General features: G+C 70.9%; 40 protein-coding genes (1 of these 40 running past the window's edge). 24 read left to right on the forward strand and 16 right to left on the reverse strand.

Annotated features, from left to right (window positions below; translation table 11 throughout):
• A protein-coding gene (locus ABZ953_RS30505; RefSeq protein WP_361730444.1) for a LysR family transcriptional regulator crosses the window boundary here: on the forward strand, positions 1 to 736 show its 3' portion. Its footprint begins 209 nt before the window's first position; 736 of the gene's 945 nt are visible here — the last part of the coding sequence; its start codon lies beyond the left edge, outside the window; its stop codon occupies positions 734 to 736.
• A 193-nt stretch (positions 737 to 929) separates the two neighbouring features.
• On the opposite strand, the gene ABZ953_RS30510 is transcribed toward ABZ953_RS30505, so the two are convergent.
• Complete coding sequence (locus ABZ953_RS30510) at positions 930 to 1,097, reverse strand: DUF317 domain-containing protein (protein ID WP_361730446.1); 168 nt, start codon at positions 1,095 to 1,097, stop codon at positions 930 to 932.
• A 305-nt stretch (positions 1,098 to 1,402) separates the two neighbouring features.
• Between ABZ953_RS30510 and pcaC the strand changes: the two genes are divergently transcribed.
• Genes pcaC through ABZ953_RS30525 form a run of 3 tightly spaced genes read left to right on the forward strand, consistent with a single transcriptional unit; the run spans position 1,403 to position 4,207 of the window.
• Positions 1,403 to 2,710, forward strand: a complete 1,308-nt coding sequence (gene pcaC, locus ABZ953_RS30515; RefSeq protein ID WP_361730449.1) for a 4-carboxymuconolactone decarboxylase — start codon at positions 1,403 to 1,405, stop codon at positions 2,708 to 2,710.
• A gap of 54 nt (positions 2,711 to 2,764) precedes the next feature.
• On the forward strand, positions 2,765 to 3,397 hold the full coding sequence (locus ABZ953_RS30520) for an MBL fold metallo-hydrolase (RefSeq protein ID WP_361730557.1): 633 nt from the start codon (positions 2,765 to 2,767) through the stop codon (positions 3,395 to 3,397).
• Positions 3,398 to 3,427: 30 nt separating this feature from the next.
• On the forward strand, positions 3,428 to 4,207 hold the full coding sequence (locus ABZ953_RS30525; protein WP_361730452.1) for an exodeoxyribonuclease III: 780 nt from the start codon (positions 3,428 to 3,430) through the stop codon (positions 4,205 to 4,207).
• Positions 4,208 to 4,222: 15 nt separating this feature from the next.
• On the opposite strand, the gene ABZ953_RS30530 is transcribed toward ABZ953_RS30525, so the two are convergent.
• From ABZ953_RS30530 to ABZ953_RS30550, 5 genes are all read right to left on the reverse strand, one after another.
• Positions 4,223 to 6,001, reverse strand: a complete 1,779-nt coding sequence (locus ABZ953_RS30530; RefSeq protein ID WP_361730455.1) for an SGNH/GDSL hydrolase family protein — start codon at positions 5,999 to 6,001, stop codon at positions 4,223 to 4,225.
• A gap of 233 nt (positions 6,002 to 6,234) precedes the next feature.
• Positions 6,235 to 6,894: a response regulator transcription factor gene (locus ABZ953_RS30535; protein WP_361730458.1), complete on the reverse strand. Its 660-nt coding sequence runs from the start codon at positions 6,892 to 6,894 to the stop codon at positions 6,235 to 6,237.
• Complete coding sequence (locus ABZ953_RS30540; protein ID WP_361730461.1) at positions 6,782 to 8,212, reverse strand: histidine kinase; 1,431 nt, start codon at positions 8,210 to 8,212, stop codon at positions 6,782 to 6,784. The genes ABZ953_RS30535 and ABZ953_RS30540 overlap by 113 nt, the downstream gene beginning before the upstream one ends.
• Before the next feature lie 114 nt (positions 8,213 to 8,326).
• Positions 8,327 to 8,779, reverse strand: a complete 453-nt coding sequence (locus ABZ953_RS30545) for a hypothetical protein (RefSeq protein WP_361730464.1) — start codon at positions 8,777 to 8,779, stop codon at positions 8,327 to 8,329.
• Complete coding sequence (locus ABZ953_RS30550) at positions 8,776 to 9,429, reverse strand: PRC-barrel domain-containing protein (RefSeq protein ID WP_361730467.1); 654 nt, start codon at positions 9,427 to 9,429, stop codon at positions 8,776 to 8,778. Before ABZ953_RS30550 ends, ABZ953_RS30545 begins: the two co-directional genes overlap by 4 nt.
• Before the next feature lie 412 nt (positions 9,430 to 9,841).
• Here ABZ953_RS30550 and ABZ953_RS30555 point away from each other — a divergent pair, with 412 nt between their 5' ends.
• The 5 genes from ABZ953_RS30555 (at position 9,842) to ABZ953_RS30575 (ending at position 13,614) form a co-directional block, all read left to right on the forward strand.
• Entirely contained in the window at positions 9,842 to 10,285 is a 444-nt protein-coding gene (locus ABZ953_RS30555; protein WP_361730470.1) for a DUF6278 family protein, read from the forward strand.
• A 114-nt stretch (positions 10,286 to 10,399) separates the two neighbouring features.
• The gene (locus tag ABZ953_RS30560; RefSeq protein ID WP_361730472.1) at positions 10,400 to 11,143 is read left to right on the forward strand and encodes an amino acid ABC transporter ATP-binding protein; all 744 of its coding nucleotides are present in this window, start codon (positions 10,400 to 10,402) and stop codon (positions 11,141 to 11,143) included.
• A 30-nt stretch (positions 11,144 to 11,173) separates the two neighbouring features.
• Positions 11,174 to 12,091, forward strand: a complete 918-nt coding sequence (locus ABZ953_RS30565) for a glutamate ABC transporter substrate-binding protein (RefSeq protein ID WP_361730560.1) — start codon at positions 11,174 to 11,176, stop codon at positions 12,089 to 12,091.
• Between the two features lie 9 nt (positions 12,092 to 12,100).
• Positions 12,101 to 12,745: an amino acid ABC transporter permease gene (locus ABZ953_RS30570; protein WP_361730475.1), complete on the forward strand. Its 645-nt coding sequence runs from the start codon at positions 12,101 to 12,103 to the stop codon at positions 12,743 to 12,745.
• Complete coding sequence (locus tag ABZ953_RS30575; RefSeq protein WP_361730478.1) at positions 12,742 to 13,614, forward strand: amino acid ABC transporter permease; 873 nt, start codon at positions 12,742 to 12,744, stop codon at positions 13,612 to 13,614. The genes ABZ953_RS30570 and ABZ953_RS30575 overlap by 4 nt, the downstream gene beginning before the upstream one ends.
• A gap of 60 nt (positions 13,615 to 13,674) precedes the next feature.
• Here the strand turns inward: ABZ953_RS30575 and ABZ953_RS30580 are convergent, their stop codons facing one another.
• The 3 genes from ABZ953_RS30580 to ABZ953_RS30590 all read right to left on the reverse strand — a co-directional run bounded on the left by ABZ953_RS30580 (position 13,675) and on the right by ABZ953_RS30590 (position 17,478).
• Positions 13,675 to 15,285 carry a CocE/NonD family hydrolase gene (locus ABZ953_RS30580; RefSeq protein WP_361730481.1) on the reverse strand — a complete coding sequence of 537 codons (1,611 nt, stop codon included), beginning with the start codon at positions 15,283 to 15,285 and terminating at the stop codon, positions 13,675 to 13,677.
• Between the two features lie 116 nt (positions 15,286 to 15,401).
• The gene (locus tag ABZ953_RS30585) at positions 15,402 to 16,589 is read right to left on the reverse strand and encodes an Ig-like domain-containing protein (protein WP_361730484.1); all 1,188 of its coding nucleotides are present in this window, start codon (positions 16,587 to 16,589) and stop codon (positions 15,402 to 15,404) included.
• A gap of 133 nt (positions 16,590 to 16,722) precedes the next feature.
• Positions 16,723 to 17,478, reverse strand: coding sequence for a hypothetical protein (locus tag ABZ953_RS30590; protein WP_361730487.1), 756 nt, complete (start codon positions 17,476 to 17,478; stop codon positions 16,723 to 16,725).
• Positions 17,479 to 17,582: 104 nt separating this feature from the next.
• On the opposite strand from ABZ953_RS30590, the gene ggt reads away from it, so the two are divergent.
• The 15 genes from ggt to aroC all read left to right on the forward strand — a co-directional run bounded on the left by ggt (position 17,583) and on the right by aroC (position 36,430).
• Positions 17,583 to 19,412, forward strand: coding sequence for a gamma-glutamyltransferase (gene ggt, locus ABZ953_RS30595; RefSeq protein WP_361730489.1), 1,830 nt, complete (start codon positions 17,583 to 17,585; stop codon positions 19,410 to 19,412).
• 108 nt (positions 19,413 to 19,520) lie between these two features.
• On the forward strand, positions 19,521 to 20,966 hold the full coding sequence (locus tag ABZ953_RS30600; RefSeq protein WP_361730492.1) for a hypothetical protein: 1,446 nt from the start codon (positions 19,521 to 19,523) through the stop codon (positions 20,964 to 20,966).
• A gap of 194 nt (positions 20,967 to 21,160) precedes the next feature.
• The gene (locus ABZ953_RS30605) at positions 21,161 to 22,003 is read left to right on the forward strand and encodes a nitrilase-related carbon-nitrogen hydrolase (RefSeq protein ID WP_361730495.1); all 843 of its coding nucleotides are present in this window, start codon (positions 21,161 to 21,163) and stop codon (positions 22,001 to 22,003) included.
• A complete protein-coding gene (locus ABZ953_RS30610; RefSeq protein WP_361730497.1) occupies positions 22,000 to 23,283 on the forward strand; it encodes an aspartate aminotransferase family protein in 1,284 nt (427 codons plus the stop codon). Before ABZ953_RS30605 ends, ABZ953_RS30610 begins: the two co-directional genes overlap by 4 nt.
• Positions 23,284 to 23,336: 53 nt before the next feature.
• The gene (gene hydA, locus ABZ953_RS30615; protein WP_361730500.1) at positions 23,337 to 24,728 is read left to right on the forward strand and encodes a dihydropyrimidinase; all 1,392 of its coding nucleotides are present in this window, start codon (positions 23,337 to 23,339) and stop codon (positions 24,726 to 24,728) included.
• A gap of 417 nt (positions 24,729 to 25,145) precedes the next feature.
• Positions 25,146 to 26,048: an aromatic prenyltransferase gene (locus ABZ953_RS30620; RefSeq protein ID WP_361730503.1), complete on the forward strand. Its 903-nt coding sequence runs from the start codon at positions 25,146 to 25,148 to the stop codon at positions 26,046 to 26,048.
• 169 nt (positions 26,049 to 26,217) lie between these two features.
• Positions 26,218 to 27,255, forward strand: coding sequence for a mevalonate kinase (gene mvk / locus ABZ953_RS30625; protein WP_361730506.1), 1,038 nt, complete (start codon positions 26,218 to 26,220; stop codon positions 27,253 to 27,255).
• Entirely contained in the window at positions 27,245 to 28,360 is a 1,116-nt protein-coding gene (gene mvaD, locus ABZ953_RS30630) for a diphosphomevalonate decarboxylase (protein WP_361730509.1), read from the forward strand. The genes mvk and mvaD overlap by 11 nt, the downstream gene beginning before the upstream one ends.
• Positions 28,360 to 29,475: a phosphomevalonate kinase gene (locus ABZ953_RS30635; RefSeq protein ID WP_361730511.1), complete on the forward strand. Its 1,116-nt coding sequence runs from the start codon at positions 28,360 to 28,362 to the stop codon at positions 29,473 to 29,475. Before mvaD ends, ABZ953_RS30635 begins: the two co-directional genes overlap by 1 nt.
• A complete protein-coding gene (gene fni, locus ABZ953_RS30640; RefSeq protein ID WP_361730513.1) occupies positions 29,472 to 30,563 on the forward strand; it encodes a type 2 isopentenyl-diphosphate Delta-isomerase in 1,092 nt (363 codons plus the stop codon). Before ABZ953_RS30635 ends, fni begins: the two co-directional genes overlap by 4 nt.
• Positions 30,560 to 31,621, forward strand: a complete 1,062-nt coding sequence (locus tag ABZ953_RS30645; RefSeq protein ID WP_361730516.1) for a hydroxymethylglutaryl-CoA reductase — start codon at positions 30,560 to 30,562, stop codon at positions 31,619 to 31,621. The genes fni and ABZ953_RS30645 overlap by 4 nt, the downstream gene beginning before the upstream one ends.
• 3 nt (positions 31,622 to 31,624) lie before the next feature.
• Positions 31,625 to 32,800 (forward strand): hydroxymethylglutaryl-CoA synthase, encoded by a 1,176-nt coding sequence (locus ABZ953_RS30650; RefSeq protein ID WP_361730518.1) that lies wholly within the window; start codon positions 31,625 to 31,627, stop codon positions 32,798 to 32,800.
• 6 nt (positions 32,801 to 32,806) lie between these two features.
• A complete protein-coding gene (locus ABZ953_RS30655) occupies positions 32,807 to 33,781 on the forward strand; it encodes a ketoacyl-ACP synthase III (protein WP_361730521.1) in 975 nt (324 codons plus the stop codon).
• Positions 33,782 to 33,940: 159 nt separating this feature from the next.
• Positions 33,941 to 35,230 carry a 3-phosphoshikimate 1-carboxyvinyltransferase gene (gene aroA, locus ABZ953_RS30660; RefSeq protein WP_361730523.1) on the forward strand — a complete coding sequence of 430 codons (1,290 nt, stop codon included), beginning with the start codon at positions 33,941 to 33,943 and terminating at the stop codon, positions 35,228 to 35,230.
• A gap of 15 nt (positions 35,231 to 35,245) precedes the next feature.
• On the forward strand, positions 35,246 to 36,430 hold the full coding sequence (gene aroC, locus ABZ953_RS30665; protein ID WP_361730526.1) for a chorismate synthase: 1,185 nt from the start codon (positions 35,246 to 35,248) through the stop codon (positions 36,428 to 36,430).
• Between the two features lie 133 nt (positions 36,431 to 36,563).
• Here aroC and ABZ953_RS30670 read toward each other — a convergent pair whose 3' ends face one another.
• From ABZ953_RS30670 to ABZ953_RS30700, 7 genes are all read right to left on the reverse strand, one after another.
• The gene (locus ABZ953_RS30670) at positions 36,564 to 37,193 is read right to left on the reverse strand and encodes a hypothetical protein (protein ID WP_361730529.1); all 630 of its coding nucleotides are present in this window, start codon (positions 37,191 to 37,193) and stop codon (positions 36,564 to 36,566) included.
• Between the two features lie 50 nt (positions 37,194 to 37,243).
• Positions 37,244 to 38,380: a phage tail sheath C-terminal domain-containing protein gene (locus ABZ953_RS30675; RefSeq protein ID WP_361730532.1), complete on the reverse strand. Its 1,137-nt coding sequence runs from the start codon at positions 38,378 to 38,380 to the stop codon at positions 37,244 to 37,246.
• Positions 38,381 to 38,444: 64 nt separating this feature from the next.
• Positions 38,445 to 39,470 (reverse strand): methyltransferase, encoded by a 1,026-nt coding sequence (locus ABZ953_RS30680; RefSeq protein WP_361730535.1) that lies wholly within the window; start codon positions 39,468 to 39,470, stop codon positions 38,445 to 38,447.
• Between the two features lie 55 nt (positions 39,471 to 39,525).
• On the reverse strand, positions 39,526 to 40,041 hold the full coding sequence (locus tag ABZ953_RS30685; RefSeq protein ID WP_361730538.1) for a PhzA/PhzB family protein: 516 nt from the start codon (positions 40,039 to 40,041) through the stop codon (positions 39,526 to 39,528).
• Positions 40,042 to 40,064: 23 nt separating this feature from the next.
• Entirely contained in the window at positions 40,065 to 40,766 is a 702-nt protein-coding gene (gene phzG, locus ABZ953_RS30690) for a phenazine biosynthesis FMN-dependent oxidase PhzG (protein WP_361730540.1), read from the reverse strand.
• Positions 40,759 to 41,595: a PhzF family phenazine biosynthesis isomerase gene (locus ABZ953_RS30695; RefSeq protein ID WP_361730543.1), complete on the reverse strand. Its 837-nt coding sequence runs from the start codon at positions 41,593 to 41,595 to the stop codon at positions 40,759 to 40,761. Before ABZ953_RS30695 ends, phzG begins: the two co-directional genes overlap by 8 nt.
• Before the next feature lie 210 nt (positions 41,596 to 41,805).
• Positions 41,806 to 42,693: 3-deoxy-7-phosphoheptulonate synthase (locus tag ABZ953_RS30700; protein ID WP_361730546.1), on the reverse strand; the 888-nt coding region annotated here is incomplete at its 5' end.

Consider the following 42,693-nt stretch of genomic DNA (forward strand, 5'->3'; position numbering starts at 1 on the left):
CAGCGCCCTCACCGCGGCAGGCGCGGCCTTCCTGCCCCAGGCGCAGGCACTCCTGCACTCCGCCCAGCAGGCGGTGCGGGCCGCACGCGCCGCAGCGCCACCGCGCACGATCACCATCGGGTACGTCGAGGACCTCGTCATCACTCCCGCGGTGCGGGACCTGCGCCGCGGTCATCCTGACGCCCATGTCCGCACCCGTCATCTGGACTGGAACGAAACCCGCGCTCTTCCCGACGGCCGGGTCGACGTGCTTGTCGCCCGCGCGCCGCTGCCCATCCCGGACGATGACCTGAGTGTGACCGTCCTCTACGACGAACCCCGGGTACTCCTCGTGCCCGCATCCCACCGCCTCGCCGGCAAGAAGTCGGTCAGGCAGGACGACTTCGCCGACGAATCCCTGCTGACCTGTGCCAGCATGACCGCGGTCTGGAGCGAGTTCTGGCGGCTCGACCCCCGGCCGGACGGCAACCCCGCACCACTCGGTCCGCTGCTCGTGGACACCTTCGAGGACAAGCTCGAAGTCGTCGCGGACGGGCGCGCCGTCGCCGTCGTGCCTGCGTATGACCGCCGCTACACACTCCGGGACGATGTCATCGCCATCACCGTCGACGACATGGAACCCTGTCAGGTGGTCGTCGCCAGCCGCTCAGGCGACCGCAGCCCGCTCGTAGCCCGTTTCCGGGAATCCTCGCGCCGGTTCCTCGAACCCCGGTATGAGGAAATGACACATCGCTGAGACGGCCGTCCAGCGAGACGGCCCGAGATAAGGAGAAGGACACCAGGTCGCAGCGCCGTCAACAGTGTGATCCCCGAGCTCACCGCGCGTTGCTGAACCCCTCGCGCTCGTCCGATGGGATCGCGAGGGCGCCCGGGGTCTCGGAGAGACCCGACAGCAGTGAACTCGGGGCGTGCGGGGACGCGGTGATGGCTCAGGTGGGCCGGGCCGGACTGCGGCCGACCCAGATAGTCCAGGTGGCTGGGTTCTGGGGGTGCTGCTCGGTCAGTGGGTCGAACTGAACGCCTGCGTCCCCGTCGGGGGACGTCTGCGGTGACCATCTTCTCTTCCAGCGGTGCGCCAATGGCCGTGTCCCAGCCATCGCCGTCGGCGAGGTGGATCAGGAGATCCTGCAGCACCGTGGCTGGCGTGGCGCCGGTTGCGGAGAGGACCCACATGCGGTCGGAGACGGGGCAGGGCGAGGAGGGGCTTCATGCCGTCCATGTCTGCGAGCAGGTCGGAGAGCACGTCGGCGGGGGCCTGTCACGTACCTTGCCGAAGGTGGTACCTCAAGACGGATGTGGAAGATCTGCGTGGAGCTGCCGCGGTGTGGGGTGGGCCGCACGGGTCGGGGGACGACATACCGCACGGTCGTGAGCGATGGTGAGATATGAGAGCGTGAGGCGGGTGAGCGAGACGATGCAGCAGACCCTCCAATACCGTTTTGACGGGCCAGAAGACGCCCCCGTGCTGATCCTCGGGTCCTCGCTCGGTACCACATGGCACATGTGGGACCGGCAGATACCCGAGCTGATCCGGCACTGGCGGGTGTTCCGCTTCGACATGCCCGGTCATGGTGGAGCGCCCGCCCACCCGTGCGGGTCCGTCGGGGAGCTCGTCGACCGGCTGCTCGCCACGCTCGACGAGCTCGGCGTGCACCGCTTCGGGTACGGGGGCTGCGCCTTCGGCGGTGCCATAGGGGTCGAGCTCGCGCTCCGGCACCCGCAGCGCGTCGCCTCGCTCGCGCTGATCGCCGCCTCGCCGCGGTTCGGCACGGCCGACGAGTTCCGGCAGCGCGGCGTGATCGTGCGGAGCAATGGCCTCGACCCCATCGCACGCTCGGCGCCCGACCGCTGGTTCACGCCCGGTTTCGCCGCCGCTCAGCCCGCCATCACCGACTGGGCCGTGCAGATGGTGCGCACCACCGACCCCGGCTGCTACATCGCTGCCTGCGAGGCACTCGCCGCCTTCGACGTCCGCGCCGAGCTGGGCAGGGTCGGCGTGCCGACGCTGGTCCTCGTGGGCTCCGAGGACCAGGTCACCGGGCAGGGCGAGGCCCGCACGCTGGTCGCGGGGATTCCCGACGCGCGGCTCGCCGTCGTGCCGGGCGCCTCGCATCTCGCGCCGGTCGAGCAGCCCGCCGCCGTCACCGACCTCCTCGTACGCCACTTCTCATCGGCCTGGCAGCCCGCCCCCGACGCCACCATGGGCGGCCAGTCCGCCCTCTCCGCACCGCCCCTCAAGCCCGTCCTCGCCCCGTCGCCCGCGCCCGTCACGCCCGTCGCCGAGATCGGCCCGGCGGAGCAGCCCGTGGCCGTGCCGGGCAGTGCGGCCCCCGACCTGTACGACGCCGGGATGAAGGTCCGCCGCGAGGTCCTCGGCGACGCGCACGTCGACCGGACCCTCGCCGCCGCCGACGACTTCTCCGGGGACTTCCAGGAGCTCGTCACGCGCTACGCCTGGGGCGAGGTCTGGAACCGCCCCGGCCTGGACCGCCGCTCCCGCAGCTGCGTCACGCTCACCGCGCTCGTCGCGGGCGGCCACCTCGACGAGCTGGCCTTCCACACCAGGGCCGCGCTGCGCAACGGACTCACCCCCGCCGAGATCAAGGAGGTCCTGCTGCAGGCCGCCGTCTACTGCGGTGTCCCGGCGGCGAACTCGGCGTTCCGGGTCGCGCAGGCCGTGATCCGTGAGGAAACCACGCCGCAGGAGTAGCAGGATGGAGGCATGACGACTTCTGCCGACACCCATTCCGCCCGCGCGAAGGGCATGACGTTCACGAAGAAGTCCCACGCGTGCGTGCGGCTCGAAAAGGACGGGCGCACGCTCGTCGTCGACCCCGGCGGCTTCAGCGAGGAGGACGCCGCGCTCGGCGCCGACGTCATCCTCGTCACGCACGAGCACCCGGACCACTTCAACGAGGACCGGCTGCGGGCCGCCCTGGAGGCGCGCCCCGGCGCCGAGATCTGGACCCTCAAGTCCGTCGCGGACCAGATCTCGGCGGCCTTCCCCGGGCGCGTGCACACCGTCGGACACGGTGATGCCTTCACGGCCGCCGGGTTCGACGTCCAGGTGCACGGCGAGCTGCACGCGGTGATCCACCCGGACATCCCGCGGATCACCAATGTCGGGTATCTGGTCGACGGTTCCGTCTTCCACCCGGGCGACGCGCTGACCGTCCCCGACCAGCCCGTCGAGACGCTGATGCTGCCCGTCATGGCTCCGTGGAACAAGATCTCCGAGGTGATCGACTACGTACGGGAGGTCCGGCCGCAGCGCGCCTACGACGTCCACGACGCGCTCCTCACCGACCTCGCCCGGCCGGTCTACGACCACCAGATCGGCTCCCTGGGCGGCACGGAGCACCTGCGCCTGACGCCGGGGGAGTCGGCCGAGCTCTGACTGTCGGTGGCGCCCGGTAGGTTGGGAGACATGCGCATCGCCACCTGGAACGTGAACTCGATCACCGCCCGTCTGCCGAGGCTCCTGGCCTGGCTGGAGAGCACCGGCACGGACGTGCTGTGCATCCAGGAGACCAAGACGACGGCCGAGCAGTTCCCCGCCGCCGAGCTCCGCGAGCTGGGGTACGAGTCGGCGGTGAACGCGACAGGGCGGTGGAACGGCGTCGCACTGGTCTCCAAGGTCGGCCTCGATGACGTCGTCAAGGGCCTGCCGGGCGGCCCCGGGTACGACGGCGCGGACGAGCCCCGCGCGATCTCCGCGACCTGCGGCCCGGTCCGCGTCTGGTCGGTGTACGTGCCGAACGGCCGCGAGGTCGACCACGAGCACTACGCCTACAAGCTCCAGTGGTTCGAGGCACTGAAGGCGGCGGTCGCCAAGGACGCGGCGGGCCCGCGCCCCTTCGCGGTCCTCGGCGACTTCAACGTCGCGCCGACCGACGACGACGTCTGGGACCCCTCGCTCTTCGTCGGCGCCACGCACGTCACCCCGGCCGAGCGCGCCGCCCTCGCCGCCCTGCGCGAGACGGGCCTGACCGACATCGTGCCCCGCCCCCTCAAGTACGCCCACCCGTTCACGTACTGGGACTACCGCCAGCTGGGCTTCCCCAAGAACCGCGGCATGCGCATCGACCTCGTGTACGGGAACGGCCCCTTCGCGAAGGCCGTCTCCGACTCGTACGTGGACCGTGAGGAGCGCAAGGGCAAGGGCGCGTCCGACCACGCCCCGGTCGTGGTCGACCTGGACGTGTAGCGCGCGCCCGGTGGGCTACGGCACGAGCAGCCGCAGGTCCACCGAGTCCGCGAGGGCCGCGAGCCCCGCGTCGCCCGGATGCAGATGGTCACCACTGTCGTAGGCGGGCGACATCCGCGCCGGGTGCGCGGGGTCCCGCAGTACCGCGTCGAAGTCGAGCACGGCGTCGAAGTCGCCGTTCCCGCGCAGGTACGCGTTGACGGCCTCCCGCCGCGCGTTCGCGGCCGCCGTGCAGAGCGACTCGCCCTCACAGGGCGCGATCGTCGCCGCCACGGCCCGCAGGCCGCGCGCGTGGGCCCGGTCAGCGATCTCCCGCAGACCGGCGGTCAGCTGGTCGGCGGAGGCGCCCCACCGCACGTCGTTGATCCCCTGAAAGACGAGGACGGTGCGCGCCGACGTCTGGGCGAGGACGTCCCGGTCGAGGCGGTGCAGGGTGCTCACGCCGCCCGTGTCGGTGGAGACGCCGTCGCCGGGGTAGCGGTCGGCGACCACGCGGTTCGCGGAGATGCCCTGGTTGAGCACGCCGTAGCGCGGCACGTCCGGCTGGTTCAGGAGCCGGGTCGCCAGGACGTCGGGCCAGCGCCGGTTGGCGTCCTGCGTCGACTTGGCGCCGTCCGTGATCGAGTCGCCGAGCAGCACCACGGAGCCGGGCCCGCCGCCCACGTCGACGCCGGTGAGCAGCGGCCACGTCGTGATCGTCGAGGTGTACGCGGCCGGGGAGCCGTCGGCCGTGTGGTCGCCGGGGGTGCTGACGTAGGACCGCTGGAGGGCCTGGCTGTGCACGGGCGCCGTCGCCACGGGTCCGGGCAGGTGGAAGCTGACCAGGAGGTTGGTGCCGGCGGGTACGTCGAAGTCGAGGGGATCGCTGAACGCCTGGGCGCCCGCCGGGATCTCCGTGCCGGGAGCGCCCCGGAAGGACAGCGGCCGCGGCTCGCCCCGGGCGCCCGCCCCCGTCCCCTGCACCGCCACCGTCGCGCCGCCGATCCGCACCGGCGCCGCGGCGAAGGTGTTGTCGAGGCGGACGCGCACCCGCGGACCGCCGGTACTGGTGTGCACGACGAGCCGCACGGTCCGGTCGGCCCAGGGCCCCACCGCCGTGTAGCCGGTGGTCGACGCCGACCAAGTGCCCGTCCAGCCGCGCGTCTCGGCCCGCACGGACACCGCGAAGACGTGCAGGTCGGCGGCGCCGGGGTCGCGGGGCAGCCGCACCGAGGCGACCTCACGCCCGCGGGCCACCGGCACCGTCACCACGTACAGCCGTGCCCGCTCGGCGAGTTGACCGCCGGGCGTGTTGATGTGCGGGAGCGCGACGGACTTGGTGGCGAGCGGGCCCGAGCGCCAGTCGGGCGCCGTGAGCCGGTACCTGCCGCGCGAGCCGTCCCGGTACTGGACCGTGCCCGCGCCGCTCGCCTCGCCGCCCGTCCCCGCGACCAGGAAGGCCAGGGCGTTCCCGCGGCCCCGGACCCGCACCGCCTGCCCGTCGGCCCGTACGTTGTCCGGCGCGCCCGGCGCGGTGCGCGGCCAGGTGAGGCGGGCCCCGTCGACGGCCAGAGAGCGCCCGGGGGTCCAGCCCGCGGAGGTCAGGTCCCGTGCGGACAGCGAGCCGCCCGCACCGTCGAAGTCCGCGTCGGCGGGGCGGCCGTCGTCGCTGACCGCGCGGTTGTCGAAGAGCCGCTCCAGGGGGAGCGGCCCGGGTCTGCCCGCGGCGGCCGTCCCTGCCTGTGCCGATGCCGTCGGCAGGAGCCCCGTGAACAGGGCGAGCACGGCGGCCGCCCCCCAGATGTGTCGGCGCACGACAGACCCTCCGCGTGTGATGGCCCGATGACGAGCGGCGGGCGACCGGTCGATGAGTGATGGGCGATGGGTGATGGGTGATCGGTGATCGGTGATGGGCGATGACGGGTGCGCCATGAAGCTAAGGAGCCGCCGGAGGCGAGTCAATGAGGGGCGCGTGAACACGACGCGAACTCGCCGGACACACCGCTACCGGTCGTCTCGACTACCGGTCGCCTCACCTACCGGTCGCCTCAACGGGCCGTCGACACCAGCCCGTTCTCGTACGCGATGATGACCAGCTGCACCCGGTCCCGGGCGCCGAGCTTGGCGAGCAGCCGGGTCAGATACGTCTTCGCGGTGGCGACGCTGAGGCAGAGCTCCCCGGCTATCTCGGTGTTCGAGAGGCCGCGGCCCACCAGGGTCAGGACCTCGCGCTCGCGGTCCGTGATGCCCGCGAGCGGCACCCCGGTCGGCGGTGCGGACGTCGGCCGCTCCGCGAACTCCCTGATCAGTCGGCGTGTGACGCTCGGCGCGAGCAGCCCGTCGCCGGTCGCGACGGTCCGCACCGCCGCCAGGATGTCGTCAAGGGCCATGTCTTTGACGAGGAACCCCGCCGCGCCCGCGCGCAGCGCCCCGTACACGTAATCGTCGTCGTCGAACGTCGTCAGGACGACGACGTGCGCGGGCGCCGGGCCCGATGTGATCAGCCGGGTGGCCTCGATGCCGTCCATGCCGGAAATCCGGATGTCCATCACCACGACGTCCGGGCGCAGTTCGGCGCACCGCAGGACCGCCTCGTCACCCGACGCCGCCTCGCCCGCGACCTCGATGTCGGGGGCGTCGGTGATGACCATGCTCAGGGCGGTACGGACGAGTGGCTGGTCGTCGACGAGCAGGACGCGGACCGTCATCGGGCACCCGCCGTGAGGGCACCTGCCGTGAGGGCACCCGCCGTGAGGACGTCGACGCGCCGGGCAGCGACAGCGGCAGGGGCAGCGGCAAGGGCAGTCGGGCACGCACGCGGAAGCCGCCGTCGGGGCGCGGCGCGGCGCTGAACTCGCCGTGCAGCAGGGCGACTCGCTCGCCCATGCCGACCAGCCCGTACCCCGTACCCCGTGCCCGTGCCCGTGGCGCCCGTGCCCGTTCCGCCGCGGTGGGACGCGGTTTTCGTACGGCCCCGGCCCCGGCCCCGGCCCCGGCCCCGGCCGCGGTCCTCGACCTCGATGACGACCTCCTCGTCGCGGTACTCCACGGACACCGCGCAGGCGGTGGTGGCCGCGTGCCGCACCAGGGCAGCGGCCGCCGCTCGCCCCGCCACGTCACGTCCACCCGCACCCCGGCGGCCGTCGTCGAAGCGGCGAGCCGCTCCACATCCGCGAGACCCTCGGCCGGTCCGCGCGGCGCCAACTCCCTTGCGCAGTCCGCCCCCTGACCCGGCTCGCTCTCGCGCAGCGCGCCCAGCATCCGGCGCAGCCCGGCCAGGGTCTCCCGGCCCGCCGTCTCGACCGCGGCCATCGCCTCCCGCGCCAGGACCGGCTGGGTCTCGACGACCCGCGCCGCCGCGCCCGCCTGCAGGGCGATGATGCCGATGCTGTGTGCCACCGTGTCGTGCATCTCCCGTGCGATGCGCAGCCGTTCGGCGGTGACGGCCTGCGCCGTCGCCTGCGAACTCAGGCGCTGCGCGTAGGCACGGGCCCGCCGCACCGAGTCACCGGTCAGCCAGGCCACGGCGGCCGTCAACGTGGGGGTCTGCCAGTCGGACCAGCTGTCGCTCACGGTGTGCGGGAGCTGCAGGGGGAGGCCGAGCAGCTGCCGGAGCAGCGCGTAGGCGGGCAGGACGCCGAGCGCGAGGGCGAAGGCCGCGTGGCGGGCGCGGGTGGTGCCGGTCGCCACGATGTACCCCGCGGCGATGTCGATGGCCGCGTAGTGGAGGAAGGTGATGCCCGTCTCGTCGATCGCCAGCGTCGCGCCGTACGAGCAGCCGATCAGCAGCCCGAGGGCCGTCATCGGGCGGCGTTCGAGGAACCGGGCGGCGAGCAGCACCGCCCCGGCGGTCCCGACGATGACCAGCCACTCCAGGGGAGCGGGGCTCCCGTTGCCGCTCGTCGGCATCAGCGGGAGGCCGGAGTACGCCCGCGCGGCGAAGGCCATGCCGAGCAGCCAGGACACGGCGGCCCACACGCCCGGCGGGGCGTACTTGACCAGGGACACACGCGGCGAGGCGGACACGGGCCGATCGTAGCCAGGCCGGTGCGTACGGACATCGCACCGTGGTCGTACAACCTCGGTCGACATGCGCCATCGGCAGGTGTCGGCGCCGGTCCGACGACGGGCGGGGGCCCGTCAGCCGCCGTCAGGCGTGGCGGCGCGGATCACCACCGCGTACGAGCCGACGCCGAGCAGGCGGGCGCCCGCGATCCGGTCGCCGCGCGAGCCGTGGAGGGTGTCGATGCGGCCGGACCCGGGGTCGAAGGCGACGTCGGCGAGCGTCCCGATGGTGTCGCCCAGCTCCGTCAACAAGCGTTTGCCGAGCAGGTTCTGGCTCTCGGACGAGTCCGCCGAGGTGAACCGGGCCGCTGTGGGCGCCCCGACGACGACCGCGTCAGGACCCACCGCGTGCACGTCCGCCCAGGCGATGACGTCGCCGCCGTCCTTGACGCCCTCCAGGCGTACGGCGGTGATCAGGGCGCCTTCGGGGCCCTCGGGATCGACGACGAGCCCGGCCACGGTGCCGATGTGCGCGGCGTCCGACGCGCTGACGACCGGGCGGCCCACGGTCTGGCTGAGCAGCATCATGAGGTCCGCTCCTCACCGGGGGCACCCGTGGCACCCGTGGCACCCGCGGCAGCGGGTCCGACTGCTCCGGTGGGGCCACCCGTCTCCGTACCCCGTACGCGCCACACAGCCGCCGCCAGCTCGCCCAGCTCCTCGACGACGTGCTCGGTGTGCCGCGCCGGGACCATCAGCGTGTCGCCGGTCATGGCGGGGCGGCCGCCGAGGGGCAGGAACACCTTGCGCTCGTGGCGGCCCAGGGCCTCCGTGGAGGTCATCTCGACGCCGACCACCCGCCCTTCCCGGCCCGCCTCGATCAGTACGTCGAGCACGGTGCCGACCTGCACCCCCTGGTCCGTGAGCACGCGGGCGCCGCGGACCAGGCCGCCCGAGGCCTCCTGCCAGGAGGCGACCGCGGCCTTGTCCTCAAGGGCCTCCGCCGAGGTGATCATCACGGCGTCGGTGCCGAGCGCGTGGACCGCCGTCCACGGCAGGCTCTTGCGCATCGGACCGGAAAGGAGTCCCCGCCCGGCCAGCGTGAACCCGGCGATCCGGCCGCCCGCGCCGTCGAGCACGACATCCTTGATCTGGGCGACCGCTTCGCCGCCCAGCGTGACCACCGGCCGTTTGGTGAGATCGCCGGCCGCGAGCACCGCGGGCAGGGGCGCCGTCATCGCACCCTCCCTCGCCCGGGGCGCCGACCGCGCCGCACCACGATCACACCGCCGCGGCGCCGCCGGGCCTGCACGCCGACCACCGCGGCGGCCAGCAGACCCAATACGACGATCACGGCGACCAACCACATCCACCACACCATCGTCCACCTCCCGGACCGACCCGGACCGACCTGGACCGTCCCTCAGGTGCTTCCGGGTACCCCTTTACGGGGAACAGTCACCTGCGGAGCGAAGGCTCCCTGAGTGGGGCCCCGGGAAGGGCGATTCGCCTGATTCCGTGATCAACTGAAGCAAGATACATTCGTGGGATTACGGACATCGGCACCCCCGGGCGACGGAGGTTGACGCCAGAGGCTCGGGGCACGAGAGGGAGATGATCTCCCGCGACCCCCCAACGGAGAGGCCGATCATGAACATCCCGTTCCTCGACAAGTGGCGCAGACGGCACTCCGCGGCCGACCCGGCCGAGGGGCTCGCGGCCGCCTTCAAGGAGGATCCGGACGGCGTCGGCGAACTGCTCTCCGAGTGCGAGCTGTTGCGCTCGCAGGCGAGTGCCGCCGGGCTCGAACTGGACGACTCCCCGGCCTCGTTGGCGGCCCTCGACCAGCTCCTGCCGCGCTGGCGCGACGACCCCGAGATGCTGCCGTGGCTCGGCAACGACGCGGGGCTCTACCTGGGTTCCGTCGTGGTGCGGACGGTGCCGGGCGCGACCTGGCACGTCTGGCCCGGCGGCAGCCCCGTCGTCCGGCTGAGGACCGGCCGGGACATCCAGGTCGTCGCGGCGGGGCTCGACTGGGCGGTCCAGGGGGCGCCCGAGCTCTCCCAGGTCTACGCGGAGGCTTCCGAGACGTAACCCGAATTGCCTCAAATACGGTTAATGCCCATAAGTGCGTGTCGTCCAGTAAGTCCCGTTTTCACGTGGATAGTTTGCGCGGACGTACACAGCTGAGAGTGGGCAGGTCTTGCCATGGCCGTCGATCCTTTGATCGAGCTGCGTGATGTGAACAAGTACTACGGAGAGCTGCATGTCCTCCAGGACATCGACCTCACCGTCGGCAAGGGGGAGGTGGTCGTCGTCATCGGCCCGTCAGGGTCGGGAAAATCGACACTCTGCCGGACGATCAACCGGCTCGAGACCATCCAGTCGGGCACCATCAGACTCGACGGGCAGCCACTGCCCGACGAGGGCAAGGCGCTCGCGAAGCTCCGCACGGAAGTGGGGATGGTCTTCCAGTCCTTCAACCTCTTCGCGCACAGGACCGTCCTGCAGAACGTCTCCCTCGCGCAGGTCAAGGTGCGGGGCCGCAAGAAGGACGAGGCCGACAAGCGCTCCCGGGAGCTCCTGGAGCGCGTGGGCCTCTCCGCACAGGCCGAGAAGTACCCGGCGCAGCTCTCCGGCGGCCAGCAGCAGCGCGTGGCCATCGCCCGCGCACTGGCCATGGACCCCAAGGCACTGCTCTTCGACGAGCCGACCTCGGCCCTCGACCCAGAGATGATCAATGAGGTCCTCGAAGTCATGCAGCAGCTCGCCCACGAGGGCATGACCATGGTCGTCGTCACCCACGAGATGGGCTTCGCCCGCTCCGCGGCCAACCGGGTCGTCTTCATGGCCGACGGCCGCATCGTCGAGGACCGGACCCCCGAGGACTTCTTCACCCACCCGGAGAGCGAGCGGGCCAGGGACTTCCTCTCCAAGATCCTCAAGCACTGACGGGGGGACGTGTTCGTGAAGCGACACACCATGCGCAACACCATGCGTACGACACGCCTGCTCGCGGCGCTCACCCTCGCCGTCTGCGCCGCCGCTGCCTGCGGCAAGGAGGGCAGCCCGCCCACCAAGGGGCCCTCGGCCGAGGAACTGCCCAAGTACCGGGTGGCGAGCGGTTTCCAGCTGCCCGCGTCGGGGACCTGGAAGAAGGCCAGAAGTCGCGGCCGCTTCATCGTCGGCGCCAAGGAGGACCAGCCCTACCTCGGCGAGAAGGACCCGGCGGACGGGACCTACTCCGGCTTCGACATCGAGATCGCCAAGATGATCTCGGCCTCGCTCGGCCTGGACCCGGCCAGGATCCAGTTCAAGACCATCGCGTCGGCGAACCGCGAGACCGCCCTGCAGAACGGGCAGATCGACTACTACGTAGGCACCTACACCATCAACGACAACCGCAAGAAGCTCGTCGGCTTCGGCGGCCCCTACTACATGGCGGGCCAGGGCCTGTTGGTGCGCAGCGACGAGGACGACATCAAGGGCCCGCGGGACCTGGCCGGCAAACGCGTCTGCTCGGCCGCCGGGTCCACCCCCTATCAGCGGATCCAGCAGGACTACCCGAAGGCCACCCTCGTCGCCTACGACACCTACTCGGTCTGCGTCGACAACCTGCTGACCTATCAGGTCGACGCCGTCACCACCGACGACGCGATCCTGATCGGCTACGCGGCCAAGGTGCCCGACGAACTCAAGGTGACCGGCAAGCCGTTCTCGAAGGAGCCGTACGGCATCGGCGTGCCCCGCGGCGACAACGCCCTCAGGTTCGCCGTGGACGACGCCCTGGCGGCCGGTGAGAAGAACGGCGACTGGAAGAAGGCGTACGACGCCACGCTCGGCCTCTCCGGGGTCCCGGCGCCGAAACCGCCCGCCATCGACCGCTACCCGGCGAGCTGAGGAGGCGTCGTGGACGTACTGACAGACAACTTCTCCACGTTCGGCAAGGGCTTCCTCGGCACCGTCGAACTCACCGTCTACGCCTCGGTGCTCGCGCTCGTGCTCGGCTTCGTCATGGCGTCGTTCCGGGTGGCGCCCGTCGGCTCCTTCCGGGCGTTCGGCACGGCGTGGGTCACGGTCCTGCGCAACACCCCGCTCACCCTGCTCTTCTTCGCGGTGCTGCTCGGCCTGCCGCGCTTCGGCCTGGTGCTGCCCTTCAAGGTGTTCGCGGTGCTCGCCCTCGGCTGCTACACCTCCGCCTTCATCTGCGAGGCGCTCCGCTCGGGCATCAACACCGTGCCCAAGGGGCAGGGCGAGGCGGCCAGGAGCCTCGGCATGTCCTTCGGCCAGACGCTGTCCAAGGTGGTCCTGCCGCAGGCCTTCCGGTCCGTCATCGCGCCGGTCGGCTCCAACCTCATCGCGCTCGCCAAGAACTCGGCGATCGCGGGCGCGTTCAGCGTCACCGAACTGCTCGGCACGTACAAGACGCTCAACGAGCTGGGCTACAACATCATCTGGACGTTCGTCTGGATCGCCGTCGGTTACCTCGTCATCACCCTCGCCATCAGCGCGGTCTTCAATGTCCTCGAAAAGCGCTGGGGAGTCGCCCGATGAAAGCCCTCTCCCACGATTCCACCGCCCTCTACGACATCCCGGGCCCCAGCACCGTCCGACGGCACAAGGTGTACGGGGTGATCTCCACCCTGATCGTGCTCGCCCTCGTCGGCTGGATCCTGTACCTGCTCTTCGACACCGACCAGTTCACGTCGACGAAGTGGACGCCCTTCGAGTACAAGGGCATCCAGGAACTCCTCCTGCGGGGCCTCGGCAATACGCTCAAGGCCTTCGCGATCTCCGCGGTCCTCGCGCTCGCGCTCGGCGGTCTGCTCGCCACGGGCCGGCTCTCCGACCACCGGCCCGTGCGCTGGGTCGCCACACTCGTCGTGGAGTTCTTCCGCGCCATGCCGGTCCTGGTGATGATCTTCTTCGTCTTCGTGGCGCTGAAGGTCCAGCCGCTTCCCGCGCTGGTCGCCGGACTCACGCTCTACAACGGCTCCGTACTCGCCGAGGTCTTCCGATCCGGCGTCAACTCCGTGGAGAGGGGGCAGCGGGAGGCGGCCTACGCACTCGGAATGCGCAAGACACAGGTCATGGGACACGTCCTCGTACCGCAGGCCGTTCGTGCCATGTTGCCCGCCATCATCAGCCAGTTGGTGGTGGCCCTGAAGGACACCTCGCTCGGCTATCTGATCACCTACGAGGAGTTCCTCCACGCCGGGAAGCTGATCGCTTCGAACCTCGACTACGATTTGCCTTTCATCCCCGTGGTCATGGTGATCTCACCGATCTACATCGGGATGTGCATGTTGCTGTCGTGGTTCGCCCAGTGGGTGTCCAGGCGTCAGCGGCGCAATCCCAAGACCGAGGCCACGGACGTGGCCCCGGCGGAACCAGGAACGCTGCTGCCTGGGGGTCCCCCCTGATCGTTAAGATCTTGGGGGAGCAGTAGCCCGGGGCCACGCCCACCCGGCAGCAGCCGGTGATCACTGCTCGCGCAGCGGGACGGACACGTACGACGGGTCCGCCTGTGGCGAGGAGAAGGTCAGCTGCGCGCCGGACGGGTTGTGCTCGATGTAGAGCGGGTCGACCGTGTCGACCACCAGGGCGAGCTTGTGCCCAGCCGGTACGTCGTAGGCCGTGGAGAACAGCTCCAGGTCCACGCCGAACGGCTTTCCGGGCGTCTTGCCGTGGAAGGTGTACGGCGCGTTGCTGACCAGCTTGCCGAGGCCGAGCGGGCCCACGTCGTAGAGGTACGCGACGAGGGTGCCGCTCTCCTTGGTGCTGGAGAGCGTCGTGTGCAGCTTCGCGGTCCCGCGCACCCGCTGGACCGACGCGTACCGCTCCGACTCCCAGACGCCCGTGTAGCGGCGCGGCAGCAGTGGCACCGAGGCCATCGGCGGGATCTTCAGGAACTGGTCGAGGGCGTTGGAGAGGATGGCGATGCCGCCGTTGGCGCCCGAGTCGACGTTCGTCCGGATCGTGGTGTCGCCCGCCATCGCGATCTTCTTGCGGGTGGGGCCCACCGACTTCCAGTCCGGATAGCCCTCGTAGTCGCCCTTCGAACGGGACTTGAGCTGGACCGGCTGCTCCTTGTCGATGCCGTTGTCCGCGCCCTTGAGGTAGTGGTCGAACCAGCGCTGGGTGCTGGTCCAGGTGTCGTTGGGCAGGCCGAGCAGGCCCGTCGCCTCCGCCGTCGCGTGGTCGCCGGGGCGGAACTCCAGGCGCTTGGGGCCGGTCAGGCGCTCGTAGAACTCGGCGTACTGGTTCGGCGGGAAGAGCGTGTCGCCCCAGGCGTTGCCGAGCATGACGGCAGCGCCGTTCTTGTTGATCTGATCGAGGTAGGTCGCGGGGGAGCGCTTGGCGCCCCACGCGATCATCTCGTCCTCCTTGTCCAGGTGGGAGCCGAGGAAGTCCTTCAGCGTCTCCTTGAGTTCGGCGCTCGGCCGGCCCGTGAGCGCGCCCGCGCCGCCGAGCAGGGCCGCCGCCTGGGCGTGCTGGGTGCGGCCGCTGTAGATCGAGTCGATGAGGTCGCCCCAGCCGCTCATGGCGGCGACGGCCTTGACGCGCTTGTCGTGCCCGGCGGCGAGCAGGCTGATGCCCGCGCCGTACGAGACGCCCGCCATGCCGACCTTCGAGGGGTCGGCCGAGGTGTTCTCGAGGGTCCAGTCGATGACCTTGGACGCGTCGGCGATGTCCTCGGGGCCCGCGGTCTCGATCTCGCCGCCGGACTGCCAGAAGCCGCGCGAGTTGTAACTGACCACCACGTAGCCCGCGTCGGCGAGCTTCTGGGCCTGGGCGACGTACTCGATCTGCGGCATGGCCCAGCTGGTGGGCAGCACGATGGAGGGGTACTTGGTGCCCGGCTTCGCGCCCTTGGGGGTGAAGACGTTGGCCTTGAGGACCGTGCCGCCGTCGCCGGGGATGTCGACGAAGCGCACATCCACGGAGCTGCCGGAGCTCGCGGCCGGCGGCGCGGCGGGCGGTGCCGCCTGCGCCGTCGGGGCGAGGCCGAAGGCGGCGCCGGCGACGAGGGTCGCGGAGACGGCGCCGACGGTGGTCGTACGCAGGGCCCGGTGCGGGTGCGGAGCTCTCACGGATCACTTCCTCACTCGTTGAAAGTGCAAAGTGACCCGACGGTAACCGCGATCTCTTACCGGAGGTAACCCATCGGTAAGTTACGCCCCGGTAACGATAGTTGAAGAGGCAGCGACTACTTCAGTGCGCTCTTGCCCTGCCAGTCGGACCAGGAGATGTTCCACTCGCCGTAGCCGTTGCCCGGGTCCGGCACGCCCTTCGAGCCGCTGCCGGTGACCTCGAAGGGGTCGCCCGGCTGTGCCTGGCCGTAGAGCCAGCCCGCGTCGCCGTCGCTCATGCCGATGCAGCCCGAGCTGTGGTTGGTGTTGCCGAAGTACGAGGCGTTCCACGGGGCCGCGTGCGCGTACATGCCCGACCAGGTCAGGCGCATCGAGTCGTCGACCATCTTGTTGTAGGAGCTGCCCAGGCCCACCGTCTCGGAGCGCATGTTGATCGTGCCCTCCTTCGACATCAGGACGGAGGTGCCGCCCCAGGACGCCTTGTCGCCGCCGGGGGTGCCGGCCGACATGGGCATCGACTTCACGGTCTCGCCGTCGCGCTTCAGGGTCGCCGTCTTGCTGTCCAGGTTCACCTTGACGACCTGGCTCTTGCCGATGGTGAAGTTGGTCGCGTAGTCACGGACGAACCAGTCGTCGCCACCGGAGTCGATGCCGCCGAGGCGGGCGTCGAGCTTCACCTTGGTGCCGGACTTCCAGTACTCCTTGGGGCGCCAGTCGACGCGGTCCTTGCCGTCGTAGTTCTTGATCCAGCCCCAGGACCCCGTGGTGCCGTTCGACGTCGTCACCTTGAGGGCCTTCTCGACCTCGGCCTTGTTGCGCACCTGGTGGTCGAAGGTGATCGACAGGGGCTGGGCCACCCCGACCGTGGTGCCCTTGCCGGGGGCGAGGGTCACCTTGTTGACCTTGTCGGGCGCGGCCGTCCTGAAGGACGACTTCGCGCTGCCGCCCTTGTCCGTGCTCGCCTCGACCCGGTACGCGGTGCCGGGCGCCACCGTGCGCTGCGAGGTCCAGCTGGTGCCGTTCGCGGAGACCTTGCCGGGCAGCTTCGCGCCCTTGTCGTCGGCGACCGTCACGTCCTTCAGCCGGCCGTCGGCCAGCTTCACCGTGACCGGGCCGCCCGCCTTCGCCTGCTGTCCCGAGAGGTTCACCGAGATCTTCGGCTTCTCGGCGGCCTCGGCGCCGCCGGACGAGCCGCTGCCGCCGGAGCAGGCGGTCAGGGCGGCGGTGAGCACCGCGAGGCCCGCTACCGCCGTGTGGCGGGTGCGAAGGGGGCGTCGGCGGCTCGAAGAGCTCTGGGGGGTCAAGGAACGTACCTCCGTGCGAATGTGGACTGCACGGAAAGAGGGCGGATCGCCCCGACGGGTTGTCTGTTGTCCGGAAAATGCCTGCTAGATCACAGAAGTGCCTGAATGATGTCGGCGCTCCGTGAGGGGCACGTCACTTGGCGCGATGGGAGGAGCGGGCGGCCGGTACGGGCAGCGGGGCCCGGGCCTCGCGCGTCACGTCCGCGACGAGCTCGACGACGTCGGGCCCGTACGCCTGCGAATTGACGATCTTCAGGAGCAGCACGAAGGAGCTGTTGCCGTGCTTGCGGGCGAGCTTCTCGTGGTGGCGGGCCAGATAGCGGGTGGCCGCCTGACTGGTGACCGCGCGCTGGCCGCAGAAGAGGAAGACGGGGCGCGCGTCCTGGCCCTGGTCCGCGGTGAGCCGCGCGAGGATCACGTGCTCCGTGAGGCCGGACTCCAGGCGGTAGCGCTCGCTGCCGATCTGGAAGGCGCCGCGGTCGGGGACCGGCTCCGGCTCGGTGTTCACCCGGACGCCCGGGAGCAGGGAATGCATGTGTGCCGCCATCCGGCGGTTCGCCACCGGCGATCCCACACAGAATTCGGTGCGCTCGCCGAAGCCCTGCTGGGCCGCGTCGTGCGCGACGACCTGGGCGTGCGCGCCGCACTCCTTGATCACCGCGGCCAGCTCGATGAGCGCGAACACGTCCTGGCGCACCACCATGAGTTCGGGGCCGCCCGCGTCCCGGTTCACCACGAGCAGCGACTCGGAGTTGTCCGGCAGCCCGAAGAAGGCCTGCTTGCGGCGGAGCCTGCGCTTCCACAGGTGGCCGCGGAGGAGCCAGCCAAGGACGGCGCTGATGCCGACCGCGATCAGGCCGAGGACGATGTTCCGCACGTCTTCAGTCATGGGGGCGCATGCTAGCGGGCCGCCGGACCGGTGTTCGAGGAGGTCCTGACGCGACGGGGGCAGCGAAGTTACGCTGCGCAGACGGTTGTTGACTGGAGGTACGAATGCGTCGCGCTGTCGTACGGAATCTGACGCTATTGGCGGTCGGAGGGGTATTGGTGTCGGTCGGTGCGCCCGCGCCCCCTTCGCCTACGCGCTCAGCGGAACCGGCATCCGCACACGGTTCTGCGAGGGCCCCGGACAAGACGCCGGTCGCCGTCGGCGAGGGCGGCGCCGTCGCCAGCGTCGACCCGGACGCCTCGGCGGCCGGCATCGAGGTGCTCAAGCACGGCGGCAACGCCGTGGACGCGGCCGTCGCCACCGCCGCCGCGCTCGGGGTCACCGAGCCGTATTCGGCGGGCGTGGGCGGCGGCGGATACTTCGTCCACTACAACGCGCGGACCCACGAGGTCAGCACCATCGACGGCCGCGAGACGGCCCCGCGCACCGCCGACTCCGGACTCTTCCTGGAGAACGGCAAGCCGATCCCCTTCGCGGACGCGGTCACCAGCGGCCTCGGCGTCGGCACCCCCGGCACCCCCGCCACCTGGCAGTCGGCGCTCGACACCTGGGGCAGCAGAAGCCTGCGCACGCTCCTGAAACCCGCCGAGAGCCTCGCGCGCGACGGGTTCACCGTCGACCCGACGTTCCGCGCGCAGACCGAGTCCAACCAGGCGCGGTTCAAGGACTTCCCCGCCACGGCGAAGCTGTTCCTGCCGCACGGCAGGCTGCCGGTGGTCGGCTCGACCTTCAAGAACCCCGACCTGGCGCGCACCTACCGGGAGCTGGGCCGCGACGGCGTCGACACGCTGTACCGCGGCAAGCTGGCCAAGGACATCAGGCGCACGGTGAACAAGCCGCCCGTCGACCCGGACTCCGGCCGCGTGGTCCGCCCCGGCGACCTCTCCGCCGGGGACCTCGCGAAATACGGGGTGAAGCGGCAGAAGCCCACGAAGACCTCCTACCGCGGCCTCGACGTCTACTCCATGGCCCCCTCGTCCTCCGGCGGCACGACCGTCGGCGAGGCCCTCAACATCCTGGAGCGCACCGACCTCTCCAGGGCGTCCAAGAAGAAGTACCTGCACCGCTACATCGAGGCCAGCCGCGTCGCGTTCGCCGACCGGGGGCGCTGGGTGGGCGACCCCGCCTTCGAGGACGTACCGGCCAAGCAGCTCCTCTCGCAGCGGTTCGCCGACTCGCGGGAGTGCCTCATCAAGGACGACGCCGTCCTCAAGAGCCCGCTCGCGCCCGGCGACCCGCGTCACCCCGAGGCGTGCGGCACGGGCGACGAGGCGGCCCCGACGACGTACGAGGGCGAGAACACCACGCACCTGACGGCGGCCGACAAGTGGGGCAACGTCGTGGCGTACACCCTCACCATCGAGTCGACGGGCGGCAGCGGCATCACCGTCCCGGGCCGCGGCTTCCTGCTCAACAACGAACTCACCGACTTCTCGTTCGCGCCCGCCAATCCGGCGGTGCACGATCCGAACCTGCCGGGGCCCGGCAAGCGTCCGCGCTCCTCGATCTCCCCGACGATCGTGCTCAAGGGCGGCAAGCCGGTGGTGGCGCTCGGCTCGCCGGGCGGCGCGACCATCGTCACGACCGTGCTGCAGACCCTGACGGGCTTCGTCGACCGGGGCCTGCCCCTCGTCGACGCCATTGCCGCGCCGCGCGCGAGCCAGCGCAACGCCGCGCAGACCGAGCTCGAACCGGGGCTCTGGAACAGCCGGACCCGCGAGTCCCTGGAGTCGATCGGGCACTCCTTCAAGCAGAACCCCGAGATCGGCGCGGCCACGGGCGTGCAGCGGCTGCCCGGCGGCAGGTGGCTCGCGGCGGCGGAGAAGGTCCGCAGGGGCGGCGGATCGGCGATGGTGGTGCGTCCCGACCAGTGAACCGGTGGGTCCCGGGCGGCCGAAAACCGCATGTAGTCGTCCAGTAACTCATCTGGTGTTATCTTCCGGACCGGAGACTCCAAGTCACCACGGGGCGGTGCTGGACAGATGTCAGTAGGACAACTCCCGGAACAGGTACGGGAGTTCGCGAGGTATTTGCGGGATCTGGTCGCGCTGTTGGACCAGGACGCGGGCTGGTGCGGCGTGTTCTGGCAGCGCGACCCCGACGGCATGCGCGCCTGCCTGGACGGCGCCGAGGTGCCGCCGTGGGACGTGGTGCAGGCGCTGCTCCACGACCTCGCGGCGGACCGCGGCATTCCGGAGGCCGAGCGGGAGACCGGCAGGGCGCGCGTCCTGCACCGGGCCTCCCTCGACGCGTACGACGCCAGGGCCGGCGGGCGCGAACTCCTCAGCGACCGCCTCGACATGATGCTCAGGGAACAGCGGGTCGCCCTGGAGCGGCAGGCCGACCTGTCGCAGCAACTGGCCGAGGCGGTCCACGCCGACGACGTCGACCGCGTCAACCTCGACCTCGCCTGGGTGCGCGACGACCAGGAGCGGGCGACCGCGCGCTGCGTCGAACTCCAGGAGCGCATGGACCGCCTGACGGAGGCGGCGCGGCCCTCGTGGGTCGACCTCGGCACGGCGGCGCCGGGCGGCGACTTCGCCGGGGCCGCACGCGGCGACGTCGGAGAGGCCTTCGACCGGGGCTTCGGCGGTGGCGCGGCCGCCGAAGGGGCCCGCGCCCCGGACGAGTACGCTCACGCCTCGCCCCACCCCTTCGACCCCTCGGAGAGCGATCTCCGTGTACCCCGGCAGGGCCCGGCGCCGGGAGCGGCCCCGGAGCGCGCCGAGCGGTCCCGGCGGCGCCAGCGCGGCGGCGCGCGGTTCGCCGGGCTCGGGGACGGCGGCGGGGAGGGCGCGGGCGGCGGGGCCGCGGCGCAGGCACTCGCGCCGCAGACCGACGTCAGTGCCGGTGTTGGTGCCGGTGCCGGTGCTGATGCCGACATCGACGCCGATGCCGGTGCCGATACCCGCGCCACCTCCGAGGCCGTGCAGGACCTCATCCGGCTCCGCGGCGAGGGCCGCAGCGGCGAGGCGCACGGTGTGCTCGTCGAGGCCGCGGCCTGGCCCGCGGCCCGGCTGCCCCAGTTCGCCGGGGAGCTGCACCGGGCCGGTCTCGGCGCGGACTGGGCGACCCTGCTGTGGGAGGCCGCGTCCCTGCCGCCCGACCGGCTCGTCGCGCTCGCGGACGCGCTCGCCGGGGCCGGCCGCGGCGACGACTGCAGGAAGCTGCTCCGCCAGGGCGTCGCGCGCCCCGCGCCCGAGATCGCCGAGGCGATCCTCGCGCTGATCGACGCGGGCCGCGAACGGGAGGCCCGCGCGCTCCTCGACTCCTACCTCCGCGTCCGCACCCCCGAGGACGTGGCCCGCTGCGCGCACACCGACCCGCACCGCCTCATCCCCGTACTCCTGGAGACGGCCAAGGCGGTCTCCGACGAGCACCACTGGGACCTGGTGCACGCCCTGCGCGTCGCGGGCTTCAGCGCCTGAGCGGAGTCGCGCTCCTGCCGCTTTCCGCCCGCTTCTGGCCCGCTCGGGTGCGAAACATGATCGACTCCGCCGGTTGACGGCGATGGTCTTGCTCAGCCCGTCGGCGGAGGCTTACGTTCTCCTAATCCACGCAGCAAGTCTACGTGCGTAGAAGCTCTCTGACGTCCTCTCAAGGACCCGCGAAGGAGCAGCTCATGGTCAACGTCGTACGCGCCGCACTGGTCCAGGCGACCTGGACAGGCGACACCGAATCCATGATCGCCAAGCATGAGGAGCACGCCCGGGAGGCCGCCCGGCAGGGCGCGAAGATCATCGGGTTCCAGGAGGTCTTCAACGCCCCCTACTTCTGCCAGGTCCAGGAGCCGGAGCACTACCGCTGGGCGGAGCCCGTGCCGGACGGCCCCACAGTCACGCGCATGCGGGAGCTCGCCCGCGAGACCGGCATGGTGATCGTCGTCCCCGTCTTCGAGGTCGAGCAGTCCGGCTTCTACTACAACACCGCGGCCGTGATCGACGCCGACGGCAGCTACCTCGGCAAGTACCGCAAGCACCACATCCCCCAGGTCAAGGGCTTCTGGGAGAAGTACTACTTCAAGCCGGGGAACGCCGGGTGGCCCGTCTTCGACACCGCCGTCGGCAAGGTCGGCGTCTACATCTGCTACGACCGCCACTTCCCCGAGGGCTGGCGGCAGTTGGGCCTGGGCGGCGCCCAGCTCGTCTACAACCCCTCCGCCACCTCGCGCGGCCTCTCCGCCCACCTCTGGCAGCTCGAACAGCCCGCGGCCGCCGTCGCCAACGAGTACTTCATCGCCGCGATCAACCGCGTCGGCCAGGAGGAGTACGGCGACAACGACTTCTACGGAACGTCGTACTTCGTCGACCCGCGCGGGCAGTTCGTCGGCGAGACCGCGAGCGACAAGGCCGAAGAACTCGTCGTCAGGGACCTCGACTTCGCCCTCATCGAGGAAGTACGCCAGCAGTGGGCGTTCTACCGCGACCGACGTCCCGACGCCTACGAAGGGCTGGTGCAGCCGTGACCGACCTGTACGACCGCCACAAAGCAGTGCTGCCCGACTGGCTCGCGCTCTACTACGAGCGGCCCATGGAGCTCACCCACGGCGAGGGCCGCCACGTATGGGCCGCCGACGGCAGGAAGTACCTCGACTTCTTCGGCGGCATCCTCACCACCATGACGGCGCACGCACTGCCCGAGGTCACCAAGGCGGTGAGCGAGCAGGCGGGCCGGATCGTCCACTCCTCGACCCTCTACCTCAACCGGCCGATGGTCGAACTCGCCGAGCGCATCGCGGCGTTGTCCGGCATCCCCGACGCCCGCGTCTTCTTCACCACCTCGGGCACCGAGGCCAACGACGCCGCCCTGCTGCTCGCCACCGCCCACCGCCGCTCGAACCAGATCCTGGCGATGCGCAACAGCTACCACGGCCGCTCCTTCACCACCGTCGGCATCACCGGCAACCAGTCGTGGTCACCGACCAGCCTCTCGCCGCTCCAGACGCTGTACGTGCACGGCGGCGGCCGCGGCCGCGGCCCGTACGCCGAGCTGAGCGACGCCGGGTTCACCGCGGCCTGCGTGGCCGACCTGCGGGACATGCTGGGGCAGAGCCGCGGGGGAGTGGCGGCGCTGATCGCCGAGCCGATCCAGGGCGTCGGCGGCTTCACCTCGCCGCCCGACGGCCTGTACGCGGCCTTCCGCGAGGTCCTTGACGAGCACGGCATCCTGTGGATCTCCGACGAGGTGCAGACCGGCTGGGGGCGCACGGGGGAGCACTTCTGGGGCTGGCAGGCACACGCGCAGAACGGGCCGCCGGACATCCTCACCTTCGCCAAGGGCATCGGCAACGGCATGGCGATCGGCGGTGTGGTGGCCCGCGCCGAGGTCATGAACTCCCTCGACGCCAACTCCATCTCGACGTTCGGCGGCTCCCCGGTCACCATGGCCGCGGGCCTCGCCAACCTCGCGTACCTCCTGGAGCACGACCTTCAGGGCAACGCCCGGCGCGTCGGCGGGCTCCTCATCGAGCGGCTGCGGGCGATCTGCGCCCAGCTGCCCGTCGTGCGCGAGGTGCGCGGCCGTGGCCTGATGATCGGCGTCGAGCTGGTCGAGCCCGGCACGGACCGGCCGAACCCGCGGGCGGCCGCCGCCGTCCTGGAGGCGGCCCGCGCGGGCGGTCTGCTCATCGGCAAGGGCGGCGGGCACGACACCAGCGTGCTGCGCATCGCCCCGCCGCTCTCGCTGACCGTGGCGGAGGCGGAGGAGGGCGCCGCGATCCTCGACCGGGCGCTGCGGAGCGCCTAGGTCACGTACGCACGCACGGCCCTCGCAGGCCCGCAGGAAAGGGAGCGCACCACATGAGTAACCGCACCTTGATCACCGGCGGCCTGGTCATCACGGCCTCCGACGAACTGCCCGTCGACGTACTGGTGGAGGACGGCCGGGTCGTGGCCCTTGCCACCCGCGACAGCCACGGGTGGACCGCCGACCGCGTGCTCGACGCCACCGGGAAGTACGTGATCCCGGGCGGCGTCGACGCCCATACGCACATGGAGATGCCGTTCGGCGGCACCCTCGCCGCGGACACCTTCGAGACCGGCACCCGCGCCGCGGCCTGGGGCGGCACCACCACCATCGTCGACTTCGCGATCCAGCCCAAGGGCGGGACCCTCGCGGAGGGCCTCGACGCGTGGCACGAGAAGGCGGCCGGGCGGTGCGCCGTCGACTACGGCTTCCACATGATCATGTCCGACGTGAACGCGTCGTCGCTCAAGGAGATGGACCGGCTCGTCACCGCCGGTGTCAGCTCGTTCAAGCTCTTCACCGCCTATCCCGGCGTCTTCCTCTCCGACGACGGCCAGATCCTGCGGGCGATGCAGCAGGCGAGCTCCAACGGCGGCCTGGTGATGACGCACGCCGAGAACGGCCTGGCCATCGACGTGCTGGTGGAACAGGCGCTGGCACGGGGCGAGCGGGACCCGCGTTACCACGGGGAGGTCAGGAAGGCGCTGCTCGAGGCCGAAGCGACGCACCGGGTGATCAAGCTGAGCCAGGTGGCGGGCGCCCCGCTGTACGTGGTGCACGTGTCGGCGCGGGAGGCCGTCGCCGAACTCGCCCGGGCCAGGGACGAGGGCCTGCCGGTCTTCGGGGAGACCTGCCCGCAGTACCTCTTCCTGTCGACCGACAACCTCGCCGAGCCCGACTTCGAGGGCGCGAAGTACGTCTGCTCGACGCCGCTGCGGCCGCGCGAGCACCAGGCGGTCCTGTGGCGCGGGCTCCGCACGAACGATCTGCAGGTGGTCTCCACGGACCACTGCCCGTTCTGCTTCAAGGGGCAGAAGGAGATGGGCCGCGACGACTTCTCGAAGATCCCTAACGGTCTGCCGGGCGTCGAGAACCGCATGGACCTGCTGCACCAGGCCGTCGTCGACGGGCACATCAGCCGCCGTCGCTGGATCGAGGTCGCCTGCGCTACGCCGGCCCGGATGTTCGGCCTGTACCCGAAGAAGGGCACCATCGCCCCGGGCGCCGACGCGGACATCGTCATCTACGACCCGCATGCCGAGCAGACCATGTCGGCGCAGACGCACCACATGAACGTCGACTACTCCGCGTACGAGGGCAAGCGGGTGACCGGGCGCGTGGAGACCGTGCTCTCCCGGGGCGTCCCGGTGGTCGAGAACCGGACGTACACGGGGCGCGCGGGGCACGGCTCGTATCTGCCGCGGGGGATCTGCCAGTACGCGTGACGTCCGCCGCGCCGAGCCGAGGGGCTCACCCCGTGGGCGTGGTGTGACCCGCGTCACTTCTTGGCCCCTTGGCTCGACGGCTCCCCCCGTGTCACTATTTCCGCACGCCGATTATGCCCAAAACCCGCCGTGAGACGCCGGGTTGACTGTCGTGGCCGCCCGCTCGTGCGGATGAGGCCAGGCTTCTGTTCGGCGCAGTGCTGATTCCCCTTCCCGCGTTCCCGCGCGTCGTCGGCGCGCCGTCCTGCCCGGCGCGCCCGGAGTCGCCGCCGACGGGCCGGGCCCAGGAACTGCCCGAGCGTGCCGCTTTCCTTGCAGTCCTTTCGTCGTGCCGTGATGAGGCCGTACGGGCTTCTGGTGTGCCCCCATGACGTGTTCGTCCGCCACCGGAAGCCGAGATCGATCAATGGAGGAAAAATGCCGGAAACCGCCGAGTTGACGAAGCTGTACTCGATCCTCGAGAAGACGGCTCAGCTGGTGGACGTCACAGCCTCGCGCGACAAGGTCTGGCCCATTCTGGAAGCCTTCCAGGACGTCATCGGGCAGTCCGTGATCTCCTTCCGGGCCTCGACCGGCAGCAGCGCGGACGACCTCGACTGCCGCTTCACGATGCTCCCGAAGGACCTGGACCTCTACGGGCGCGCCCTGGAGAACGGCCTCACCCCGAAGACGGACCACGCCGTCGGCAGCCTGCTGGGCGAGATCCACCGGGGACTCCCCATCGGCAGCTACGGCATCGACTTCGGAGTCGCCGGCGGATTCACGAAGGGCTGGGCCTTCCCCGACGCGGAGAAGCTGGTGAAGCTCTCCGACCTCGTCAAGCTCCCCTCAGTCCCGCCGAGTGTCGCCGAGAACCTCCCCTTCTTCGAGAAGTGGGGCCTCACCGACATGGTGAGCGTGCTCGGTATCGACTACGCGAAGCGCACGGTCAACCTCTACTTCGGTGGCGGCGTCGGCGACCGGGTGCCCGCCGAGGTCTTCCAGGAGAAGGGGGTCAGGGCGATCCTCGGTGAGCTCGGGCTTGCCGCGCCGAGCGAGGAGCTGCTCAAGTTCTGCGAGCGGTCGTTCACCATCTACACCACCCTGAGCTGGGATTCCCCGAAGATCGAGCGATTCACCTACTCCGTCATGACGCCGGAGCCGCTCGGTCTTCCGGTGGACCTGGCCCCGACCTTCGAGCGCATCATCAAGGACGCTCCTTTCGAGGGCCACAACTACGTCTACGGCATCGCGTCGACGCCCAAGGGCGAGTACCACAAGATTGCCACGTACTACCAGTGGCAGAAGCGTGTGGAGAAGCTCCTGCATTCCGATGCGTGAGACGGCTGCTACCCCCAACGGGCGTCACATGCCCCGAGGTTGAGGGCAACGGGCTCGGTACGAAGCAATTCACTGCTTCGCACCGAGCCCATTCTTCTGGAACGACCGGGGCTCTGTCGGCGCCGGGCCGGCTTCATTCCTCCCCAGAACTCAGGATGATGCGATCTCCATGCAGAAAAGACAAAGGGAGCTGAGTGCGGTGACGTCACCGGCCTCTGCGGAGGGGGTGTCAGAAATCCGTCGCGTTCGCTCGGTCGGTATCGGTCGCGCCCATGCGAAGACCATTTTGCTGGGGGAGCACGCGGTCGTCTACGGCGCCCCCGCCCTCGCGCTTCCGGTGCCGCAGCTGGCCGTCACGGCCAGCGCGGGCTGGTCCGCCAGAACACCGGACGACACCGGCGACGTGTCCCTGACGATGACCGGCTCCGCCTCGCGCCCGGTGGCGACGCAGGCATCCGACTGGCTGCAGCGGCTGACCGCCGAATTCCGGTCGACCATGGACGTGACCGACGACGTACACCTCGACGTGATCCTGGACTGCGCGATACCGCCGGGCCGCGGGCTCGGCTCCAGCGCGGCGTGCGCACGAGCGGTCGTCTTCGCGCTGGCCGACCTCTTCGACCGCGAGGTCACCCCGCAGACCGCCTTCGACCTGGTGCAGACCGCCGAGAACGTCGCACACGGCCGCGCCAGCGGCGTCGACGCCACCGCGGTGGGCGCGGCCGGGCCCCTGCTCTTCCAGCAGGGCCGGGCCGAGGAACTGCCCATCGGCTGCGACGGGTTGTTCATCGTCGCCGACAGCGGCGAGGTGGGGCGCACCAAGGACGCCGTCAGCCTGCTGCGCGAAGGCTTCGAGCGTCACTCCGGCGCGCAGGAGCGGTTCGTACGCCGTGCCACGGAGCTCACCGACGAGTCCCGGCACGCCCTCGCCGACGGCAAGCCCGAGGAGCTCGGCTCGCGCATGACGGACTATCACGAGCTGCTGCGTGCCGCCGGGTTGAGCACCGGGCGGATCGACGCACTGGTCGAGGGAGCGCTCGGGGCGGGCAGCCTCGGCGCCAAGATCACAGGGGGTGGCATGGGCGGCTGCGTGATCGCGCTGACCCAGTCGGAACAGGCGAGCGCGGTGACCCGGCAACTGCACGAGTCCGGCGCCGTACAGACGTGGGTCGTACCGCTGAGGGGGTTCGCCGGTCATGGGCGCTGAACAGCAGACCACCGCGGTACGCGCGGCCAAGGAGGTGCGTACGGCCAAGGACACGGCGGTGCGTACGGCCAAGGACACGGCGGTGCGCACGGGCCGGGACGCGGCGGGCGGCGCGACCGCCGTGGCGCACCCGAACATCGCCCTCATCAAGTACTGGGGCAAGCGCGACGAGCGGCTCATCCTGCCCCGCACCGACAGCCTCTCGATGACCCTGGACATCTTCCCGACGACCACCCGGGTCCAGCTCGCCCCCGACGCCGGTCACGACGGAGTGACCCTCGGCGGCAAGCCCGCGGAGGGGGACGCGCGACAGCGCATCGTCGCCTTCCTCGACCTGGTGCGCGAGTTGGCCGGGGTCGGCCACCCGGCCGTCGTGGAGACCGAGAACACCGTCCCCACCGGGGCGGGCCTCGCCTCCTCCGCCAGCGGATTCGCCGCCCTCGCCATGGCCGCGGCCGCCGCCTACGGCCTGGACCTCGACGTCACCGCCCTGTCGCGCCTTGCCCGGCGCGGATCCGGATCGGCCTCCCGGTCCCTCTTCGGGGACTTCGTGGTCTGGCACGCGGGCCGCGAGGACGGCACGGACGAGGAAGCGGACCTGAGCTCCTACGCCGAGCCGGTGCCCGCGGGCCCCCTCGACCCCGCCCTGGTCGTCGCCGTCGTCAACGCCGGACCCAAGGACGTGTCCAGCCGGGCCGCCATGCGACGCACCGTCGACACCTCCCCCCTCTACGAGCCCTGGGCCCTCTCCAGCAAGGACGACCTGGCCGACATGCGCGTGGCCCTCGGCCGCGGTGACCTCGAAGCGGTCGGCGAGATCGCCGAACGCAACGCGCTCGGCATGCACGCCACGATGCTGGCGGCCCGCCCCGCGGTGCGCTACCTCTCGCCCGCCACGCTCACCGTGCTCGACAGCGTGCTTCAGCTGCGGCGCGACGGTGTGGCGGCCTACGCGACCATGGACGCCGGACCGAACGTGAAGGTGCTCTGCCGCAACGCGGACGCGGACCGGGTCGCCGATGTGGTACGCGGCGCCGCGCAGGGCGGCGCGATCCACATCGCGCGACCCGGCCCGGGAGCACGGCTGCTGAACGAGGACGGGTGATGTCCCCGCGGCCGACGGTCGTCCGGCGCGCGCCGGGCAAGTTGTTCGTCGCGGGCGAGTACGCGGTGGTCGAGCCGGGCAACCCGGCGATCCTGGTGGCCGTCGACCGCTACGTCACCGTCACCGTGTCCGAACCCGGCGCCCCCGGCGTCAGCCTCTCCTCCGACCTCCTCCCGCGAACGGCACACTGCCGGTGGCGGGACGGCAGGCTCGGCGGAACGGAGCCGCAGGACGCGCAGTTGCTCCGCGACGGCCTGGCCCATGTGGCGGCGGCCGTCGAGGTGGTGGCCCGGCTCCTCGCCGAACGCGGCCTGCCCGCACCGGCGTTGGACCTCGCGGTGAGCAGCGGACTGCACGAGAACGGCACCAAGTTCGGCCTCGGGTCGAGCGGCGCGGTGACCGTGGCGACCGTCGACGCCATGGCCGCCTTCTGCGGCCTCGACCTGTCCCGCGACGCCCGGTACCGCCTCGCCATGCTCGCCACGGCGGGCATCGAGGCCAAGGCCTCCGGCGGTGATCTCGCCGCGAGCACCTGGGGCGGCTGGATCGCCTATCAGGCGCCCGACCGGACCGCCGTGCTCGACCTGGCCCGAAGATCGGGCGTCGAGAAGGCGCTGCAAGAACCCTGGCCGGGGTTCCAGGCGCGCAGGCTGCCCCCGCCCGAAGGCCTCTCGCTGGAGGTCGGCTGGACGGGAACACCCGCCTCGACCTCGTCGCTCGTCGCCGGGCTGCACCGGCGGACCTGGCGGGGCAGCGCCTCCCACCGGGAGTTCCTGCGGACGACCAAGGACTTCGTGCGTGCCGCGATCGACGCACTGGAGCAAGGCAACCGCGAGGACCTGCTGCGGCAGATCCGTTGCGCCCGGCAGGAGTTGGCCCGCCTCGACGAAGAGGTGGGTCTCGGAATCTTCACGCAACGGCTGACCGCGCTGTGCGACGCCGCCGAAGCCGTCGGCGGCGCGGCCAAGCCCTCAGGGGCGGGCGGCGGCGACTGCGGCATCGCGCTACTGGACGCCGAGGCGTCACTGGACATCGCTCACGTACAGAAACGGTGGACCACGGCGGGTGTGCGGCCCTTGCCGGTCCGTCCCGCCATGGAAGGGAACGAAGAATGATCTCTCAACGCAAGGACGACCACGTCCGGCTCGCTGTCGAGCACCAGCGTCAGCACAGCGGACACAACCAGTTCGACGAGGTGTCGTTCGTCCACCACGCCCTGGCCGGGATCGACCGGCCGGACGTGTCCCTGGCCACGACCTTCGCCGGCATCTCCTGGCCGGTGCCCCTCTACATCAACGCGATGACCGGCGGCAGCGTCAGCACCGGCGTCATCAACCGGGACCTGGCCATCGCCGCCCGGGAGACCGGCGTCGCCGTCGCCTCCGGCTCCATGAGCGCGTACTTCAAGGACCCGTCGTGCGCCGAGACGTTCAGCGTGCTGCGCAAGGAGAACCCCAACGGGTTCGTCCTGGCCAACGTCAACGCGACCGCGTCCGTCGACAAGGCACAGCGCGCCATCGACCTGGTGCGGGCCAACGCCCTGCAGATCCACATCAACACGGCCCAGGAAACGCCGATGCCCGAGGGCGACCGGTCGTTCTCGTCCTGGGTCCCGCAGATCGAGAAGATCGCGGCGGCCGTCGACGTCCCCGTGATCGTCAAGGAGGTCGGCAACGGCCTCAGCCGTGAGACGGTCCTCCTCCTGGAGACCCTGGGCGTCCAGGTCGCCGACCTCGGCGGCCGGGGCGGCACGGACTTCGCCCGCATCGAGAACGGCCGCAGGGAGCTGCGCGAGTACGCGTTCCTGCACGGCTGGGGCCAGTCCACCGCCGCCTGCCTCCTGGACACCCAGGACGTCGGCATCCCCGTCCTCGCCTCCGGCGGCGTCCGCAACGCGCTCGACGTGGTGCGCGCCCTCGCGCTCGGCGCGTCCGGCGTCGGCGTCTCCGGCGGGTTCCTGCGCACGCTGAAGGACGAGGGCGTCTCCGCGCTGATCGCGCAGATCTCGACCTGGCTCGACCAGCTGGCGGCCATGCAGACCATGCTCGGCGCCCGCACCCCCGCCGACCTGCAGCGCTGCGATCTGCTGATCCACGGCGAACTCCGAAACTTCTGCGCCGACCGGGGCATCGAGACGGGGCCCTTCGCCCAGCGCTCGCGCTCCGCCGAGGCCGCCCACGAACTGACGGGAAGCACCCGATGACCGAGACACACGCAATAGCCGGCGTCCCGATGCGCTGGGTCGGACCCCTGCGCATCTCCGGGAACGTCGCCACCACCGAGACCCAGGTCCCGCTCGCCACGTACGAGACGCCGCTGTGGCCCTCCGTGGGCCGCGGCGCGAAGGTGTCCAGGCTGGTCAAGGAAGGCATCGTCGCCACGCTCGTCGACGAGCGCATGACCCGCTCGGTGCTCGTCGAGGCGACGGACGCGCAGACCGCATACGTGGCCGCCCGCGCCATCGACGCGCGGATCGACGAGCTGCGCGAAGTGGTGCGCGGCTGCAGCAGGTACGCCCAGCTCATCAACATCCGGCACGAGATCAACGCCAACCTGCTCTTCATCCGGTTCGAGTTCACCACCGGTGACGCGTCCGGGCACAACATGGCGACGCTCGCCTCCGACGCGCTCCTGAAGCACCTCCTGGAGACGATCCCGGGCATCTCCTACGGGTCGATCTCGGGCAACTACTGCACGGACAAGAAAGCCACCGCGATCAACGGCATTCTCGGCCGCGGCAAGAACGTGGTCACGGAGCTGCTGATCCCGCGTGACATCGTCACCGACGTCCTGCACACGACGGCCGCCAAGGTCGTCCAGCTGAACATCCGCAAGAACATGCTCGGCACCCTGCTCGCCGGCGGCATCCGCTCGGCGAACGCCCACTACGCCAACATGCTGCTCGGCTTCTACCTGGCGACCGGCCAGGACGCGGCCAACATCGTCGAGGGCTCCCAGGGCGTCACCATGGCCGAGGACCGCGACGGCGACCTCTACTTCGCCTGCACCCTGCCGAACCTGATCGTCGGCACGGTCGGCAACGGCAAGGGGCTCGAGTTCGTGGAGACCAACCTCGCCCGGCTCGGCTGCCGGGAAGAGCGCGAGCCCGGGGAGAACGCCCGCAGGCTCGCGGTGATCGGGGCGGCGACGGTCCTGTGCGGAGAGCTCTCGCTCCTCGCCGCGCAGACGAACCCCGGTGAACTGATGCGTGCACACGTTCAGTTGGAGCGCGGCAACCAGACGGCAAAGGTCGGTGTGTGAGTCATGGCGAGTGGTTCAGGCATAGGTATTCATGATCTGTCGTTCGCGACGACCGAGTTCGTCCTGCCGCACACGGCGCTCGCCGCGTACAACGGCACGGAGATCGGCAAGTACCACATAGGCATCGGCCAGGAGTCGATGAGCGTCCCCGCGGCCGACGAGGACATCGTGACGCTGGCCGCGTCGGCCGCCGCGCCGATCATCGAGCGGCACGGCAGTGAGCGCATCCGCACGGTCGTCTTCGCGACCGAGTCCGCCATCGACCAGGCCAAGTCCGGTGGCGTGTACGTGCATTCACTGCTCGGGCTGCCGTCGGCGGCGCGGGTGGTGGAGCTCAAGCAGGCCTGCTACGGGGCGACCGCGGGCCTGCAGTTCGCGCTGGGCCTCGTCGCGCGCGACCCCTCCCAGCAGGTCCTCGTGATCGCCAGTGACGTGTCCAAGTACGAACTGGACAGCCCCGGCGAGGCCACCCAGGGCGCCGCCGCGGTGGCGATGCTGGTGGGCGCCGACCCCGCACTGCTGCGGCTCGACGGCCCCTCGGGGCTGTTCACCGCGGACGTGATGGACTTCTGGCGGCCGAACTACCGGGACGCGGCCCTTGTGGACGGGCAGGAGTCGATCTCCGCCTACCTGCAGGCCGTCGAGGGCTGCTGGAAGGACTACACGGAGCAGGGTGGCCACTCCCTGGAGGAGTTCGCCGCGTTCTGCTACCACCAGCCGTTCACGAAGATGGCCTACAAGGCCCACCGTCACCTGCTGAACTACTGCGGCTACGACACCGACAAGGACGCGATCGAGCAGGCGCTCGGACAGACCACCGCGTACAACAGGGTGATCGGCAACAGCTACACGGCATCGGTGTACCTGGGCCTCGCCGCGCTCCTCGACCAGGCCGAGGACCTGACAGGCCGCTCGATCGGATTCCTGAGCTACGGCTCGGGCAGCGTCGCCGAGTTCTTCGCGGGACAGGTGGTGCCCGGCTACCGCGAGCAGCTGCGCACGGCGGAGCACCGCGCGTCGATCGAGAGCCGCAAGCCGCTGGACTACGCGGGCTACCGCGAGCTGCACGAGCGGTCCTTCCCCACCGACGGCGGGGACTACCCGACGCCGGTGCAGAGCAGCGGGCAGTTCCGGCTCGCCGCCCTGCGCGGCCACAAGCGGATCTACGAGCGGCGGTAGGGCATCGTGAGCACCATCTCAGTTCTCGGTACCGGCGCCCGGGTGCCGGACCGCATCGTCTCCAATGACGAGGTCGGGGCTCCGGCCGGGGTCGACGGCGAGTGGATCGTCCGTAAGACCGCGATCAGGGAACGGCGTTGGGCCGCGCCGGGCGAGGCCACCTCGCATCTGGCGGCGGCGGCGGGACGCGCCGCGCTGGAGGCCGCGGGCATCACGGCGGCACAGCTGTCCCTGATCGTGGTGGCCACGTCCACACCGGACCGGCCGCAGCCGCCGACCGCGGTCTTCGTGCAGCAGCAGCTCGGCGCCCTCGGCGCGGCGGCGTTCGACGTCAACGCGGTCTGCTCGGGCAGCGTGTTCGCGCTGTCGGTGGTCGAGGGCATGCTGTCGAAGACCGGCGGTCACGCGCTGGTGATCGGCGCCGACGTGTACTCGCGGATCCTGAACCCGGCCGACCGCAAGACGGTCGTGCTGTTCGGCGACGGCGCCGGCGCGATGGTCCTCGGCCCCGGCCCGGGCCCGAAGATCCGCCATGTCGCGCTGCACACCTTCGGTGACCTGTCGGACCTGATCCAGGTCCCCGCCGGCGGCAGCCGGATCCCTCCGGACCAGGCCGCGCTCGACGCGGGGCTGCAGTACTTCGCGATGGACGGGCGCGAGGTGCGCCGCTTCGTGGTGGAGCAACTGCCGCAGCTGACCAAGCAGTTCCTGCACGAAGCGGGCGTGGCGCCCGACGACATCGCACACTTCGTGCCGCACCAGGCCAACGGCGTCATGCTCGACACCGTGATCGAGGACCTGTCGCTGTCCCGCGCCACCACGCACCTCACGCTGGAGGAGTACGGCAACACGGGCGCCGCCTCCATTCCGATCACCCTGGACGCGGCCGCCCGCAAGGGTGCCTTCGGCCCGGGTGACCTGGTCCTGCTCGCCGGCTTCGGCGGCGGCATGGCAGCGGGGCTCGCCCTGCTCGAATGGTGACGTCACCGCCGTTCGCCCGGTGCGTCCGGCCGGGTTCCTGACGGTCCCGGCCGGCCACCGCCCCCCGACCGGGCCGGGGAGCTCCCCCTTCCCCCGAGAGAGCTCCCCGACCCGTGTCCCCCCACTTACCCATCACCCCCCCCGCAGGGAGGCACCCGCGTGATCACGGATAACGAGCCGGGCACCGGCCTGGCCGCCCGCATACCGGGATCCAAGAGCCTGACCAACCGACTTCTTCTGCTGGCCGCCGCAGCCGACGGCACGAGCAGAGTGCACGCCCCTCTGGTGAGCGAGGACACCGTCGCGTTCCGCGAGGCGCTGAGCGTGTGCGGACACACCGTGCGGACCGGCCCGCGGGACGCGTTCTGGGACGTGACGGGCACGGGACGCGGGCCGTCCGGCTCCGCCCGGCCCTGGTGCGCGGACGCCGGTACCGCCGCCCGCTTCCTGCCGCCGTTCGCCGCCACCGGACACGGCTCCTTCCTCTTCGACGGCTCGGCACAGCTGCGGGCCCGACCGCAGCGCCCCCTGATCGACGCGCTCCGCGCGCTGGGCGCCGACCTGGAGCCGGGCCCCGGCAACGGACTTCCCCTGCTGATCCGCGCCCAGGGTCTAGAGGGCGGCGAGCTCTCGGTGGACTCGTCGCTGAGCAGCCAGTACCTGAGCGGACTCCTGATGGCCGCGCCCTTGATGCGCCAAGGCCTGCGGATCCGCACCGGGAGCCTGGTCAGCAGGCCCTACGTAGACATGACCCTCGCGCTGATGCGGCGCTTCGGAGCCCGCGTCGACGAGCACGAGGACGGCACTCTCCACGTCGAACCGCGCCCGTACGACGCCACCGACATCGCGGTCGAGCCGGACGCGTCGTCCGCCTCGTACGTGTTCGCCGCCGCTGCCGTCACCGGAGGCAGCGTCACCGTGCCCGGTCTCGGCACCGACAGCCTGCAGGGCGACCTCCGCTTCGTCGAGGTCCTCGAACGCACCGGCGCCGAGGTGCACGTGGGCCCGTCGGCCACCACGGTGACGGGCACCGGCCCGCTGCGCGGCGGCTTCACCGTCGACATGGGCGAGATCTCGGACACGTTCATGACCCTCGCCGCCATCGCGCCCCTTGCCGACGCGCCCATCACCATCCGCGGCGTCGCGCACGCGAGGCTGAAGGAGTCCGACCGCGTCGCCGCCGTGGCGGCGAACCTGCGGGCCTGCGGCATCGAGACCGCCGAAGGACCGGACTGGATCACCGTCCACCCCGGAGTGCCGCGCCCCACCCGCATCGACTGTCGGCGCGATCACCGGATCGCGATGTCGTTCTCGGTCCTCGGGCTCGCCGTACCGGACACGATCTCGCTGGACGACCCGGACTGCGTGGCGAAGACCTTCCCGGAGTTCCACGACGAGATGCGACGCCTGTTCACCGGCTACGCGCTTGCGTCGAGCACACCCAGTTAGACAGAGGAGCATCCGTTGAGCAGGTTGCGTTGGCTGACCGCGGGGGAGTCGCACGGACCCGCGCTTGTCGCGACGTTGGAGGGGCTTCCCGCCGGCGTGCCGATCACCACGGAGTTGGTGGCGGATCATCTGGCCCGGCGGCGCCTTGGGTATGGGCGTGGTGCGCGGATGAAGTTCGAGCGTGATGAGGTCACGTTCCTGGGTGGTGTGCGGCACGGGTTGTCGATGGGTTCGCCGATCGCGGTGATGGTCGGGAACACGGAGTGGCCCAAGTGGAAGCAGGTCATGTCGGCCGATCCGGTGGATCCGGCGGTGTTGGCGGATCTGGCGCGTAATGCGCCGTTGACGCGGCCGCGTCCGGGGCATGCGGATCTGGCGGGGATGCAGAAGTACGGCTTCGAGGAGGCCCGGCCGGTCCTGGAGCGTGCGTCGGCGCGGGAGACCGCGGCGCGGGTCGCGCTGGGTGCGGTGGCGCGTTCTTTCCTGAAGGAGACGGCCGGGATCGAGATCGTTTCCCACGTCACGGAGCTGGCGGCGGCGAAGGCGCCGTACGGGGTGTACCCGACGCCTGGCGATGTCGGGAAGCTGGACGCGGATCCGGTGCGGTGTCTGGATGCGGATGCGTCGAAGGCGATGGTCGCGGAGATCGATCAGGCGCACAAGGACGGCGACACGCTGGGTGGTGTGGTCGAGGTCCTCGCGTATGGGGTGCCGGTGGGGCTGGGGTCGCATGTGCACTGGGACCGGCGGCTTGATGCGCGGCTGGCGGCGGCGTTGATGGGTATTCAGGCGATCAAGGGTGTTGAGGTCGGGGACGGTTTCGAGCTGGCCCGGGTGCCGGGGTCGCGGGCGCATGACGAGATCGTGGCCACGGAGGAGGGGATCAGGCGTACGTCGGGGCGTTCGGGTGGTACGGAGGGTGGTCTGACCACGGGTGAGTTGTTGCGGGTGCGGGCGGCGATGAAGCCGATCGCGACGGTGCCGCGGGCGTTGGCGACGGTTGATGTGGCGACGGGTGAGGCGACCAAGGCGCATCATCAGCGTTCTGATGTGTGTGCTGTGCCTGCGGCGGGCATTGTCGCGGAGGCGATGGTGGCGCTGGTCCTGGCGGATGCGGTGGCGGAGAAGTTCGGTGGGGACAGTGTTCCCGAGACCCGTCGCAACGTGCGGTCCTACCTCGACAACCTGCAGATCCGGTGACCGGCTCGGGGCCGCGGGAACGACGACCGGCTGAACACAGGGCCGGCCCCGCCTGGTCCCGTCCTGCTCTCTCCCGCTGAACAGGGCGGACGACGTGCGGTGCCGGCCGTGTTTCAGGGCCGTCGCGGCAGGGTCAGGCGGCTTCCTTGTTCTGCCGGTCCATGAGGTGTCGCAGGACGAGCCACTCCCGTATCTCCCACGAGTGCCCCGACGAACAGCTGATGCTGCTCTTCTTTCCCGCGATTCCGGCGTTCTGCGGCGACGCGTTGATCGTCCCCGTGCAACTGTCCACCACGCACCGTCTGGTGAGTGGGTCCCGCTCGTTGAGCTCGGGATCGATGACACGCAGCAGTTCGACGTGCAGGCCCTGGATCTCCGCCGCGAAGTCCGCGGCCGGGGGCTGCGTCTTGAGCCACGAAAGGTGTTGCAGCAGGAACCCGGCGAGGCGGGGGACGGCACGGGCCGGGGCCGGGATGCCGAGCTCGTCCGCGACGTAGCCCGCCCACGATTCCAGGATGGCGACGATGTTGCTCCTGGCGTCGAGGGCCGAGACGTTCAGATGATCCCGCCTGCGGGTGCCGGAGACCTTCGTCGGATTCCGTCGTCGGCCGGTGGCGAGGACGTGGTGCAGTCCTTCCTGGTGAAGTCCGGGAAGGGCGCGCAGATTGCGTTCCAGTCTGTCGATGCAGGGGTCACACAGGAGGGCGCCGGTGACGGCCGGGGTCTCCTGTCCATGGTTTCCCGCGCATGAGTGAATCTCCATTGTGTGAATCTCCTTTTAAGGGCGTCGCCTTGGTGGCCTGACGTTCCTGGTCAGGGAATTCTGTTCCCGATGTCGTGCTGGATCCGGAAGCCGACGAACTCGGCCGACCGCACGGTGGCAAGGCCGATGTCGAGGTTCAGCCGCCCCTGTGCCATGTCCTCGGGTGTGTTGTTGGTGTCGTCACAGACGACCTCGAACGCCTCGGCGGCTGCCCCGCCGGACAGTGCTCCGTCACGCCGCAGTCCCGTGAGGAACGTGGTGGCGGACCGGCTGACCATGGCCCGCAGCAAAGGGCTGTTCGTCTCGAAAGCGGCCCACCGGGTGCCCTGCCTGAGCGATGAGCGGGCGTGGTTCACCAGGCGGCGCACGCCCAGATCCGCCCAGTCGGGCTCGATGGACAGGGTGCGGGCACCCGTCACCCGGATGCCCCGACCCGGTAGGGACTGCAGACAGTTCACCCCCAGCGCGCCGACCGACTCCCTTTCGTGGGCCGACAGTTCCAGCTCGTGCTTCACCACGCCCACCAATGAGCCCACGGGCGCCGCGTGCACGCCCCGCTCGGTGTCGACGCGGCAGCACAGCCCGGACACATGTCCCGAAGGCGGCGCCAGGTGTTCCGTCCCGTCGGGCTCGGTCACCGTGATCCAGGGATAGTGGACGGCCACGAACTGGGCGTCGGGCTCGGCGATGTCGAACGGCCTGTCCCGTACGTCGGCGGGGTCGAGGCCCGGCCGGGTGTGCAGCAGGCCGATCCGCGTGCCGAGGCGGCCGCAGTGCTCGGCGACCGCCTCCGCGATGCCGGCCGCGTCCGCCTCCACCCGCCACAGATCGGGCGTCACCACGAGGGTGATCTCCGGAAGTCGCGCCAGCCCGGCGAGAGCGGCACGGTAGGCGGCGACCCGGTCTCCGCCCCCGGCCGTTCCCAGGAGCCATGCCCCGCCGCCCCCGTTGCGGAAGTGGCCGAGCACGGCATCGTGCACGTGGGAGAGCGCCTCGCCGTCGGTCCCGCGTTCCGAGAACGCCTCGATGAACTCCTGCGGATGGCGGACATAGGTCGGCTTTCCCGGCAGGCTCCGGGCGTCCCCGACGAAAGCTGCCACCGCGGTGGGCACGCCGTGGATGACGGGCGCTCCGTGGCCCGCTTCACGGCCGGTCGCAGGCGGGTGCTTCGGCTGCTGTGGTGACATGCAGACTCCTCGGTCACGACGGTCTCCGGAAGGGGCTCGTTCGCCGGTCCTTCCCGGCCGGTCCTCAGCCCGCGGGGGTGAGGACGAGAGCCGACGCCTCCATGGGAAGCGGTACGGAGCGCTCGATGGCCAGGCCCGAACGGGCCACGAGATCGCGGTACTCACCGATGGAACGCTGATGCCCGCCGTTGACGACCATCAGGTGGAGGTCCCAGAGCGGGGCGATCAGGCCTGCCTTGCCCTCCTGGACGACCAGTTCGATGATCAGGAGGCGGGAATTCGGGGCCATGGCCTCGCGTATGGACCGCAGGAGGCGCACGCAGTCGTCGTCCGACCAGTCGCCGAGGACCCGGGACAGCAGGTAGGTGTCCGCTTCCTTGGGTATCGGGGTGGTGAACATGTCACCGGCGATCAGTTCCGTGCGGTCCGTGCCCACGCTCTGTTCCAGGTGCGCGCGGGCGATGGGCAGCGTGTGCTCCAGGTCGAGCAGGGTGCCGCGGGCCTCGGGGGCGGAGCCGAGGACCCTGGCAAGGAGCTGACCGCTGCCTCCCGCGATGTCGACCACGTGCCGGTCGGCTGTGAAGTCGATGTGCTGCGGGACCGCGTCGAAGGCGAAGTTGTTGGCCTGTGCCTTCATGGCGCGCTGGAAGCGCTCGGCGGCGTCGGAGTCCTCGCGCAGGTAGCCGATGAGGGACTTCCCGTATGCCTTCTCGAAGCCGGTTCCGCCGGTCTTGAACGTCTCGATGGAGTGGCCCCAGGCCTGGTAGAACTCCTCGCCGTAGAGCAACGACACATCGCGCAGCGAGCCGGGCTGATCGCGGAGCAGCTCGCCCACGTCGGTGTTGCGGTAGCCGTCGTTCTCGTCACCGTCGACCACGTCGAGCCGCAGGAGCAGGCGCAGCAGTCGCCGGACGGCGTCCTCGTCCGCGCCCGCGGCCCGGGCGAGGTCCGCCGGGCCCGTGTGTCCCGCCGCGATCAGATCGGGCAGCCCCAGCTTGACCGCGGCGTAGACGGCCTGGGTGTGCCAGGCGGCGGTGACGAGGTCGATCGCGGCGCGGGCGGCCGGTCGGGGGGTGTTGTCGGGGGTCATGATCTCTCTCCGTACGGATGGTGGGTCCGGGGCGGGGGTACGTCGCTTCGTCGGTTCAGGAGGGGATCCAGTCCCGCTGGATGTGGGGGGTCTCGATACTCAGGGCGCGCATGTGCTCGATGGGGTTGGTGTATTCGCGGCTGGCGGCGATCTGTCCGTCGCGCAGGGTGAAGCCGTGGATGAAGTGGTTGCGGTAGCGGCCCTCGGGGTATCCGGGGAAGCGGATCGTTCCCTCGCCGTCGCACTCGACCCAGATGACGGCCGGATCCTGGGTCTCGTAGATCTGGACGTCGAACCACTCCCAGTCGGGCAGCACCTTGAGGGAGAGCTCGCCGTGGTGCTGGAGCTTCTCGCGGCCCTGGACGGTGATGGGGCGGCCGATGTCGGTGTTGAACAGGGACGCGGTGCCGTCCTCGGTGTAGAGGGTGTAGCGGCGCAGCCGGGCCTCGGGCCCGATTTCCATGTACTGCTCCACGGCCCGCCGGTTGCGGGCGCGCAGCTCCAGGTGGTTGGTGAACACCGGTGCGGAGGCTGCGGGTTCGGCCGTTTCGGTGGTACGCGAGGGGGTCATGAGCTCTCTTCCGGCAGGGGGGTTCAGGGCTGGAGGCGGGTGGTGTGCCAGCCGGTGGTGGTGCGGTCGTAGCGCAGGCGTTCGTGGAGGCGGTCGGTGCCGTTGGCCCAGAACTCCACGGTGGCCGGTTCCAGCAGGTAGGCCACGAACGACTCAGGGCAGGGCAGCGGGCGCTCTCCGGCGGCCAGGTCCAGGGCGCGGGCGCGCATGTCCTCGAAGTGCTCCAGGTCCCGCAGCGGCTCGCTCTGGCGGGACACCGTCGACATGGCGTGGGTGAAGACCGCCCGTGCCGCCCACAGCTGTGTGGCCTGGTCCTCGGGCAGGCGGCGCACCGGACCGGCCAGGGTGATCTGCTGGCTGGTCTCGCGCCAGTACAGCACGCCCGAGGCGTACGGGTTGGCGGCCAGTTCGCGGCCCTTCTGGCTGCCTGCGTGGGTGATGAAGACGAGTCCGGCGTCGGTGACCTGGTTGACGGCCACGATGCGGGAGGAGGGCCGGCCCTGGGTGTCGGCGGTGGCCAGGGCCAGTGCGCGGGGCTCGCGCACGCCCTGCTCGGTGGCCGTCTGCAGCCAGGCCTGCAGGAGGCCCATCGGCTCGGTGGGCGGGGTGCGGAACTGGGGGAAGTCCACGTCCAGGGTGCCCGTCAGCGTCTCCGAGCGCCGCGGCGCCCCGCTGCCGTTGGCCGACGCGGCCGGTGTCCCGTTCTGCTTGGCCAGGTCAGACATGCATCCGTCCTTCGATCGTGACGACGCCGTGGCCCGAGACGTCGACGGTGTCGACCCGGTCGCCCTCGCCGTGGACCAGCGCGCTCATGGGGGAGGGGCGGCCGATCTCGATGCCCTGGGTGATCTCGATGCGCTGCCCGTACGAGGCGAGGCCGTGCCGCGCGATGTGGATGGCGATGGGACCGGCGACGGAGCCGGTGGCGGCGTCCTCCACGACCCCGTACGCGGGCGAGAACATGCGGTTGCGCCAGGTGGTCCCGGAGCCCGCGATGCAGTTCGTCGCCATGTCGGGGAAGCTCGCGAGCGCGCGGTGGTCGGGGTCCACCTTCGACAGGGCCTCGAAGCTCTCGAAGCCGACGAGGACGTGGCGCGGGCCGTTGCGGTAGATCTCCACCGGGAGGGTCGACTCCCGTACGCCAAGGGCCTCCAGGAGCTCGTCGGCGCGGTCGAAGGGCTCCCACACGGGCACCGGCTGGCGCATGCTCGTCGCGACGACCTTCCCCTCGACGCGCTGCAGCTCGAAGGGGATCACGCCCATGGCGGTCTCGATCCGCAGCTGGTCGGCGTCGGTGCGCTGCCCCAGGGCTATGGCGGTGCCCAGCAACGGGTGTCCGGCGAAGGGCAGTTCGTTGACGGGCGTGAAGATCCGTACGTGTACGTCCCCGCCCTGCTTGGGGCCGAGGACGAACGTCGTCTCCGAGAGGTTCATCTCCTGTGCGATGCGCTGCATCTGCTCGGCGCTCAGGTCGTCGCTGTCGAAGAAGACCGCCACCGGGTTACCGGTGAGGGGCTCTCGAGCGAAGGCGTCGACGACTACGTAGTTGTGCATCTTGTTCTGTTCTCCCACTCGTCTTTGGTGGTGCCTGTGCTGCCGTGACCTGCCGTGACCGCGGGAGGCGGGACGGGGGGCCGGGCCGACGCTCGGGGGAGGGCGCCGGCCCGGCGGTCCATCGGGGTCGCTGCCCACGATGCGCGGTCCATCTTTGGTGAGGACGGAATCCGGCTGGAATCGCCCCGGAACCAGGTGGGAAACGCCAGGTCAGGCGGGCCAGGCGGAGACGGTGGTCAGGGCCTGGGCGGGGTTGAGGCGGGGGTCGCAGCACGAGGTGTAGCGCTCGCCCACGGTGGGCAGGCCGGCTTCGGTGGCGGCGCATTCGGTGACGTCGTCGGGGGTGGTCTCCAGGTGCAGTCCGCCGGCGACGCCGCCGGCGGCGCGGACGGCCTCGACGAAGCCGGTGATCTCGCGGGAGACGGTGTCCACCAGGCGGGTCTTGTAGCCGCCGGGGGCGGTGACGGTGTTGCCGTGCATCGGGTCGCTGAGCCAGATGGCGGGGTGGCCGGCCTCGCGGACGGCTTCGACCAGGCGGGGCAGGCGCTCGGTGACGGCGTCGGCGCCCATCCGGGCGATCAGGGTGAGGCGGCCCGGGTCGCGCCAGGGGTCCAGGCGCTCGCACAGCGCGAGCAGGTCGGCCACCTCCATGGAGGGCCCGACCTTGCAGGCGACGGGGTTGCTGACCTCGGCGAGCAGGGCCACGTGGGCGCCCTCGACCTGGCGGGTGCGCTCACCGATCCAGGGCCAGTGCGTCGAGCCCAGGAAGAGGCGGCCCTTGTCGTCGGTGCGCAGCATCGGCGTCTCGTAGTCGAGCAGCAGCGCCTCGTGGCTGGTCCACACCAGCGGCTCGACGACGTCGCGGCCCGCGGCGCGCTCGCGCCAGCCCAGGTGCTCGATGATGTCGCCGGCGGCCATGTAGCCGGTCAGGATGCGCAGCGGGTCGGGGCGGCGGCTCTCGGCGTCGGGTTCGGGGCCGTTGACCATGTGGCCGCGGAAGACGGGCAGTTCGACGCCGTCGATGATTTCGGTGGGCTTGGAGCGGGGCTTGGCGAACTGGCCCGCGATGCGGCCCACCCGCAGCACCGGCTTGCCGGT

Origin of the sequence: Streptomyces sp. NPDC046465 (assembly GCF_040646035.1) — a bacterium.
GTDB lineage: Bacteria > Actinomycetota > Actinomycetes > Streptomycetales > Streptomycetaceae > Streptomyces.

What these genes read in the sequence shown, in the direction of transcription:
- ABZ953_RS30520 (WP_361730557.1), top strand. Translation starts at nt 2,765, where the DNA reads ATGACGTTCACGAAGAAGTCCCACGCGTGCGTGCGGCTCGAAAAGGAC.
- ABZ953_RS30670 (WP_361730529.1), bottom strand. Translation starts at nt 37,193, where the DNA reads ATGGAGATTCACTCATGCGCGGGAAACCATGGACAGGAGACCCCGGCC.
- ABZ953_RS30545 (WP_361730464.1), bottom strand. Translation starts at nt 8,779, where the DNA reads ATGATGCTGCTCAGCCAGACCGTGGGCCGCCCGGTCGTCAGCGCGTCG.
- ABZ953_RS30590 (WP_361730487.1), bottom strand. Translation starts at nt 17,478, where the DNA reads ATGACTGAAGACGTGCGGAACATCGTCCTCGGCCTGATCGCGGTCGGC.
- fni (WP_361730513.1), top strand. Translation starts at nt 29,472, where the DNA reads ATGATCTCTCAACGCAAGGACGACCACGTCCGGCTCGCTGTCGAGCAC.
- ABZ953_RS30650 (WP_361730518.1), top strand. Translation starts at nt 31,625, where the DNA reads ATGGCGAGTGGTTCAGGCATAGGTATTCATGATCTGTCGTTCGCGACG.
- ABZ953_RS30600 (WP_361730492.1), top strand. Translation starts at nt 19,521, where the DNA reads ATGTCAGTAGGACAACTCCCGGAACAGGTACGGGAGTTCGCGAGGTAT.
- hydA (WP_361730500.1), top strand. Translation starts at nt 23,337, where the DNA reads ATGAGTAACCGCACCTTGATCACCGGCGGCCTGGTCATCACGGCCTCC.
- mvaD (WP_361730509.1), top strand. Translation starts at nt 27,245, where the DNA reads ATGGGCGCTGAACAGCAGACCACCGCGGTACGCGCGGCCAAGGAGGTG.
- ABZ953_RS30525 (WP_361730452.1), top strand. Translation starts at nt 3,428, where the DNA reads ATGCGCATCGCCACCTGGAACGTGAACTCGATCACCGCCCGTCTGCCG.
- ABZ953_RS30645 (WP_361730516.1), top strand. Translation starts at nt 30,560, where the DNA reads ATGACCGAGACACACGCAATAGCCGGCGTCCCGATGCGCTGGGTCGGA.
- ABZ953_RS30575 (WP_361730478.1), top strand. Translation starts at nt 12,742, where the DNA reads ATGAAAGCCCTCTCCCACGATTCCACCGCCCTCTACGACATCCCGGGC.
- ABZ953_RS30510 (WP_361730446.1), bottom strand. Translation starts at nt 1,097, where the DNA reads ATGGCTGGGACACGGCCATTGGCGCACCGCTGGAAGAGAAGATGGTCA.
- ABZ953_RS30605 (WP_361730495.1), top strand. Translation starts at nt 21,161, where the DNA reads ATGGTCAACGTCGTACGCGCCGCACTGGTCCAGGCGACCTGGACAGGC.
- ABZ953_RS30635 (WP_361730511.1), top strand. Translation starts at nt 28,360, where the DNA reads ATGTCCCCGCGGCCGACGGTCGTCCGGCGCGCGCCGGGCAAGTTGTTC.
- ABZ953_RS30695 (WP_361730543.1), bottom strand. Translation starts at nt 41,595, where the DNA reads ATGCACAACTACGTAGTCGTCGACGCCTTCGCTCGAGAGCCCCTCACC.
- phzG (WP_361730540.1), bottom strand. Translation starts at nt 40,766, where the DNA reads ATGTCTGACCTGGCCAAGCAGAACGGGACACCGGCCGCGTCGGCCAAC.
- ABZ953_RS30685 (WP_361730538.1), bottom strand. Translation starts at nt 40,041, where the DNA reads ATGACCCCCTCGCGTACCACCGAAACGGCCGAACCCGCAGCCTCCGCA.
- ABZ953_RS30555 (WP_361730470.1), top strand. Translation starts at nt 9,842, where the DNA reads ATGAACATCCCGTTCCTCGACAAGTGGCGCAGACGGCACTCCGCGGCC.
- ABZ953_RS30565 (WP_361730560.1), top strand. Translation starts at nt 11,174, where the DNA reads ATGCGCAACACCATGCGTACGACACGCCTGCTCGCGGCGCTCACCCTC.
- ABZ953_RS30675 (WP_361730532.1), bottom strand. Translation starts at nt 38,380, where the DNA reads ATGTCACCACAGCAGCCGAAGCACCCGCCTGCGACCGGCCGTGAAGCG.
- ABZ953_RS30560 (WP_361730472.1), top strand. Translation starts at nt 10,400, where the DNA reads ATGGCCGTCGATCCTTTGATCGAGCTGCGTGATGTGAACAAGTACTAC.
- ABZ953_RS30620 (WP_361730503.1), top strand. Translation starts at nt 25,146, where the DNA reads ATGCCGGAAACCGCCGAGTTGACGAAGCTGTACTCGATCCTCGAGAAG.
- ABZ953_RS30550 (WP_361730467.1), bottom strand. Translation starts at nt 9,429, where the DNA reads ATGACGGCGCCCCTGCCCGCGGTGCTCGCGGCCGGCGATCTCACCAAA.
- ABZ953_RS30535 (WP_361730458.1), bottom strand. Translation starts at nt 6,894, where the DNA reads ATGACGGTCCGCGTCCTGCTCGTCGACGACCAGCCACTCGTCCGTACC.
- ggt (WP_361730489.1), top strand. Translation starts at nt 17,583, where the DNA reads ATGCGTCGCGCTGTCGTACGGAATCTGACGCTATTGGCGGTCGGAGGG.
- mvk (WP_361730506.1), top strand. Translation starts at nt 26,218, where the DNA reads ATGCAGAAAAGACAAAGGGAGCTGAGTGCGGTGACGTCACCGGCCTCT.
- ABZ953_RS30680 (WP_361730535.1), bottom strand. Translation starts at nt 39,470, where the DNA reads ATGACCCCCGACAACACCCCCCGACCGGCCGCCCGCGCCGCGATCGAC.